Below are 56,674 nucleotides of genomic sequence, written 5' to 3'. Positions count from 1 at the left end.
TAGCCGCCGTGCGCCTGCACCCAGGAAAACCCGTCTTCGTCGGTCGTGTCGTCGCCAACGAACACCGGCGTCCGCGTCGCGAACAAAGGCCGCCGCATCAGGGTTTCCACCGCGTGTCCCTTGTGCAGATCGCGCGGCCGGACCTCGACCACCATCTTGCCGACCAGCACGCCGAGTTCGAACTGCACGGCGATTTCGCGCATGAATGCCTGGCACTCGGCCGCCCGCTCCGGCGCCGCCCGGTAATGCACGGCCACCGACGCGCCCTTGTTTTCGACGATCAGTTGCCGGTCCTCGCCGAATCGGCGACGGATCTGCTCGGCGGCTGCAGCAACACCCGGCCAGACGCGACGCTGCGGTGTCGCGTTGCCGTGTACCCGCAACTCCGCGCCATGCTGTCCGCCGCCGGGCAGCTGCAGCGGCAGCAGATACGCATCGATTTCGCGCAGCGGCCGACCGCTGATCACCGCGAGCGCCCCTCCGAGCCGGCGCTGCGCGCGTTCGATCAGCGCGATCAGCGTTGGCTCGATGAAGACCAGTTCGGGTCGCGCAACGATCTCGGTAAGCGTGCCGTCGAAATCGAGGAACAGTGCTTCACGCCCCGCAAGCAGCGGCGGTGCGCGTTTTTCTACAGCGTCGTGAAATGGCATCCGGGCCAGTGTGGCCCATCAGCACCGCAAGAACAACGCTTTTGATTTCAAAGAGTTCAGCGCGCATTCAGATGCGCGGCCGATGTTGCGAAAGCGATCAGCTCGAACGCCGCGCCATGAACGCCACGCGCTCGAACAGATGCACGTCGGACTCGTTCTTCAGCAGCGCCCCGTACAGCGGTGGCAACGATTTCTTGGTGCTGGCCTCGCGCAGCACGGCCGGATCGATGTCTTCCGCCAGCAGCAGCTTCAGCCAGTCGAGCAGTTCCGATGTCGACGGCTTCTTCTTCAGACCCGGCAGGTCGCGCAGGCCGAAGAACACTTCCATCGCTTCCTTGGTCAGGTTCTTCTTCAGATCCGGGAAGTGCACGTCGACGATCTTCTGCATCGTCTCCTTCTCCGGAAAGCGGATGTAGTGGAAGAAACAACGGCGCAGGAATGCATCCGGCAATTCCTTTTCGTTGTTCGACGTGATGATGATGATCGGCCGGTTCCTGGCCTTCACGGTGGTACGCGTCTCGTAGACGTAGAACTCCATCTGGTCGAGCTCGCGCAGCAGATCGTTCGGAAATTCGATGTCCGCCTTGTCGATTTCATCGATCAGCAACACCGGCTGCGTGTCGGCCTCGAATGCCTCCCAGAGCTTGCCCTTGATGATGTAGTTGGAAATGTCGCGAACCTTTTCTTCGCCGAGCTGCGAATCGCGCAGACGCGAAACCGCGTCGTATTCGTACAACCCGTGCTGCGCCTTGGTCGTCGACTTGATCGCCCAGTCGAGCATCGGACGATTCAAGGCTCGCGCGATCTCGCGCGCGAGCTGCGTCTTGCCGGTGCCGGGTTCGCCCTTGACCAGCAGCGGCCGCTGCAAGGTCACGGCGGCGTTGACTGCCATCATCAGATCGTCGGTGGCGACGTAGGTATCGGTGCCTTCAAAGCGCATCTTGGGAGTCCGTGCGGGTCATCAGTGGAAAGCGTGAGTTTGCTATGCGGAAGGGCCGGAGCGCCAATCGGGCGGATTCATTCCAGCGGCGCCAGCAGTTCGGCGAGCTCGGCGCCATCGAGCGCCAGACTTTCCGCGCTGTCGGCGAACAAGGCTTCGGCAAGCGCCCGCTTGCGAGCTTGCAATTCTGCGATCTTCTCCTCGACCGTACCTTCGCTGAGCAGCTTGTAGACGAACACCGGTTTGTCCTGGCCGATGCGGTGGGCGCGATCGGTGGCCTGATTCTCGACCGCCGGATTCCACCAGGGGTCGTAATGGATCACGGTATCGGCGGCCGTCAGATTGAGACCGACACCGCCGGCCTTGAGACTGATCAGGAACAGCGGCACTTCCTCGCGCTGGAAGCGATCGACGAGCGACTCGCGATCCCTGGTGGCGCCGGTCAGCAGCAGATAGTCGATGCCGCGCTCGCGCAGCGCCGCTTCGATCAGTGCCAGCATCGACGTGAATTGCGAGAAGAGCAGGATGCGCCGGCCTTCTCTGAGCATTTCCGGCAGCAGGGTCATCAGCAGTTCGAGCTTGGCGGATTCGCGCACGCGCGATGCCTCCTCGGTGTTCAGCAACCGCGGATCGCAGCAGATCTGTCGCAGGCGCAGCAGCGCCGCGAGCAAGGCAATACGCGACTGCGAAAGCCCGCGACGTTCGATCTCCGCCTGCACCTCTTCCTGCATCGCTGCGCGCACCGTCTCGTAGAGATCGCGCTGCCCGCCCTCCAAGGCAACACTGCGGATGATTTCGGTACGCGGCGGCAGCTCGCTCGCCACTTCGCCCTTGGTTCTTCGCAGCAGGAAGGGCGCCACGCGTCGCGCCAGCTGCACGCGCGCCTCGGCGTCGTCGTGCTTTTCGATCGGCTGGCGGAAGCGGAGGCGGAACTGCTGATCGTCGCCCAGATAGCCCGGCATCAGGAAGTGGAACAGCGACCACAGCTCGCCGAGGTGATTCTCGAGCGGCGTGCCGGACAGGCACAGGCGATGGCGCGCGTCGAGCCGCGCGGCGCTCTGTGCCGCCTTCGAGCGCGGATTCTTGATGTTCTGTGCCTCGTCCAGCACCAGCAGGTGCCAGGGCTGTTTGCGCAGCGCTTCGAGGTCGCGGCCGAGCAGAGCATAGGTGGTCAGCACCAGATCGGCGTGACGCATCGCGGCGAACAGCCGGCGACGATCGCCGCCGTGCAGCACCAGAACCCGCAGCCCGGGCGCAAAACGCGCCGCCTCGCGCCGCCAGTTGAAGATCAGGCTGGTCGGCGCGACCACCAGCGCCGGCCGATCGAGCCGGCCTTCGTTCTTTTCGATCAGCAGATGCGCAAGCGTCTGCACGGTCTTGCCGAGCCCCATGTCATCGGCAAGCACGCCACCGAAGCCGCGCGTGCGCAGCAGCTGCAACCACGCCAGACCTTCGCGCTGGTACGCACGCAGTTCCGCCTGCAGGCCGTCCGGCGGAACCAGCGTGTCGCGGGCGGCGCGCAGCTGCGCGTTCCAGTCATGCAGTGCCTCGCTGCCGCGACGCTGCAGATCGGCGGCCGCCCCCAGATCATCAAGCAGCACGCCCGACCAGCGCGGCAGTCGCAGGCTGCCATCGGCCTGCAGGGCGTGTTCGTCATACAGCTCGATCAGCGTCGCGAGAATCGGCTTCACGCGCGCCGCCGGCAGGCAGATCGCGCGCCCGGCATCGTCGCGCACGATCAGCGGTGCATCGTCCGGCAGCGCGCGCAGACGCGCCGGTGTCAGCCGGTCGCCGGACTGCCGCAGCAGGGCAACCAGCAGCGGCAACAGCGGGGTCTCGCGACCGTCGATCGAGATCTGCATGCCGACATCAAACCAGCCACCGCGATCGTCGATCTGCAATGCCCAGTCCGCGTCCGGTTCATGCAGGCGCCACGGAAAATCCGGATCGATTTCCAGGCGCCAGCCGTCGGCGCGCAGCTTCGGTGCCTCGCCGGCGAGGAAATCGACCCAGCCGATGCGACCGATGCTCGGTGGCGGCGCCAGCAGTGCGGTCGGCCGGTGGTAGTAGTCGTAGACGGTTTCCAGACGGGCACGATGCAGGCGTGCCAGCATCTCGCGCTCGATCGGCAGCTGGCGCTCGATCTGCGTGACCTGGCCGTTCTGCACGCGGGTCAGCGGTCCGGGCGGCGTATCCGGCGCACAGCGCAGGCCGGCGTAGTCGAAACTCAGGCTTGCCGCATCGATTGCTTCTTCGCGCGCCCAGGATTGCGGCAGCCAGGTCTGGCGCAGTGCCAGCACCGGCACCGGCTCGACATCGCGGCGGCGGCGAAAGCGCACGGCCGGCGGCGGCGGCACCTGCGCAACATAGTCGCCGAGCGCCGCCGGCCAGCGTGCGGCGAGCTCGCCGACTTCCGCCGGCCCGGCCGGCGAAGCGCAGAGCAGCTGATGCGCAAGTGCCGCCGGCACGCCGCTGTCGACCGCCCCGAGCCGGGCATGACTCACATCGACGTACCACGGTGGCTGCAGCGGCAGCACCCGCGTGGCGTCTTCGGTGACCATTTGCAGATAGCTGCGCCCGTCGTCGCCGAGCTGCCACTGGAAACGCCCGGGCATCGTCGCATCGATGCTCAGCGCCGGCGCCTGTTCGCTCTGCCAGTGGCAGCGGCCACTACCGGCCAGCGCGATCAGAACCTCGACACCCCAGGCAGCTTCGAGCCGCCACGGCGCGGTATCCGCGGTTTGCCGTTTTTCGACGAATTGCAGCAGGCGCCGGTCGAACTCCGTGACCTGCCGCGCATGGCTGTGCGCCGCTTTCGGCTGCGGCTGCACGCTGCCATAGCTGCCGTCGTTGCGTCGTCGCGCGCTGACCACGGTCAAGGTCGGCCGCTGCGGCAGTTCGGCTTCGTGATCGAGCAGATACAGCAGGCAGACCGCACCGTCGTCGAACGCCAGGGCGTCCGGCGTCAGGCCGGCCATCCAGGCCTGCAGTTCGCCAGCGGGCGCGCGCGCGACCATCAGCCGCCGCGTCCCGAAGGCGCGGGCCGTCGCTCGAGGGCCAAGAGGTCTTGCGCGGCGATGACGCGCATCAGGCGTTCCTGCAGTCAAAAGACTGTCAGTGTAGAGCCTGTCGCGAGGGGCTACAAAAGTACCGGTTCGTCCGGCAATTCGTTGCCGACATCCGGGCGTGCCGGCGGATAACGGGCCAGCACCGAAGCCACCGCCGTGACCGCCGCGATCGCACCGTCCGCGTAGCGGCCATGTGCAAACTGGCGTTCGGCCTGCCGGCAGCACGCCGGCCACTCATCGGACGGCACGCGCGCATCGCCGACACCGCGGTCGGCGACGATCTCGACACTGCGATCGGCCAACAGCACGTAGATCAGCACGCCGTTGTTGTGCTCGGTGTCCCAGACATGCAATTCGGAAAACACCTCGATCGCACGAGCCCGCGGCGTTTGCGCTCGCCACAAGCGGCTCAAGGGCCACGCGCCTTCGACCGCGAAACGGATCTCGCCGGGGTGCTGCGATTCGCAGGCGCGCACCGCGTCCTGAATTGCCGCCAGCGTCGCTGGCGGGAACGCACGACGCAGGGCCCACGGCGTCATCGTCAGATGGCGCAGACAGCGCGCAAGGCTCATCGCCGACTCCGGAACCGCTTGATCATGATCGGCATCACCATCGCCCCGATGCGCCGCCGCCGCCGAAACCGCCGCCGCCGCCGCTGAAGCCGCCACCGCCGAAGCCCCCTCCACCACCGCCGAAACCACCCCCGCCAAAACCGCCGCCGAAGCCGCCGAGCGGGACGATGCCGAGCAAGGTCAGCAGCAAGGCGACGATGCCGAAAAAGATGGCGATCAGCAGCGTGCCCGACAGCAGCCAGGCGATCGCGAACACGGCGCCACCGGCGACCACGGAACCGAGGCCGCTGCCCAGCACGCGGCGCAGAAACTGTGCGCCGACCAGCACGAAGAACAGCAGCGGCATTACCGCACCGACGCGATGGTCGCCTTGCGCCCGCGATGTCCGCGGCGGTGGCGGCAGCGCCTCGCCATTGATCACACCGATCAGCTGCGTGATGCCGGCATCGAGTCCACCGTAGTAGTCACCCGCCTTGAAGCGCGGCACGATGGTTTCATCGATGATGCGATTGGCGATCGCGTCCGGCACCACGCCTTCGAGGCCGTAGCCGACTTCGATGCGGATCGTGTGGTCGTTGCGCGCGACCAGGATCAGCACGCCGTCATCAACCCCCTTGCGGCCCAGCTTCCAGGCATCGGTGACGCGGATCGAATACTGCTCGATGGTTTCCGGCTCGGTGGTCGGCACGATCAACACCGCGATCTGACTGCCCTTGGCCTGTTCGAAAGCCGCGAGTTTGGCTTCCAGCGCACCGCGTTGCGTGGCGTCCAGCGTGCTGCCCAGATCGGTAACGCGCGCCGCAAGCGCCGGCACCGCCACGTCGGCCTGCGCCGGCAGGCTGCAGACGAAGAGCAGCGCGCACGCAGCAACGCTGCGGCGCAGCCAGACCATGGCGGTCGCGCGCAAGGCGCGCTCCTACTTGCCGAAATCGACGGTCGGCGCGGTCGAGATCGCCTTTTCGTTCTCGACGGTGAAGCTCGGCTTGAGCTGCGCCCCGGTGAATCGGGCTGTCAGGTTGGTCGGGAACGAGCGCACCGTGGTGTTGTACCGCTGCACTGCCTGGATATAGCGGTTGCGCGCCACGGTGATGCGGTTCTCGGTGCCTTCCAGTTGCGCCTGCAGATCGCGGAACAGGCCGTCGGCCTTGAGCTGCGGATAGTTCTCGGAGACGACCAGCAGCCGCGACAGCGCCGAGCTCAGCTGGCCCTGCGCGGCGGCGAACTGCTTGAGCTTGTCGCCGTCGTTGTAGCTGTCATTGCCGACATTGACCTGGCCGACCCGGGCGCGGGCGTCGGTGACTTCGGTCAGGACTTTCTCTTCGTGCTGCGCGTAGCCCTTCACGGTATTGACCAGATTCGGCACGAGGTCGGCACGGCGCTGGTACTGGTTCAGGACCTCGGCCCACGACGCCTTGATCTGTTCGTCCTGGCTTTGCAGCGTGTTGTAGCCGCAGCCACTCAGCAGCGTGACCGACAGCAGCGACAGCAGAATCAGACAATATTTCATGACAGGCTCCGAATCGATTGCAGAACGAAAGCTTGCGGAAAACCGCGCGCAGGATACCGCGCCTCGCGTGGGTTCAGCGCAGCCACTTGAAGGCATGCGCGGTTTCACCGGCGGTCAGGGCCTGGATGTTCCACAACATGAACAGGGGCTCGATCGCGCGCGCCGCCTCGGCGGCGCCCATGTCGACCGGGTCCCAGCCAAGGGTCGCGAGCAGACTGCCGACCTCGCGTTTGGCGTCGGCATCGTTGCCGCAGATGAACATGCTCGGTGGTCCGCCCGGCACCGCCGGATCGATCAGCTGCGCATGCCCCACCGAATTGAAGGCCTTGACGAAGCGTGCGGTGGGAAATTCCTTCTGCAGGCGCTCCATCAGCGAGTCGTCGTGCGAGGTGAAGTAGCGCACGACGCCGTTGGACGGCGCCGTCTCGGCAAGCGGATTGCAGGCGTCGATCACGACCTTGCCCGACAGGTTCGGGGTACCGGCCAGGCGCAGCGCGCGACTCGCCACCGAGCCCTTAACTGCGAGCAGGAGCAGATCGCCGAAGGCCGCGGCCTCGGCAAAGCTGGCCACGCCGATATCCAGTTGTTCGCGATTCCAGTCGCCGAGCCGCGACGGATCACGGGTGCCGAGCACGACCTCGTGGTCGTGCCGGCGCATGCCGCTCGCCAGCGTCCGCGCGACGATGCCGGAACCCAGCACCCCGATCTTCAATCTCGGTCCCCCAAAGGAAAACGGGCGGACCCGATGCCCCGGGTCCGCCCGCACCTTAACCGATCATCCTCGCAACGCAAGCAGCGTCAGTCCTTCGCGCGCGTCTCGAGCATCGCCACGGCCGGCAGGGTCTTGCCTTCGAGAAATTCGAGAAAGGCGCCGCCGCCGGTGGAGATATAGCCGATCTGGTCGGCGACATGGAACTTGTCGATGGCTGCCAGCGTGTCACCGCCGCCGGCCAGCGAAAACGCGTCGCTGTTGGCAATCGCCTCGGCCAGCGCCTGCGTGCCGCCGGCGAAGGCGTCGTATTCGAAGACACCGACCGGACCGTTCCAGACCACGGTGCCCGCGCTCTTGAGTTGCGCGGCGAGCTTGGCACGCGATTTCGGGCCGATGTCGAGAATCATCTCGTCGTCTTCGACTTCGTCCACCTTGCGCACGACGGCATGCGCCTCGGCGGAAAACTCGGTCGCGCAGACCACGTCTTCCGGCAGCGGAATATCACCACCACGCGACTGTATCTTGGCGCGGATCTGCTTCGCGGTATCGAGCATGTCCATCTCGCACAGCGACTTGCCGACCTTGTAGCCGGCGGCCGCGAGAAAGGTGTTGGCGATGCCGCCGCCGATGATCAACTGATCGGCCTTGTCGGCGAGATTGTTGAGCAGATCGAGCTTGGTCGAGACCTTGCTGCCGCCGACGATCACGGCAAGCGGTCGCTTCGGCGCGGCCAGCGCCTTGCCGAGCGCTTCGAGTTCGGCCGCGAGCAGCGGGCCGGCGCAGGCGACCGGCGCGAACTTCGCGACGCCATGTGTCGAGGCTTCGGCGCGGTGCGCAGTACCGAATGCGTCCATCACGTAGACATCGCACAGCGCCGCCATCTTGCGGGCGAGTGATTCGTCGTCGCTCTTCTCGCCTTTCAGAAAGCGCGTGTTCTCGCCGAGCGCGATCTGACCGGGCTCCAGCTCGACGCCGTCGATCCAGTTCGAGACCAGCGGCACGGTACGGCCGAGCGCCGCCGACAGCCAGCCGGCCACCAGCGTCAGCGACGCGTCCGGATCGAGCTTGCCGGCTTTCGGCCGCCCGAGATGCGAGATGACGAGCACCGATGCGCCCATTTCCAGCGCGCGCTTCAAGGTCGGCAGCGACGCGCGCAGGCGCGCGTCGGACGTGATCCTGCCGCCGAGGATCGGCACGTTCAGATCCTGGCGGATCAGGACGCGCTTGCCGGCGAGATCGAGGTCGGTCATGCGAAGGACAGTCATGGTGAGCTTCCGTTTCGAGTTCCAGAAAACGAAAAGCCCCGCGAACGGGGCTTCCCTTGATGAGGTCGCGATTACTTGGCGACCACGCGGACCATTTCGAGGCACTTGTTCGAGTAGCCCCACTCGTTGTCGTACCAGCTGACGAGCTTGACGAAGGTCTTGTCGAGCGCGATGCCGGCGTCGGCGTCGAAAATCGAGGTACGCGCGTCGCCACGGAAATCGGTCGCCACGACCTTGTCCTCGGTGTAACCGAGAATGCCCTTGAGCGCGCCTTCCGACTGCGCCTTCATCTCGGCCTTGATCTCTTCGTAGCTGGCTTCCTTCTCGAGCTCGGCAGTCAGGTCGACGACCGAGACATCCGAGGTCGGCACGCGGAACGACATGCCGGTCAGCTTCTTGTTCAGTTCCGGGATGACGACGCCGACGGCCTTCGCCGCACCGGTGCTCGACGGAATGATGTTCTCGAGAATGCCGCGGCCGCCGCGCCAGTCCTTCGCGCTCGGACCGTCGACGGTCTTCTGCGTTGCAGTGGTCGCATGCACCGTGGTCATCAGGCCGCGCTTGATGCCCCATTTGTCGTGAATGACCTTGGCCAGCGGCGCGAGGCAGTTGGTCGTGCACGAGGCGTTGGAAATGATCGCCTGACCGGCGTAGGTCTTGTGATTGACGCCGTAGACGAACATCGGCGTGTCGTCCTTCGACGGCGCCGACAGCACGACCTTCCGGGCGCCCGCGTCGAGATGCTTCTGTGCCGTGGCCTTGTCGAGGAACAGGCCGGTCGACTCGATGACGACATCGGCGCCGATCTCGTTCCACTTCAGGTTGGCCGGATCGCGTTCCTGGGTCAGGCGGATCTTCTTGCCGTTGACCAGCAGCGCGCCGCCGTCGATGGCGATGTCACCCTTGAAGTGGCCGTGCACGGAATCGTACTTCAGCATGTAGGCGAGATAGTCCGGCTCCAGCAGATCGTTGATGCCGACGATTTCAATGTCGCTGCCGAAGTTCTGCACTGCGGCGCGCAGCACGTTGCGACCGATGCGACCGAAGCCGTTGATGCCAACCTTCACTGCCATGGGGACTTCCTCTGTTGTCGAAGTGAGCGGAGCCTGCGGCCGGACTCGCAAACCCGCGCTGAACGCGAAAAATGCAGGTCCGACAACAAAAACGCCCCGAAAACGGGGCGCTTATTTTACAGATTTACCGGGAAAGCAGCTTTTCGGTTCGCTCGACGAGATTTTCAACCGTGAACCCGAAATGCTTGAACACCGCGCTGGCGGGCGCCGATTCGCCGAAACTGTCGATGCCGAGCACGTCGCCGTCGAGACCGACGAACGCGCGCCAGTAGCTGCTGACGCCGGCCTCGATGGCGAGACGCTTGCGCAGTTCCGGCGGCAGCACGGTGTCGCGGTAGGCGGCATCCTGCTGCGCGAACACCTCGGCACAAGGCATGGACACCACGCGCACCGCGCGCCCCTTGTCGGCGAGCTGGGCGGCGGCCTTCACCGCCAGCTGCACTTCCGAGCCGGTGGCGATGATCACCGCCTCCGGTGCCGACTTCGGCTCCCAGAGCACGTAGGCGCCCCGCGCGGCATCGGCCTGCTGCCGTTCGTTGCGCGGCTGCGGATCGACGTTCTGGCGCGTCAGCGCAAGCGCCGTCGGCCCGCTCGCGCGCTCGATCGCCGCCTTCCAGGCCAGCGCGGTCTCGAAGGCATCGGCAGGACGCCAGACGTGCACGTTCGGGATCAGGCGCAGCGACGCGACGTGCTCGACCGGCTGGTGCGTCGGGCCATCCTCGCCGAGGCCGATCGAATCGTGTGTCAGCACGTAGATGCTGCGCTGTTTCATCAGCGCCGCCATGCGGATGCCGTTGCGCGCGTAGTCGGAGAACACCAGGAAGGTGCCGCCGAACGGAATCAGGCCGCCGTGCAGCGCCAGGCCGTTCATCGCCGCGACCATGCCGAACTCGCGCACGCCATAGTTGATGTAGTTGCCGGCGAACTGGCCGGCACGCAGGGCAACATGGCCCTTGAAATCCGTGCAGTTCGACTCGCCCAGATCGGCCGAGCCGCCGATCAGCTCCGGCAGCACCCCGGCAACGGTGTCGAGCACCGCCTTGCTGGCCTTGCGCGTGGCGTTCGGCTTGTCGGCTTTCGCGGCGTCGGCGAGCGCCTTGGCGATCGCAGCGGTCCAGGCGGTCGGCAGCTCGCCGCGCATGCGCTGCTCGAACTCGGCCGCTTCGACCGGATACTTGACGGCGTAGTCCTTGAAACGGACGTTCCAGTCCTGTTCGGCGGCCGCGCCCCTGGCCTTGGCGTCCCAGCCGGCGCGGATCGCTTCGGGAATCTCGAACGGCGCGTACGGCCAGTTCAGCTTCTCGCGAACCAGCGCTACTTCCGCCTCGCCAAGCGCCGAGCCGTGCGATGCGGCGGTGCCCTGCTTGTTCGGAGAGCCGAAGCCGATGATGGTCTTGCAGCAGATCAGTGTCGGCTTGCCGGTGCTGGCACGGGCGATGTCGATCGCCTGCTTGACGGCTTCCGGCTTGTGCCCGTCGACATTGCGCACGACGTTCCAGCCATAGGCCTCGAAACGCGCCGGCGTGTCATCGCCGAACCAGCCGCCGACTTCGCCGTCGATGGAGATGTTGTTGTCGTCGTACAGCACGATGAGCTTGTCGAGACCGAGCACACCGGCCAGCGAGCAGGCCTCGTGGGAAATGCCTTCCATCAGGCATCCGTCGCCGGTGAAGACATAGGTGTGGTGATCGACGATGTCGAGGCCGTCGCGGTTGTAGCGCGCCGCGAGCACGCGCTCGGCGATCGCCATGCCGACCGCATTGGCCAGACCCTGGCCGAGCGGGCCGGTGGTGGTCTCGACGCCCGGGGTCACGAAGTTTTCCGGGTGGCCCGGCGTCTTGCTCTTGAGTTGGCGGAAGTTCTGCAGCTCCGACATCGGCAGCGCATAGCCGCTCAGGTTCAGCAAGGCGTACAGCAGCATCGAACCATGACCGTTGGACACCACGAAGCGGTCGCGGTTGACCCACTTCGGGTTGGCCGGGTTGTGGACGAGAAAGTCGTTCCAGAGCACCTCGGCGATGTCGGCCATGCCCATCGGCATGCCCGGGTGGCCAATGTTGGCTTTCTGGACGGCATCCATCGCCAGCGCGCGGATCGCGTTGGCTAATTCGAAACGGGTCGGCATGATTTACCCGGCAGGCTGGGCGAAAGGGCGCGTATTGTCCGGGTTTGACCGGACGCGGGCAACAACTCGCGACGCGCATCGGCATCGTCTTGCGCACACTCGCCGACGCCCGCGGCCGGGCATGCCGCGCCCCGCGTCTTCGCTGCCGGCCGCAGAACGCCCGCAGCGGTTTTCGCCGGGATTGTCATCGGCTCGACATGGTGATCGTCGAGCCTGCCGGCGGCCGCCTCTATGCTGACCGGGTCGGCTGCTCTACAATATCCGTTTATCCGTATAGACAGATTTTCTTTCCGAGGGTCCATTAGATGTCCGAATACCTGTTCACGTCCGAGTCCGTTTCCGAAGGTCATCCCGACAAGGTCGCCGACCAGATTTCGGATGCCGTGCTCGATGCGATCCTCATCCAGGACAAGAAGGCGCGCGTCGCCTGCGAAACGATGGTCAAGACCGGCGTCGCGATCGTCGCCGGCGAGATCACGACCAGCGCCTGGGTCGATCTGGAAGCGCTGACCCGCAAGGTCATCACCGACATCGGCTACACCAACTCCGAAGTCGGCTTCGACGGCGCGACCTGCGGCGTGCTCAACCTGATCGGCAAGCAGTCGCCGGACATCGCGATGGGTGTCGACCGCGCCAAGCCTGAAGAACAGGGTGCCGGCGACCAGGGACTGATGTTCGGCTACGCCTGCGACGAGACCAAAGAACTGATGCCGGCGCCGATCTACTACTCGCACCGCATCGTCGAACAGCAGTCGAAGGTGCGCAAGGCGAAAAAGTCGGCATTGCCGTGGTTGCGCCCGGACGCCAAGAGCCAGGTGACCCTGCGCTACAAGGACGGCGTGGCCGTCGGCATCGACGCCGTCGTGCTGTCGACCCAGCATGATCCGAGCGTGAAGCTGAAGACCCTGCGCGAAGGCGTGATGGAAGAGATCCTGAAGCCGGTGCTGCCGGCCAAGTGGATCGACAAGAAGACCAAGTTCCATATCAATCCGACCGGCAATTTCGTGATCGGCGGTCCCGTGGGCGACTGCGGACTGACCGGCCGCAAGATCATCGTCGACACCTACGGCGGCTGGGCGCGCCACGGTGGCGGCGCGTTCTCCGGCAAGGACCCGTCCAAGGTCGACCGCTCGGCCGCCTACGCCGCGCGTTACGTTGCCAAGAACATCGTCGCGGCTGGCCTGGCCAAGCGATGCGAAGTGCAGGTCTCCTACGCGATCGGCGTCGCCGAGCCGACCTCGATCATGGTAACGACCTTCGGCACCGGCACGATCAGCGATGCAGCGATGGAAAAGCTGGTGCGCAAGCACTTCGATCTGCGCCCGTACGGCATCACCAGGATGCTCGACCTCGTGCATCCGATGTACCAGCTGACGGCCGCCTACGGCCACTTCGGTCGCAAACCGTTTGAAATGACGGTCAAGGGCGAAACTTTCACCGCGTTCTCGTGGGAGAAGACCGACAAGGCCGAAGCGCTGAAGGCGGACGCCAGGAAGCTGAAGTAAGTCTGCACCGCCATCGAAAAAGCCGCCGCGAGGCGGCTTTTTTCTTGGTTGCCCCTCATTGCAACATTTCCATATCCCTTCATCCGCATAAGCGGATATAATGCCGGCTCGCGTTTCCGCCAAGGGGCGCTGCGATCCGCCGATGCGCGGACCAGGCTTGGCGGACAGCAGACGCAACCGCGCCCGATCCCGATTTCAACTGATCCGACTGTCAGGAACGCCACATGAACGCCCAACTGAAACCCGCCGCGCAGGATTACAAGATCCGCGATCTCTCCCTCGCCGAACTCGGCCGCAAACGCATCCGCATGGCCGAAGAAGAAATGCCCGGCCTGATGTCGATCCGCGCCAAGTACGCACCGCTCAAGCCGCTCAAGGGCGTGCGCCTGACCGGCTCGCTGCACATGACCAAGGAAACCGCCGTGCTGCTGGAAACGCTCGGCCATCTCGGCGCGTCCGTGCGCTGGGCTTCCTGCAACATCTTCTCGACTTCTGACGACGCAGCCGCTGCAGTCGCTGCCGCCGGTACGCCGGTGTTCGCCTGGAAAGGCGAGACGCTGGAAGAGTATTGGGACCTCGCGCTGGACGCGATCACCTTCACCCTGCCCGACGGCACGCTGACCGGCCCCGAGCTGGTCGTCGACGACGGCGGCGACGTGACGCTGCTGATCCACAAGGGCTACGAGCTGGAGCACGGCGACAAGTGGGTCGACACGCCGTCCGACAATCACGAAGTGAAGGTCATCAAGGACCTGCTCAAGCGCGTCGCCAAGGAGCGCCCGGGCTTCTGGACGCGCGTCGTCAAGGACTGGCGCGGTGTCTCGGAAGAGACCACCACCGGCGTGCACCGTCTCTACCAGATGATGGAAGCCGGCAAGCTGCTGGTGCCGGCGATCAACGTCAACGACTCGGTCACCAAGAGCAAGTTCGACAATCTCTACGGCTGCCGCGAATCGCTGGCCGACGGCATCAAGCGCGCGACCGACCTGATGATCGCCGGCAAGGTCGCAGTGGTCTGCGGTTACGGCGACGTCGGCAAGGGCAGCGCGCATTCGCTGCGCGGCCTCGGCGCGCGCGTCGTCGTCACCGAAATCGATCCCATCAACGCCCTGCAGGCGGCGATGGAGGGTTTCGAGGTCAAGACCGTCGAGGACACGCTCGGCGTCGGCGACATCTACGTCACCACCACCGGCAACAAGGACATCATCACGCTCGAGCACATGAAGGCGATGAAGCACAACGCGCTCGTGTGCAACATCGGCCACTTCGACAACGAAATCCAGATGGACAGGCTCAACGCCGAAGCCGGCGTGACGAAGATGAACATCAAGCCGCAGGTCGACCACTACACGTTCAGCAACGGCAAGAGCATCTACATCCTCGCCGAAGGCCGGTTGGTGAACCTCGGCTGTGCCAACGGCCACCCGGCGTTCGTGATGAGCAACTCGTTCTCCAACCAGACGCTCGCGCAGATCGACCTGTGGAAGAACAAGGACAAGTACGAGAAGACCGTCTACCGCCTGCCGAAGAAGCTCGACGAGGAAGTCGCGCGCCTGCATCTGGAACAGATCGGCGTGAAGCTGACCAAGCTGACCCCGGCGCAGGCCGACTATCTCGGCGTGCCGGTCGAAGGCCCGTACAAGCCCGAGCATTACCGCTACTGAGACGCGGCGGCCGCAGCATCGAGGCGACGGGTGCCGCACACGCCCCGTCGCCTTTTTCAAAGGGACCGACATCATGCGCATCCATCATCTGAACTGCGGCTCCATGTGTCCGCACGGCCGTCGCCTGATCCAGGGCGAAGGACGCTGGCTGGAAGCCGCGCGGATCGTCTGCCACTGCTGGCTGATCGAGGGCCGCAACGGCCTGACGCTGGTCGATACCGGGCTCGGTACCGCACAGGTCAATGGCATGGTGCACGGGCATCTGAAGGCCTTGATGCGCCCGAAACTGAGCCTTGCGGAAACGGCGCTCGCGCAGATCGAGGCGCTCGGCTTCGCCGCCGACGATGTCCGCGACATCGTCCTCACGCATCTCGACTTCGATCACGCGGGCGCGCTCGCCGACTTCCCCGATGCGCGTGTCCATCTGCATGCCCCGGAGCTGCAGGCCGCGCGCACACCGCTGTCATTGATCGAGAAGCAGCGCTATGAAGCGCGCCTATGGGCGCACGGGCCGAAATGGCAAACGCACCAGCCGGCCGGCGAGCGCTGGAACGGCTTCGAGGCCGTACGCGCGCTCGGCGACAGCGACGACGAAATCCTGCTGGTGCCGCTGGCCGGCCACACGCGGGGCCACGCCGGTGTCGCGGCCCGGGACGGCGATCGCTGGCGCCTGCATTGCGGCGATGCCTATTTCTTTCACACCGAGGTCGAAGGCGACGGACACTGCCCGACCGGCCTGAAGGTCTTCCAGAACCTGCTGGCCGTCGACAACGCCGCCCGCAAGACCAACCGGCGCCGGCTGCGCGAGCTCAATGCCGAAGGTGGTGTCGCGCTCAACAGCGCGCACTGCCCGCACGAACTGGCACGCGGCGCCGCTGCATGAAGATCACCATGAACAACCAAGACCTCCATTTTTCGTTCGAACTGTTCCCGCCGCGGACGCCGCAAGGCTGGGAGAAACTGCCGCAGCTGATCAGCGAACTGGCCAACGTGCAGCCGGCGTTCTTCAGCGTCACCTATGGCGCGGGTGGCAGCGAACAGAACGGCACCTACGACACCATCATCAAGGTCATCGAACAGACCGGCATCGAGGCGGCCCCGCATCTGACCTGCGTCGGATCGACGCGCGCCAACATTGCCGCGCTGCTCGAGCAGTACAAGGCGGCTGGCGTAAAGCGCATCGTCGGACTGCGCGGCGACCTGCCGGCAACGGCCATGAGCAATGCCGCGCCCGGCGAGTTCCGCTACGCCAACGAGCTGATCGAATTCATTCGCGCGACCCACGGCGAACATTTCCGGCTGGAGGTTGCCGGCTATCCGGAAATGCACCCGCAGGCGGCGAACCCGCAGGCGGATTTCGATGCCTACGTGCGCAAGGTCAAGGCCGGCGCGCATGGCGTGGTCACGCAGTATTTCTACAACGCCGACGCGTACTTCGATTTCGTCGAGCGCAGCGAACGCGCCGGTCTGGATGTGCCGGTCGTGCCGGGCATCATGCCGATCCTCAACACCGCGCAGCTGCTGCGCTTCTCGGCCGCGTGCGGCGCCGAGATTCCGCGCTGGATCCGGCTCAGGCTCGAACAACTGCAGGACGACAAGCCGGCGCTGCAGGCCTTCGGTCTCGATGTGGTCACGCGTCTCGGCGAAACCCTGTTGAAAAACGGCGCCCCGGGCCTGCATTTCTACACGCTCAACCAGTCGGAGCCGACGCTGCGGTTGTGGAAGAACCTCGGACTGCCGGTCCCGCACGGCCCGGGCACCGACTCATGACGCTGACATCCCCACTGCGTGGGGCCCCTGCACGCTATTCGCGCTGCCGCCTGCAGTTCTACACCGCTCAACCAGTCGGAGCCGACGCTGCGGCTGTGGAAGAATCTCGGACTGCCAGTCCCGCACGGCCCGGGCACCGACTCATGCCGCTGACATCCCCACTGCGTGGGGCCCCTGCACGTGATGCGCGCCGCCGCCGGCATTTCCGCACGCTCAACCAGTCTGAACCGACGCTGCGGCTGTGGAAGAATCCGGGCTTGCCGGTGGCGACGTAAGCTCGGGGCATGCAACTCGTCCGTGTCCTCGACTTCATCGGCGTTGGCGTATTCGCCGTATCAGGCGCGCTCGCCGCTGGACGCAAGCGCCTCGACGTCGTCGGCGTCGTCGTCATCGCCACAGTCACGGCGATCGGCGGCGGCACGCTGCGCGATCTGCTGATGAACCGCACGATCTTCTGGTTCATCGATCCGGCCTACCTGATCGCGATCTTCGCCGCCGCCGCGCTGACCATGCTGTACGTGCGTTATCGCCACCCGCCGGAACGCCAGCTCGACGTCGCCGACGCGATCGGACTGGCGATGTTTTCGATCTCCGGCGCCCGCATCGCCGAGCAGGAACGACTTCCCGATCTGATCGTCGTCGTCATCGCCGTCATCACCGGCACCTTCGGCGGCGTCCTGCGCGACGTGCTGTGCAACGATATTCCGATGATCCTGCAACGTGGGCGCATTTACGCCAGCGCCGTCGTGGCCGGCACCAGTCTGTATGTGCTTGTGCAGCACGCCGGCCTGAACCGCGACCTCGCGAGCTATGGCGGGATGGCGACGATCGCCGGCCTGCGGCTGGCGGCGATCTGGTGGAACCTGCGCCTGCCGATCTTCGATCTCGAACATCATCGAGGGCGCAAATGAAGGGCAAACGCCGACGCGGTCTCCGTCTGCTGCCGAGCTTGCTGCTCGGCGCGCTCGCCCTCACCGTGCTGCCCGTGATACTGCTGCGCTGGATACCGCCACCGACGACCTCGTACATGCTGCAAAGCCCGGTCAAGCCGGTGCGCTACCACTGGATGCCACGCGAGAAGATCAGCGATCTGGCGGGGCGCGCGGTCGTCGCGTCCGAAGACCAGAAGTTCTACACCCACAACGGCTTCGATCTCGATGCGATCGAAAAGGCACGCGAGCACAACCGGCATTCGAAGCACACCCGCGGCGCGTCGACCATCAGCCAGCAAACTGCCAAGAACCTGTTCCTCTGGTCCGGCGGCGGCTACTTCCGCAAGGGCATCGAAGCGGGCTACACGATCCTGATCGAAGCGCTCTGGCCCAAGCAGCGCATACTCGAGATGTATCTCAACATCGCCGAGTTCGGGCCGGGCATTTACGGCGTCGAGGCCGCATCGCAGGCCTACTTCCATCATTCGGCAGCAACGCTGACGGCAACCGAAGCCGCACATCTGGCGTCGGTATTGCCGAGCCCGCGGCACTGGAGCGTCACGCATCCCGGCAGCTACGTGCAGCGCCGCGTGAACTGGATCGTCGGCCAGATGGGCTATGGCACGCAACGACCGGACAGCGAACCCGAGCCGGACATGCCGGATGAACTGCGTCAGCAGATCGAGGACGACGACGGCGAATCGTCCGCCGAACCGGCGCCGGCATCGCCCGCCGCAGCGGCGCCGTCGCATCCGCAACTGGACCCGGACGACGAGCCGGAACCGGTGCCGGTATTGCCGCCACCTCCTGCGCCGCCGCCCACCGGCGCGGCCGGCGAGCCGGATGGCGACGCCTCGGCATCCTAGGGCCTGTCAACGCTAATGGCGTCACTGTGGCCGAGGTTGTTTTGCCGCAGCGCAAGGAACGAGGAGTGAGGTGTACTTGACGTACATGAGCGACGAGAGACGCCGCGATGCGGCAAAACGGCCCGGCCCCTTCGGGGTGGTGCCTGGCAAGCCGCCATGCGGCGTTGCGAGCCGCTTCTTGGGGATTACCCAAGTGCGCGTCTCGCGCCTTGCCTGGCGGCTTGCCAAGCACCACCACAGCGACACCATTAGCGTTAACAGGTCCTAGAACTTCAGCGCGGCGATTCCGGGTCGAGATGCAGCAGCGGCGCCGGCAAGCGTTCACCGCTGATCCACAAACCGCCGTCTGCCGCCCAGCACAGGGCCTCGAACAAGGTGTCACCGCGCGCCGCCGGCTCGGGCAGGCGCGCAATCTGCGGGGCCCGCGCCAGCGCGCTGGCCCAGCTTTCGCTGACCGTACGCGTGAAAACCATCCAATGCGTCGACGTCAGCATCGCCAGATGCAGGCCGTCGTCCGACAGGTCCATGGCCGCGACCGCGCCGCGATAGTGCTGCGCACCCAAGGTCTCGACCGGAGTCGGCGGCTCGGGCCACCAGTCGGGCAGGACCGCGATCGGCTCGGCCTGCTGGCGTTCCGGACCGTCGAGAGCAAGGCGATAGAGCCGCGCCGGCGGCCGGCGCTTTTCGAGCAGCAGGATATCGTCGGACACCGGATCGACGGCCAGCGATTCAACGTCATGGGCACCGTCCGGGTAGCGGAAGCGGATCGTGCGCAATGGCGTCGCGCGCCGGGCACCGGCAGCCGGCTCCTGCAACAGCAGCACCGCCACATCGTCGCGCCATGCGAAGTTGTCGCCGGTATCGGCCAGTGCCAGGTACGGCATCCCGTGCCAGCGAAAACTCGCGATATCCTCCCAGTCTCGCGCTTCGGCACCGGCGACCGCGACCGTCTGCCGCACCTGCCCCCGCAGATCGATGGCGTACAGCTGCGCCGGATTGCCGCTATCGTTGTGAACCCAGAGTCGTTGCGGATCGAGTCTCGATCGCGAGCAGCCTGAAAGCTCCGGCAGGCGGGTATCGGTAACCGCCGCCGGGACCGCAGCTCGCACGCTCGGCAGGCCCGCGAGCAGCAGCAGCGCGCAGCCCCGCCGGAAGCGCCAGGCCGTCATCGTTGTCATATTCGCGATTTCACTTGAGCTTTATCTGGCAATTAACTGGCATTAAAAGGAAAAGTATATTTTGCCCACAATCTCTGTGGATATCTTTGTGCACAATACGCGGGCCAACTTCATAAGTGGCCGTAATTGCGCTGCTTTTTGCTGCGGGGCCAGTTTGTGTTCATGCCAATTTTCAAATCAAAAACATGAGCTTGCCTATTTTCTGCGGGATTTTGACGGAAAAATGTCGCTGGCAGGCGGGCTGACGCCAGACGGGCACCAACTCTGTGCATAAGATGCCGCAGCGCAGCGTAAATCCACTCGCTCTGTCAAGCACCGAATTCGCCGATGATGCATGCCATAACGCCAAGCGTATTGTGTCTCTCCGGCCATGATCCGGCCGGCGGCGCCGGCGTGCACGCCGACATCGAGGCCGTCGCCGCGCAAGGTGCGCACGCGCTGACCGTGATCACGGCACTGACCGTGCAGGACAGCCACAATGTCCATCGCGTGCAGCCCGTGGCGGCAGCGCTGCTTGCCGCGCAACTCGAGTGCCTGATGGCCGACAGCCGCATCGACGCCGTCAAGCTGGGCTTGATCGGCGACGCCGGGCAACTGCCGGTGATCGCTGATGCGATCCGGCAGCTCGGCGTACCGGTGATCTGCGATCCGGTGCTGCGTGCCGGCGGCGGCTCGAATCTGGCGGCGGCAGCGACGGTGGCGGCGCTTCGCGAACAGCTGTTCCCGTTGATCGATCTGCTGACGCCGAACGCCGCCGAAGCGCGGCGGCTGGCACCGGGCATGGCTGATCTGGTCGAGGCCGCCGCTGCGCTGGCCGCTGCCGGTTGCCGACAGGTCCTCGTCACCGGCGGTGACGAGCCGGATGGCGACGAGGTCCGCAATCTCTGGCGACGGCTGGACGGCGATGTGCAGACCTTTCACTGGCCGCGCCTGCACGCAGGCTTTCACGGGGCCGGCTGCACGCTGGCCTCCGCGATCGCCGGACGGATCGCAGTCGGCGACGACTGGCCGCGGGCGATCGAGCAGGGGCAACGCTATACGCATACGGCGCTGGCGCGCGCGTATCGCAGCGGCAGCGGGCGTCTGATTCCGAGGCGCACGACATGAAGGAGCCGACATTGTCCGGCCTGTACGCGATCACGCCGGATGCCCTGCTGCGCGAGCCGGCGCGCCTGCTCGATGCCGTCACCGCCGCGGCGCGCGGCGGCGCGCGCCTGATCCAGTATCGCGACAAACATCACTTCGGCGCCGAACGCCTGGCGCTGGCACGCGCGCTGCTGCAGACCTGTCGTGCAGCCGGCGCGCGCCTGATCGTCAACGACGACGCGGAACTCGCGCAGTCGATCGGGGCCGATGGCGTCCATCTCGGTGCCGGTGACGGATCGCTCGCCGATGCGCGCGCTCGTCTGGGGCCACGGGCGCTGATCGGAGCCAGCTGCGGCAACTCGCTCGAACGCGCGCGCCAGGCACGCGCCGCCGGCGCGGACTATGTCGCGTTCGGTCGCTTCTTCGCGTCGACGACGAAGCCCGATGCACCACCTGCCGATCTGCGGACGCTGACCGCCGCCAGGCGCGAACTGGACCTCGCGATCTGCGCGATCGGCGGCATCACGGCCGACAACGCCACGCAGGTGCTCGCCGCTGGAGCAGACCTGGTCGCCGCGGTGGAGGGCGTGTTCGGCGCGGCCGATGTCGAAGCGGCGGCGCGTGCGTATGTGTCGCTGTGGCCGGGATCGGACACGCGCATCCCGTAGAATCCCCGTTCCGCTTTCACCTGCTCATCGACGACATGCCTGACTCCGTACTGTCCGCACCGCGCGGGCCCCGCCGACCTGTCGCAAGAACGGACACCTGCAGCGTTGTCGCACCGATCGGCGGAGTCTGCCGATGAGCCGATCGGAAGACCTGTTCGAACGCGCCGGCCGAACGATACCGGGCGGGGTCAACTCGCCGGTCCGTGCATTTCGCGCCGTCGGTGGCACGCCGCGCTTCGTCGCATCGGCAGACGGCGCCTATCTGGTCGACGCCGACGGCCAGCGTTACATCGATTACGTTGGCTCCTGGGGGCCGATGATCACCGGTCACCGGGATCCGGAGGTCGTCGCCGCCATCGAGCGCCAGCTCAAGATCGGCGTCTCGTACGGCGCGCCGACCGAACTCGAGATCGAGATGGCCGAGTTGCTGTGCGCACGCGTGCCCGGCCTCGACATGGTGCGCATGTGCAACAGCGGCACCGAGGCGACGATGTCGGCGCTGCGTCTCGCGCGCGGGGCGACCGGTCGCGATTACATCCTCAAGTTCGAGGGCTGCTATCACGGCCACGGCGATGCCCTGCTGGTGAAAGCAGGCTCCGGTCTGCTGACCTTCGGCGTGCCGACCTCGCCGGGCGTGCCGGCCGATCTCGCCAGGTACACGCTGACTGCGCAGTACAACGATCTGGCCTCGGTCGAGGCCTTGTTCGCCGATCACCCCGGCGAGATTGCCGCCGTCATTCTCGAACCGGTCGCCGGCAACATGAATTGCGTGCCGCCGGTCGAGGGCTTTCTGGCCGGCCTGCGCCAGCTGTGCACGCGTGAAGGCGCGCTGATGATCGTCGACGAAGTGATGACCGGCTTTCGCGTCGGTCCGCGCGGCGCCTGCGGCCTGTACGGCATCGAAGCCGATCTGATCACGCTCGGCAAGATCATCGGCGGTGGCCTGCCGGTCGGCGCCTTCGGCGGACGACGCGCGATCATGGAAAAGCTCGCGCCGCTCGGACCGGTCTATCAGGCTGGCACGCTGTCCGGAAATCCACTGGCGATGGCGGCCGGACTGGCGATTCTGCGCAAGCTCGACGATGCGGATCTGTACGCGCGACTCGAACGGGCCACCACGGGCCTGCTCGCCGGTTTGCGCGAGCGAGCGCAGGCAGCCGGCATCGCCTTCACCACCACGCAGGTCGGCAGCATGTTCGGCCTGTACTTCAACGATGCGACGCAGATCACCAGCTTTGCCGACGTCATGCGCAGCGATGCCGAGCGTTTCAAGCGCTTCTTCCACGCGATGCTCGCGCGCGGCGTCTATCTCGCACCTTCGGCATTTGAAGCCGGCTTCGTGTCGTCGCGACACGGCGAAGCCGAGATCCAGCGCACGCTGGACGCAGCCGTCGAGGCTTTCGCCGCAGCGAAATGACCGACGCGCTGCACAGCCTGCTGGCCTGGATCAACGCGCACCCGAACGGCGCGCTGTGGCTGTTGTTCCTCATCACGATGAGCGACTCGCTGTTCATCGTCGGCGCCTTCATCCCCGCCGCGCTGCCGCTGTTCGCGATCGGCGCGCTGGTGGCATTGGGCGCGCTGGAACTGTGGCCGACGCTGCTGATCGCCTCGGCCGGCGCGCTGATCGGCGACGGCATCAGCTTCTGGCTCGGCTGTCGTTACGGCGAGCGTCTGTTCAATGCACGCTTCTTCCAGAAGCATCCGGATCTGGTCGGCAACGGTCGGCGCTTTTTCCAGAAGCACGGCCCGTACAGCATCCTGCTCGCGCGCTTTCTCGGTCCCTTGCGCGCGGTCACCCCGTCGCTGGCGGCGGCATCGGGCATGCGCTTCTGGTTGTTTGTCTGTACCGATGCGATCGGCGCCTTTGTCTGGGCCTGCGCCTTCATCATGCCGGGCGTCGCCTTCGGCGCTTCACTGGGCCTGGCGGCGGAAGTCGCCGGGCGTCTGGCGACGTTGCTGCTGGTATTGATCGTCGGCATGTGGCTGGCGTTGTGGCTGGCAATCGCGTTCGCGCGCCTGGTCAGCCGCAAGACCACGCAATGGCTGCCATACCTGCTTGAATGGAGCCGGGCAAATCGCAGTCTCGGCCGCTACGGCCTGGCACTGATCGACGATGAGTTGCCGGAAACGCCGGCACTGTTCGTGCTCGCGGTGCTGCTGCTGGCATTCGCCGGCCTGCTGCTGTACCTGACCGCCGGCATGCAACTGCATCACTATCCTCTGCGTCTCGACGCGACGGTCTTCCAGTGGTTGCGCGATGTCCACACACCCGTCGGCTTCACCCTCGCACGACGCCTGCTGCAGATCGGCGAATGGCATGTCTACGGACCCGTCGCGCTGGTCAGCTTTGCAACTCTCGTAGCACTCGGCAAACCACGTGCTGCCGCGCATTGGGCCGCGGCGATGGCATTCGGCGGCGCGATCGCCCTGGGCCTGTATGCGGTGCCGCTGCTGCCGCCACCGTTCCATTACTTCGGCACGTCGGTTCCGGACGCCGCGCGCGGCCGCGATCTGGTGCTGGCGTCGGTCACCTACAGCTTCCTGCCGGTGCTGCTCGGCACCGCCAGTCGTCCGGCTTCGCGCACGCTGCTGTACGCGATCAGCGCGCTGCTGCTGTTGCTGGTCGTGTTCGCCCAGCTTTATCTCGGCGTGCAGTGGTTCAGCGTCGCGGTGCTGTTGCTGCTGTTCGGTCTGGCCTGGACCGCACTGCTGGGCCTGGGCTATCGCTGGCATCGACCGGAGAAACTTCCGGTTGCGCAGGTTCTGCCGCTGGTCGTGCTGAGTTTCGTGATCGCGCTGGCCTTGCAATGGCATCCGTTGAAAGCACCGGAGCCGAGATCGCAATCGCTGGCGCCGGTCTACAGCCTGAGCCTCGCGCAATGGGAAAGCCCGCGCGGCGCAAGTCGTTTTCCGACGCAGCGCCAGGATGCCGCCGGCCGGCCGCGCCAGCCTTTCACCGTGCAGTGGGCGGGCGAGCTGCCGACGATCCGCGCGCGCCTGCTGGACGCCGGCTGGCAAACGCCGGCGCCGCTGTCGGCCGGGCAGATGCTGCACTGGTTGACCAGCTCGGCGACGATCGCCGATCTGCCCGTGATGCCGCAGGTCAACGGCGGTGAACATCCATCCCTGATCCTGCGCTTGCCGATCAATGACCAGGAACAGTATTTCCTGCGGCTGTGGCCATCTCGAATCCAGCTCGACGACGGCCGGCCGATCTGGGTCGGCAGCGTCATGCTGCAGGAGGCGCGCAGCTTTCATCGCATCCTGCGCTATCCGGTCGCGGTCGATTTCGATCCGCCGCTGGTGCCGCTGCTGGCCGATCTCCCCGACACACAGCATCGGACCAACGGCCCGATCTTGCTGCTCTGGTAAACCCTGCCATGTCCGATTCCGATACCGCTGCACAAGCCGGTCTGCTGCGCAAACTGCGCTCGCGCCTGAACAAGGGCGATTCATGGCTGACACGCGATCTGGGCACACTGTTCAGCGCCGACAAGCTGACCCCCGATGCGCTCGAGGAAATCGAGACCCGGCTGCTGCTCGCCGACGCCGGCATCGATGCCACCGAATGGCTGATGACGCGATTGCAGAACGAGGTCAATGCCGGCCGTGTCAGGAATCCGCAGCAACTGCGCGCCGCTCTGAAGAAATCGCTGATCGAACTGCTGGCCCCGATCGCCAAGCCGCTGGTGATGCCGGCCTTCATCAAGCCGTTCATCCTGTTCGTCGCCGGCGTCAACGGCGTCGGCAAGACCACCACGATCGGCAAGCTCGCGGCGCGCTACAAGAGTGAAGGCAAACGCGTACTGCTGGCCGCCGGCGACACTTTCCGCGCCGCCGCCGTGCAGCAGCTGCAGACCTGGGCCGATCGCAGCGGCGTACCGCTGCTCTCGCAAGGAGAAGGCGCGGACTCGGCGAGCGTGATCTTCGATGCGGTGCAGTCGGCGAAGTCGCGCGACTTCGATCTGGTCATCGCCGACACCGCCGGCCGCCTGCACACGCAGGCGCATCTGATGGACGAGCTGCGCAAGATCAAGCGCGTCGTGCAGAAGCATGATCCATATGCACCGCACGAAGTCCTGCTGGTGGTCGACGCCACGACCGGCGGCAACGCCCTGACGCAGGCCATCCAGTTCCACGAGGCGATCGGTCTGACCGGTCTGGTCATCACCAAGTTGGACGGCACTGCGAAGGGCGGTATTCTGCTGGCGATCGCGCGCCGGCTTGCGCTGCCGGTCCGCTTCATCGGACTCGGCGAAGCACTGGACGATCTGCAGGTGTTCGACGCCGAAGCCTACGCCGACGCGCTCATCGGGGAGTAAGGGGATGCGCCATGACAAGCTGCAGCCGGTGTCGGACCTGACGCAGGCATGAGCTCGTCCGCGCCCGACATCATCCGCTTCGACGATGTCTCCTACCGCTATCCCGGCGGCAAGGACGTGCTCAGCAATGTCGGCTTTTCGATCCGTCAGGGCGAGATGGTCTACGTCACCGGCCCCAGCGGCGCCGGCAAGACCACGCTGTTGCGCCTGATCGCGGCGCTGTGCCGCGCCAGCCGTGGCCAGATCGTGGTGATGGGCCAGAACCTCTCGGCGCTCAAGCCACGCCGCATTCCCCTGTATCGCCAGCACATCGGGCTGGTGTTCCAGAACTTCAATCTGCTGTACGACCGTTCGGTGTTCGACAACGTCGCGCTGCCGCTGGTCGTGCGCGGCTACGCCTACGCCGACATCGGCCGGCGCACCCGGGCAGCGCTCGATGCCGTGGGCCTGCTCGGCCGCGAGAAGTCGCTGCCGCTGACGCTGTCCGGCGGCGAGCAGCAGCGCGTCGGCATCGCCCGCGCGATCGTCACCAAGCCGGCGCTGATCCTCGCCGATGAGCCGACCGGCAATCTCGATCCGGAGATGGCCCTCGAAGTGATGCGCGGCTTCCAGCGGTTCAACGAAGCCGGTGTGACGGTGATGATCGCAACCCACGCCATCGACCTGATCGAAGCGCTGCCGCATCGCATCATCCATCTCGAACACGGCGAGGTCACCGACAAGATGCCAGTGGCAGCTTCGCGGCTGGGGGCAAGCCATGGCGCTCGTTGAAGCCGGCCTTGAGCGGCCCGGTCTGTTCGCACGCTTCACGCAGGAACATCTGCGCGTGTTCTTCTTCTCGCTCGGCAAGCTTGGCAAGGGTCCGATCGCCGCGGCGCTTACCGCGCTGGTGATCGGCATCGCGCTAGCGCTGCCGGCCGGTCTTTACGTGCTGACCCGCAATCTTGCGACGGTCGGCTACAGCTGGCAGGACTCCCTGCAGATTTCGTTGTTCCTGAAGGACAGCGTCAGCAGCGAACGTGGCGCGGCGATGGCGCGCGAACTGCGGGCCGAGAGCGACATCAGCCGCACCGAATACATTTCGCGCGAGCAATCGCTCAGCGACTTCAAGGCACAGTCCGGTTTCGGCGACGCACTCGCGATCCTGCAGGACAATCCGCTGCCGGCAGTGATTGCGGTCACCCCGCAATCGCGGCTCGGCAAGGCCGGTGTCGAAGAGCTGGCGGCGCGGCTCGGTCGCCTGCCGGAGGTCGATCTCGCCAAGCTCGACCAGAAGTGGCTGGAACGCCTGTACGCGCTGCTCGACATCGCGCGGCGCTCGGTCGGCATCATCGCCACGCTGCTTGGCGTCGCGGTGATGGTGATCATCGGCAACACGATCCGCCTCGACATCGAGGCACGTCGCGAGGAAATCGAAGTCATGAAGCTGGTAGGCGCGCCGGACAGCTTCATCCGGCGACCGTTTCTCTACGCCGGCTTCTGGCACGGCCTGCTGGGAGGCATATTGGCCTGGATACTGGTGGCCGCCGGCGTGCAGTCGCTGAGCGGGCCCGCGCTGGCACTGGCACAGGCCTACGGCAGCCAGTTCCAGCTGTCCGGCCTGCCCGCGGCGGACGGCTTCAGCCTGATCGCGGCGGGCATCGTGCTCGGCTGGGCCGGGGCGTTCGTGACCGTAAGCCGACGGCTGTCGCTGATCGAGCCACGCTAGCCGGCGCCAGCCGCCGATACCGTCATCGCCGCAAGCACCCGTCGCGCCGACGGATTTCGTGGCCTCTGCCGCGCCGCCACCTTCAGGGCCTTGAATCCGCAGCACCTGCCCGCAGTGGGACGGGATTGATTCCGGTCAAGGATCGGGTGCCCGATCCGGGGAACTATCACGGGGCTTAGCACTCCAATTGCGAGAGTGCTATGATGTTACCGGGAGGTAACAAACGATGAGTGAAGCCATGACTCTTGCCTTGCGTCAACCGACGGCCATGATGCCGCTGTCCACGGGCAGCCTCGATGCGTACATCGCGCATGTCAATCGCGCACCGTTGCTCGACGCCGCGGCCGAGCACGAACTCGCGGTCGAGCTGCGCGACCAGCAGAATCTCGGCGCCGCCCAGCAACTGGTCATGTCGAATCTGCGCCATGTCGTGCATATCGCGCGCGGCTACCTCGGCTACGGCCTGCCGCTCGGCGACCTGATCCAGGAAGGCAATATCGGCCTGATGAAGGCGGTCAAGCGCTTCGATCCGGACGTCGGCGTGCGCCTGATCAGCTTTGCCGTGCACTGGATCAAGGCCGAAATCCACGAGTTCATCCTCAAGAACTGGCGCATCGTCAAGATCGCGACGACCAAGGCGCAGCGCAAGCTGTTCTTCAATCTGCGCTCGCAGAAGAAGTCGCTGGGCTGGCTCAATCTGGCCGAAGCCGAGGCGATCGCGGCCGATCTCAAGGTCAAGCCGGAGGAAGTCTTCCAGATGGAGGCCCGCCTCAGCGGCCACGACGTGTCGTTCAACGCAACGCCGTCGGACGACGAGGAATCCAGCTATCGTCCGGAAGACTGGCTGGCGTCGGATGCCGACGCTGCCGGTGATCTGGAGGAAGCGGAATGGCAGGACGCCCGCGAGACGCGCATGGAACGTGCGCTGACCACGCTGGACCCGCGCTCGCGCGACATTCTGCAGCGCCGCTGGCTCAACGAGGACAGCAAGACCGGCCTGCAGGAATTGGCCGACGAGTACGGCGTTTCGGCCGAACGGATCCGCCAGATCGAAGCGGCGGCGATGAAGAAGCTGCGCAAGGTGATCGAAGAACCGGTCGAGGCGTGAAGCCCACCGCCTGAAGCACGAAGAGCCCGGCCAGCGCCGGGCTCTTTTTGCGCGCTCCTTGTTCACCGCAGGCTCGTGGACTGAGCCTGCAGCGCCGCTATCATCATCGGTGATGATTGCCGGCCCGCCCCCCACTGCCGCACAGCCGCATGCCAGGAATCCGCTGACCCTGTTCGTCGGTTCGTCGCTGGCCGCCAAATCGCAGGCGCGGGCGTTCATCACTGCCCAGGCGACACCACAGCTGCGCTTCCTGCCATGGTGGGAAGCGTTCACCGCCGGTCGCACGCTGCTCGAGGATCTGGATGCGATACGCGCGCGCGTCAACGGCGCCATCCTGCTGCTGTCACCGGAATCGGCAACCACGATCCGCAAGCACCGCGTGCAGATTCCGAATCTCAACGTGCTGTTCGAGTTCGGCTACTTCTACGGGCATTTCGGTGAACGCCGCGTGGCAATGCTTCGCTACGGCGAGTTCTATCTGCCGTCCGATTTCGGCGGCTATCTGCACCTCAACAGCAGCCGCAGTTTCCGGCGCGGCGCGGCACTCAAGATCGGCAAACGCACCAGTCGCGAATTCGAGCGCTGGATCGCGCAGTTTCCGGACGCTCAGACGCCGATCAGCGCCGAGACGTAGTGATCGACGAGCAACAAGGTGAAAATGCCCATCAGGTAGACGATCGAATAGCCGAAGGTCTTCATGGGCAACCCCGGCTTCGGCCACCACTTCATGCGCACCGCGTAGGCCAGGAACACCGCGTCGAGCAGCAAGGTGCCGACGAGATAGATCCATCCGGACATCGCCGTTGCGAACGGCAGCACCGTCACCGCCGTCAGCAGGATCGTGTACAGCAGCACCTGCGTGCGCGTGAATTCGATGCCGTGCGTGACCGGCAGCATCGGGATGTCGACCTTGGCGTACTCGTCGCGCCGCTCGATCGCCAGCGCCCAGAAATGCGGCGGCGTCCAGATGAAGATGATCGCGAACAGGATCAGCGCGTGCGCATGGACCTCGCCGGTCATTGCCACCCAGCCGAGCAGCGGCGGCGCCGCGCCGGCCGCGCCGCCAATGACGATATTCTGCGGCGTCGCGCGCTTCAGATAGAGCGTGTAGACGCCGGCGTAACCGATCAGCGTGAACTGTGTCAGCACCGCGGTCAGCGGATTGACCAGGCACCACAGCATCGCGAAGCCGGACACGCCGAGCAGCGTGGCGAACGCGATCGACTCGGTCATCGTCAGGCTGCCGGTCACGAGCGGCCGACCGCAGGTGCGCGCCATCCGCGCATCGATGTTGCGATCGATGATCTGATTGATTGCGGCAGCGCTTGAAGCCTGCAGCGCGATGCCGAGCGTGCCCCAGACGAACGCACCCCAGGGCGGCAACCCCGGTACGGCGAGGAACATGCCGACCACTGCCGTGAATACGATCAGCATCACCACGCGCGGCTTGCACAGCTCGTAGTACTCGTGCAGACGCGAGGGCGGCGCAGACACCTGTGCCGGGTCAGCGGCGCGCATCAGTCGTCCTGCCGGCGCGTGCCGCGCCAGGCGAAATAGTTGAGCACCACGAGCGTGCCGAGCAGGGTTTCGGCGCCGAGGTTGTGGGCGGCCGCCAGCAGCAGCGGCAGCTGGAAATGAACGATGCTGATGCCGAGCGATACCTGCAGCGCGAGTGCTGCCAGCACCGCCAGACCAAGCCGTCGCCACAGGATCGCCGGGCGCCGCAGCAGGTAAATGACCAGGCTGAGCAGTACCAGCGTCGTGATCAGCGCACCGACCCGATGGAAGTAATGGATCGTGACACGCGCCCGTGCGTCGAGGATGCCGTATTCGTAGTTGATGCCGAGGCCACGCCACAGCGTGAACGCTTCCTTGACGTCCAGCGGCGGCAGGAAGCTGCCCTGGCAGGTCGGCAGATCGGGGCAGGCCAGCGCCGCATAGTTGGTACTGGTCCAGCCGCCGAGGAAGATCTGGCAGATCAGCACCAGCAGACCGGCCAGCGCGAACGCCCGCAAGCCCTTCGAGGTCAGCGCCGCCATTGCAGCCGGCCGAGCGTCACTCGACAAGTCACGCTGCAGGGCAAACGCCGCCGCGCGCTCATTGCGCATTTCGCGCGCCGGCAGCTCGGCTGTGGACGCGACATCGGCGCGCGCGCGCGTGCCTAGCCACATCCACAGCAGCAGTGCGAAGGTCGACATGCCGCCGAACAGATGTCCGGTCACGACCAGCGGCTTGAGCTGCCAGGTCACCGTCCACATGCCGAGCATGCCCTGGAAGATCACCAGCGCCACCAGCAGCCAAGGCAGGACGCGCGGCCGGCGCTGATCCTTGATGAAGCGGCTCGACAGTGCGAGCACGACGATGAACAGGCCCAGGGTCTCCGCGAGATAGCGGTGGATCATCTCCTTCCAGGCCTTCGGCGCTTCCACCGGCCGGTCCGGATACAGCTGCTGGGCGGCGGACACGTCGTGCGGCGCTTCCGGAACCGTCAGATGGCCATAGCAGCCCGGCCAGTCCGGACAGCCGAGCCCGGCATCTGACAACCGCACATAGGCGCCGACGGCAACCAGACAGAAACACCAGACCACGGCGAGCGCGTTGAGACGACGGAACCAGAGCATGAGTTTTGCGATGGGGGACGCGGCGCCAGCAGGCCGCAGTGCGCTGCGGATTTTACGCTAGTCGGCCGGGCCGGTGCCGGCGCGGTCGGCGGCCCGTCGGCAAGGTGCCGCACGGTGCGCTTGCACGACGCTCGCCGGCCCGGGGACGACGACGATCGCGATCTCGGCCGCAGCGGGTGTCGCCGGTGCGGCAGACCGGCTGCAGCGGCGCAGCCGCTCAACCATCGATCTGCGAATTTGCCAGCAGCATCTTGATGTCACCGAAGACGCCGCTCGACTCGGCGTCGGCCGGATAATCCATCAGCCAGTTGCCGTGCGGATCGAACAGGTAGATCACCTGCGGCGCACCGGCCGCCGTGCCGGCGGCATGCAGGAAATCCGCGAGTCGCGGGCTGCCATCGGCTGCTGCATAGAACTTGAGGTCGGGATGCTGTGCCCCCAGTTGCTGCTGCAGCGCCACGAGTGCGGACGCATCCGGCGCGAGATAGACGCGCTGCACGCGCGACTGCTTGTCATTGAGTCGCGTGCGAATCTGCCGGAACTGATACAGCTTGTCCGCGCAGGCCCGGTCGCATTGATCGGCACCGAGGTAGAGGTAGGTCCAGCGCGTGCGCAGGGCATCGACGCCGACCTGCGTTCCGTCGACACCGACCAGCTTGAGGTCCGCCGGCGCCGGTCGCGCCGGATCAATCAGTTCGCCGTAGTTGGTGCGCGCCTGCGGCAGCCACTGCGGGAAAACGAAGTACAGCAGCCCGGCCGCCAGCAGCGGGCCGAAGAACAGCAACATCAACAGATAGACCTGGGTACGACGAGGAGGAGCCTGATTCATTTTTGCGGGGTTGGAACGCGAAAGCTCATTTTGATGAAGATGACGAGCAGCGTCAGCGTGAACGCAAACCACTGCCCGGCGTAACCGTAATGCTTGGTCGGGTTCAGTTCCGGCGCGGTCTGCCAGTCCCTGACGTAGCCGTCCGATTCGGCAGGGTCCATCAGCAGGATACCGGGGGCGACGAACTGACCGTAGACGCATTGCAGATCGGCGAGCGTCGGATACTCGACCGTGCGCGGCCACGGCAGGGCCGCACAGTTGTCGGTCTTGAGCCGCATGCCCGGCACCGGCGGCGTCCGCCAGAAGCCGTGGATCTCGACACGAGCATCCGGCGCGGCCAACACGTCCGGCAGCTGCGCCGTGTCATGCGAAATCCAGCCGCGATCGACGATCACCGTGCTGCCATCATCCTGCACCAGCGGCGTCCAGACATGATAACCCGGCACGCCATCATGACTCTGGTTGTCGAGCAGCAACTGTCGCGCAGTGTCGAAGCGCCCGCGCACATACGCGCGCTCGATTTCATTCTCGCGCGCGACATGTCCGGCGGTGATCGGCACGGCGTCCTGCACACTGGCTTGCTGATAGCGGTCGAGCAAGGCCTGCTTGGCAAAACCCCGTTGCAGCTGCCAGACGCCAAGCCCGATCATCAGCGCGCTGAGCAGCGCAACCACGATCACGGCCCACCAGGCGGGCCTGAATTTCTTGCGTGCCATCTGCACCCCCGTTTTGTCTGTTCGTGTTGAACGAACCCGCCGCGGCATCGAGGCCGCGGTCACACGCTATGATGCCGGCAATTCGCGCCCGTGTCCGCAAACTCCGAGGCTACATGCTCGTCAAAACCATCATCGTCGTGCTGCTGATCGCGATCGTCCTGACCCTGCTGGTCAGCGTCGTGTTCCTGATCCGCGATCCGAGCTCGCGGCAGCGCGCGCTGCTGGGGCTGAAGATCCGCGTCGCCCTGTCGATCACGCTGCTGCTGTTCATCCTGTTTTCGTACTTCATGGGCTGGATCCATCCGCATGGGCTGGTGCCGTAAGGCGACTGTCCGGTGGACAGTCGCAGGCACCAGCGGGCGGCCAGGGATGGCCGCCCTGGAGGTAGATCATCGCGCCGCATCCGCGCCAGGGACGGCGCCCCAGACCTCGTAACGATGCAAACAAAAAGGCGACCCGAAGGTCGCCTTTTTGTTGCGGCTTCGATGCGTGTCAGAGCCAGTAGACGACAACGAACAAGCCGAGCCAGACCACGTCGACGAAGTGCCAGTACCAGGCCACGCCCTCGAAGCCGAAGTGAGAATCCGGCTTGAAGTGGCCCTTCATCAGACGCAGCGTGATCGTGATCAGCATGATGGTGCCGAGCGTCACGTGCATGCCGTGGAAGCCGGTCAGCATGAAGAAGGTCGAGCCGTAGACGCCGGAATGCAGGGTCAGGTTGAGCTCCGTGTAGGCCTCGATGTACTCGTGGGCCTGGAACCAGAGGAAGGCGACGCCGAAACCGATCGTCGCCCACATCCACAGCACTGTCGGCAGACGCTTGCCGGCCTTCAGTGCGTGATGCGCCATCGTGATCGTCGCACCGGACGACAGCAGCAGGATGGTGTTCAGCAGCGGCACGCTGAACGCGGGAATCGTCTCGAACGCGCCGCCGACGTGCGCCGGTCCGTTCGATGGCCAGCCCGCTTCGAACCCGCTCCACAGGAACAGATTGGTCGCCATCTTCGTGCCTTCGCCAGCGAGCCAGGGCACCGACAGGTTGCGCGCGTAGAACAGCGCGCCGAAGAAGGCGCCGAAGAACATCACTTCCGAGAAGATGAACCAGGACATCGCCCAGCGATAGGTGCGATCGACCTGCGCGCCGTACTGGCCGCCTTCGCTCTCATGCACGACATCACGGAACCACAGGAAGATCACGGCGATCGCCAGCGCGCCACCGAAATAGATCGGCAGCGGCCCGACGTGGTCGTTCTCGAGGAAGCTCGACACGCCGGCGAGCAGGCAGATCAGTGCTGCGGTCAGCACGAACGGCCAGGCGCTGGGCGCGGGAACAAAATAACGTTCGGTGTTAGGGGCGGCGTGGGTCGCCATGTCTAGCTCCTGTCAGTCCTGCTTCGTGCTGCATCGGTTACATCAAAGAAAGTGTAGGCCAGCGTCAGGCGATCGATGTCCGCCGGCAGGGCGGGATCCACCGTGAAAGCAACCGGCATGTACCGCTGCTCGCCGGCGGCAAACGCCTGCCGGTTGAAGCAGAAGCACTCGGTCTTGCGCAGGTACTGCGCGGCATCGGCCGGCGCAATGTTCGGCACCGCCTGCGCGACGATATCGTGATCGTCGGTGTTCGTGAAATCGAACTGCACCGTCGTCATTTGCCCCGGATGGATTGCCACCTGCGCCTGCGCAGGCCGGAAAATCCACGCGCGGCCGCCGTTGACTGTGGTCAGGAACTCGACCGTGACGATCCGTCCGGAATCGACTGCAGCCGGTGCAAGCCGTGTTGCTTCGTTGGCGACCCGGCCGTTCAGGCCGATCGCATAACAGAGCTTGTTGTACAGCGGCACGGTCGCGAACCCGAAGCCGAACATGGCGATCGTCACCAGCAGCAGACGCAGGCCGTGATTGCGTTTCACCGCGTTCATTTGTGCACGATCGAAAACACGAAAAGCCCGAGAATCAGCGACGCCAACGCCAGGTGCACCCAGAACAGGATGACGTTGCCGCGCTTCTTCTTGCTGTCGATTTCGTCGCTCATCGGATCGCCCGAGCTGCCAGCCGGCCCGCTGCAAGGGCTGCTGGCAGACATCGAATCAGTGCCCGCTGATCGCCGTCAGCTCGCTTTCGGGCAGTTCCGGCGGATCCTCGAACGTGTGGTACGGCGCCGGCGACGACACGGTCCACTCGAGGCCTCGCGCACCTTCCCAGACACGGGCCGGCGCATTCTGCTTGCGCCCGAACCAGCCGTAGCAGCAAGCGAGGATGTTGAAGATGAAGATGAACTGCGCGAAGAAGAAGCCGAACGCGCCGATCGAGCTGGCGACGTTGAAGTCGGTGAACTGCACGGCGTAGTCCGGCACGCGGCGCTGCATGCCGGCGAGACCGGCGAAGTGCTGCGGGAAGAACGTCAGGTTGATGAAGATTGCCGACAGCCAGAAGTGCCACTGACCGGCCCTCTCGTTGTACATGCGCCCGGTCCACTTCGGAATCCAGTAGTAGATCGCGGCGATGATCGAGAACACCGCGCCCGGCACCAGCACGTAGTGGAAGTGCGCGACGACGAAATAGGTGTCGTGGTATTCGAAGTCGACCGGCGTCATCGCCAGCATCAGGCCGGAGAAGCCGCCGATCGTGAACAGGATGACGAACGCCAGCGCGAACAGCATCGGCGTTTCGAAGGTCAGCGAGCCGCGCCACATGGTCGCCACCCAGTTGAACACCTTCACGCCGGTCGGCACCGCGATCAGCATGGTCGCGAACATGAAGAACAGTTCGCCGGCCAGCGGCATGCCGACCGTGAACATGTGATGTGCCCAGACGATGAACGACAGGAAGCCGATCGACGCCAGCGCGTAGACCATCGAGTCGTAGCCGAACAGCGATTTGCGCGCGAAGGTCGGGATGATCGTCGAGACCACGCCGAACGCCGGCAGGATCAGGATGTAGACCTCCGGATGTCCGAAGAACCAGAACACGTGCTGGAACAGGACGGGGTCACCGCCACCGGCTGCCGAGAAGAAGCTGGTGCCGAAATATTTGTCGGTCAGCAGCATCGTCACTGCGCCGGCGAGCACCGGCATCACCGCGATCAGCAGATACGCCGTGATCAGCCAGGCCCAGACGAACAGTGGCATCTTCAGCAGCGTCATGCCCGGCGTACGCATGTTGAGGATCGTGACGACGACGTTGATCGCGCCGGTGATCGACGAAATGCCGAGCAGATGGATCGAGAAGATCAGGAACGGAAACGCGTTGCCGGTCTGCAGCATCAGCGGCGGATACATCGTCCAGCCGCCGGCCGGACCGCCGCCTTCCATGAACAGCGTCGACAGCATCATCGCGAACGCGAACGGCAGGATCCAGAAACCCCAGTTGTTGACGCGCGGCAGGGCCAGATCGGAGCAGCCGATCATCATCGGCACCATCCAGTTGGCGAGGCCGACGAAGCCCGGCATGACGCCGCCGAAGATCATCAGCAGCGCGTGCATCGTCGTCATCGAGTTGAAGAACTCGGGCTGGACAAACTGCAGGCCGGGATGGAACAGCTCGGCGCGGATGATCAGCGACATGATGCCGCCGAGGAAGAACATCGTGAACGAGAAGAACAGGTACAGGGTACCGAGGTCCTTGTGGTTCGTCGTCTTGATCCACCGCATGATGCCCTTGTCGGGGCCGTGGTGCGCGTGATCGTCGCGGCCGTGTGCGTGGTCGTCGTGGGTGTGAGCCATGGGGTAACTCCTGATTTCTACTGACGGCGCTTACTTGCGCAGCGCGGCAACTTGCGAAGGCTGAACGACACTGCCCTGATTACCCCAGGACGTGCGCTCGAAGGTGGCAACGGCGGCGATGTCCTCGTCGGACAGCTGCGCGAACGGCGGCATCAGATTCTTGCCCTTCAGAATCTGCGTGATGTGCGCCTCGGCCGGACCGTTGGCGACCTTGCTGCCGTGCAGGGACGGGAAGTTCGGCGGCAGGCCGGCACCGCTGGCCTGATGGCAGGCGGCACAGTTGGCGGTGTAGACGGCCTGGCCCTTCTTGACCAGATCGTCCTTGCCGAGCGCAGCGGCGGCAGCCGGTGCGGCGGCGGCGGTTTCGGCCGGCGCCGCGGCGGCGCTGCTGCCGGCGGGTGCGGCGGCGGTTTCGGCCGGGGCGGCTTCGGCGGCAGCCGTGCCACCCGCCTGCTTGCTGGCGATGAACGCCTTGAAATCGTCTTCCGACACGACATTGACGACGATCGGCATGAAGCCGTGGTCACGGCCGCAGAGTTCGGCGCAGACGCCGCGATAGGTGCCGATCTGGTCGACCTTGGTCCAGACTTCGTTGATGTAGCCGGGGATCGCGTCCTTCTTCACCGCAAAGTCCGGCACCCACCAGGCGTGGATCACGTCATTGCCGGTGATCAGGAAGCGTACCTTCTTGCCGACCGGCAGCACCAGCGGGTTGTCGACGTTGACGAGGTAGTGGCCGCCGTCGACCTTCTTGAGCTGATCGAGATCGGCTTCACTGAAGCTGCCGCTGAAGCCAAGACCGTGGGCGCCGACCTGGCGCGCGGCATTGGACTCGGCGCTCAGCGTCGAGAAATAGGACACGTTCTGGCCGATGTATTCGTACTGCCATTTCCACTGATAGCCGGTGATCTTCACCGTCAGATCCGAATTGCGCGTGTCTTCCATCTTGATCAGGGTGCCGGCGGCCGGGATCGCCAGGCCGATCAGGACCACGAACGGTGCGATCGTCCAGGCGATTTCGACCTTGACGCTTTCATGGAAGTCCGCCGGCTTCGGGTGCTTGGAGCGGCGATGATTGACGATCGAATAGAGCATCACGCCGAACACCAGCACGCCGATCACGACGCAGGTGTAGAAGACGGCCATGTGCAGGCTGTGCACCGAATGCGCGATCTCGGTGACACCCGTGGGCATGTTGTAACCATTGCTGGTGTTGGTATACGCCGACGCCTTGAGCGCCGCCCCAGCCATTCCGGTACCTGCCGCGAGACGCGCCAGCCATCCCTTCATCAACATCATCGTTCTCCAAATGGCAACTCTTGCTCCGGCCCGACGGCCGGTGCGACCGGCGCCGTGCGCCAGGCGGGTGACAACAATTCCTGCAGTCTTCGCTGCAACTGCTCGCGTTCCTCGTCGGTCAGACAGTTCGCGATCTCCACATACTGCGCGCCGCTGCGCAGCATCAGCCGCGTCGGCGCATAGCCATTCAGTCCCGGTTCGAGCACCGCCCGCGTCCAGTACCGCGACAGCGTGACGGCCGATGACGCGCCGCGGCCGACCAGGCCGAACTCGACGCGCACCGCATCTTCCGAAAACCGGATGACTTCGCGATACGCATTGCGCCGCATCGACACCAGCAATGCCGCCGCCAGCGCCCCCAACTCCAGACCGGTAAACGGCAGCACCAGCCACAGACCCAGCCACGCCATGAAAGCGGCGATGCCACACCCCAGCAACGCCGTCATGCCGAAAAACAGCCACGCCTGATCAACCGTCAGTGACGCGTTCGGACCAATCGCGAGCTGCGTATCCCGTGACATGAGAATGGCCGCCGAGTGAAGCCGCGGAATTGTAGTGCATCGCGTAAAAGCCGCGCAAAACATATTTCGACGCCCCTGCCGCGCGTCGCGCCCACGCACATTCGCGTCAGCGCGTCAATTCGAACAGTCTGCGGGTTTCCGTCGTGTCCAGCGCGTCACGATTGGCGGCATCGTCGCCGTGTTCCGGCAGCACGCCCAGACAGGGCGCCGACAGGCGCGCCCGCAATGTCGCGACATTGTCCTGCCAGCGATCCTGTGCCGGCGGCAGACGATTGGCGATCCAGCCGGCCAGCGGCACGCGGCGGGCGATCGATTCCGCAGTCAGCAGCGCGTGGTTCAGGCAGCCGAGCCGCAGACCGACGACGAGCACGACCGGCCAGCCGCGCGCACCGACCCAGTCGGCAAAATCGACGTCGGCGTCGAGCGGCACGCGCCAGCCGCCGGCACCTTCGACGATCACGCACGCATGCCGGCGGCACAGGTCGGCGTGCGCGGCGTCGAGCGTTGCACGCGCAATCGTCGCGCCGACCTCCTGCGCCGCGAGATGCGGTGCGATCGCCGCCGGCAGTGCACAGGGGTTGATCGCCTCGTAGGCTTCGACATGATCGCTGGCAGCCAGCAGTTCGAGCGCGTCGTCGTTGCGCCAGCCGTCGGCCGTCGCCGTGCAGCCGGCGGCGACCGGCTTGAAGCCGACCGCATCGAGCCCGCGAGCGCGCGCCAGCCGGATCAGCGCCGCACTCGCGCGCGTCTTGCCGACGCCGGTGTCGGTGCCGGTGATGAACAGCGTCTTCGCAGATGTCATGGGTTCGCGCGCATACCGGCCGCAAGCGCGTCCAGCAAGGCATCGATCTGTCCCGGCTGGTGCGTGGCCGACAAGGTGATTCGCAGACGCGAGGTCCCGCGCGGCACGGTCGGCGGCCGGATCGCCGCAACCCAGAAGCCCTGCTCGAACAGCTGCTGCGACAGCGACAGTGCACGCGCCGCGTCGCCCAGCAGCAGCGGCTGGATCGGCGTCTGCGAATCGACCAACGCGATTCCGAGCGCCGCCGCGCCGTCGCGAAAGCGACGGATATTGTCGAACAGCCGCGCGCGCCGCTCCGGCTCCTCGCGTATCAGCTCCAGGCCGCGCCGTGCGGCCGCCGCGACCGCCGGCGGCTGCGCGGTCGAGAACACGAAGCTGCGCGCGCGCTGCACGAGATACTCGATCAGATCCGTGTCGCCCGCGACGAAAGCCCCGGCCGCGCCGGCGGCCTTGCCGAGCGTGCCGACCTGGATGTCCGGGCGCATGCCGAGCGCCTCCGGCGTGCCGCGACCACCCGCGCCGAGCACGCCGAACCCGTGCGCATCGTCGATCATCAGCGCCGCGCCGTGGCGCGCCGCGACCGCCGCCAGTTCGGGCAGCGGCGCGAGATCGCCGTCCATGCTGAAGATGGCGTCGCTGACCAGCAGTCGCAGGCGCGCCGCAGCCGTCTCCTGCAGAGCGGCATCAAAGGCGGTGACGTCGGCATGCGGCACGCGCAGGTAGCGCGCACCGGACAGGCGACCACCGTCGATCAGCGACGCGTGATTGAGTTCGTCGGCGACCAGGGCGTCATCGCGGCCGAGCAGACCGCGCAATACGCCGAGATTGGCCGCCCAGCCGGTGGAGAACAACAGCACGCGCGGCGTCCCGATAAAGTCGGCCAGCGCCTCTTCCAGCCGCTGGTGCTCCCGGTTGTAGCCGGAGATCAGCGCCGAGGCGCCGCTGCCGGTGCCCTGCGCAAGCGCCGCGCGCGCCGCTTCGGCGAGCCGCGGATCGGCAGCAAGACCCAGATAATCGTTGCTGCAGAAATTGAGACAGCTGCGTCCGTTGACCTGGATCTGCGCACCGTGACCGCCGTCGATGACGCGCCGCGTGCGATACAGGTCGGCCTCGCGTATGCGCCGCAACTCGGCGGCCAGATGGGCCGCCAAGGGCACCGACGCGACGCGCGCATCATCGGCCATGTCGCGCAATCAGTCGTGGCAACAGGCGTCGCGTGCGTCTTGCGCCGCCGGCGTGCAGACCTGACCGGCGTGCCGCGGCTTGCTCTCGCCGAGGCTGCCCTCGGTGCGCATGCCGAGTCGCTCAAGCAGCGCGCGATCCTTCGCGTTCTGCGGATTTTCGGTGGTTAGCAGCTTTTCGCCGTAGAAGATCGAATTGGCACCGGCGAGAAAGCACAGGGCCTGCATTTCGTCGCTCATCTGCTGGCGCCCCGCCGACAGGCGAACCTGCGACTTCGGCATCAGGACGCGCGCCGCCGCGATCATGCGCACGAATTCGACGGGATTCAGTTCCTCGCTGCCGGCCAGCGGCGTGCCCTCGACCTGCACGAGATTGTTGATCGGCACGCTTTCCGGATGCACCGGCAGGTTGGCAAGCTGGCGCAGCAGTTCGGCGCGATCCTGCTGCTGCTCGCCCATTCCGACGATGCCGCCGCAACAGACCTTGATGCCGGCCTCGCGCACGTTGTCGAGCGTATCGAGGCGATCCTCATAGGTGCGGGTCGTGATGATCTTGCCGTAGAACTCCGGCGACGTATCGAGATTGTGGTTGTAGTAGTCGAGTCCGGCACCGGCCAGACGCTGCGCCTGCGCCGGCTTGAGCATGCCGAGCGTCACGCAGGTTTCCAGGCCCATGTCCTTGACCGCGCGCACCATCGCCTCGACGCGCTCGATGTCGCGATCCTTGGGCGATCGCCAGGCGGCGCCCATGCAGAAACGCGTTGCACCGTTTTCCTTGGCCTCACGCGCCGCCTCGACGACCGCTTCGAGCGGCATCAGCGGCTCTTTCTTCAACCCGGTCTCGAAACGCACCGACTGCGGGCAATACGCACAGTCTTCCGGACAGGCACCGGTCTTGATCGACAGCAGCGTGGACAGCTGCACGGTATTCGGATCAAAGTTCTGGCGGTGCACGGTCTGCGCACGAAACAGCAGATCGTTGAACGGCAGCTCCAGCAAGGCCTGCACTTCGGCATGTGTCCAGTCGTGGCGCAGGCCGTCGGCCGGCGGCGTCGGAATCGCAGCGGAAACAGGTGATGAAAGTACGGCGGACATGCGGCAAACCCCGGTGGGCGGATCTGGACCCGAAAGGCAACGGAACGCGGGCCCGCCCGCTCGGCAGGGCCCGGACTCCAGCGTGCGAAGGCGCTAGTTTTCCGGTCGCGGCATGGACTTGTCAACCACGCGAACCCCATCATGGTTGACATCTTCACGCGCACCACCGGGCTCGTCCTGCCGCTGCGCTGCACTTACTGCAGTGCGGCCTGCGAGGAGCAGGCGCTGTGCGACGCCTGCCGTCGGCAGTTGCCGTGGAACCGGCAGGCCTGCCCGCAGTGCGCACTGCCGCAGACACATGATGGCGCCTGTGCACACTGTCTCGCGCATCCGCCGCCATACTTGAGCGCCTGGGCGCCGCTACGGCTGGAGGCGCCGGTGCAGCAGCAGATTCATGCGCTGAAGTACCACGCCGCGTTCATGCATGCGCGCCTGCTCGGGCGCCTGTTCGCCGACAGTCTGGGTGCACGCACGACGCCGCTGCCGGATCTGGTGCTGCCGGTGCCGCTGCATGCCTGGCGACAATGGCGGCGTGGCTATAACCAGAGTGTCGAACTGGCCCGCGCGGTTTGCGGAGCCACCGGTCTGCGGCTCGAAGCCGGCTGGGCGCGACGCCTGCGGCGCACGGCCGATCAGATCGGCATGGATGCGGTCGCGCGCCGACGCAATGTCGCCGGCGCCTTTCGCGTTGATCCGGGCGTGCGCAACCTGCGCGTCGCACTGCTGGACGATGTCATGACAACCGGCGCGACCCTCGCCGAACTGGCGCGCAGTTGCCGCCGCGCCGGAGCCGCGGAGGTCGAGGCCTGGGCGATCGCGCGCGTGGCCTGAGTGACACCGCGGGCCTACGACAGCGCGCCGTCGAGCACCAGACCGATCAGCACCGCGAGCCCGACGTAGTGACTGTGCAGGAAGGCGCGAAAGCTCGCTGCGGGATCGCGCCCGCGAATCAGCCACTGCTCGTAAATCGCACAGCCGGCGGCCACGGCGATACCGGCGTCATAGGGCAGGCCTCGCCGCGCGTGCAGGCCGATGCCGAACAGCAGCAGCAGGGACAGGACTTGCAGCAGCGCCGTGATCAGCCGGTCGCGTCGACTGAACAGGATCGCCGACGACTTCACTCCGATACGCAGATCGTCGTCGCGGTCGGCCATTGCATAGTAGGTATCGTAGGCAATGACCCAGCACAGGTTCGCGGCGATCAAGGCCGTCGCCAGAGGCCAGTCGACCGCGCCGCGTACGGCGGCGAACGCCATCGGAATCCCGGCCGAGAACGCGAGTCCGAGGATGGCCTGCGGAATGGCCAGCACGCGCTTGGCAAACGGATAGGTGGCGGCCAGCACGACCGCCGGCAGCGACAGCCACAGTGCGGCGATGCTGCGCAGCGACAACAGCAGGGCCAGCGCGATGAGCGACAGGATCACGAAGATCGCCAGCGCCTCGCGCCCGCTGACGAGACCGGCAGCGACCGGTCGATCGCGCGTGCGCGCGACATGCGGGTCGAAGTCGCGATCCGCGTAATCATTGATGGCACAGCCGCCGGCCCGCATCAGCACCGTGCCGAGCACGAACACCAGCAGCACATGCAGCGGCGGCACGCCATCGGCCGCAAACCACAGAGCCCACAATGTCGGCCACAGCAGCAGGTAGATGCCGATCGGCCGATCCATGCGCGTCAGGCGCCAGTAGTCCCGCAGCTTCGCCTTGATGATCGGGATCGTCATGCGGCGCCCAGCTTATACATGTGCATACAGTTTCGGATCGCCGACCCAGCGCGCGATCAGCAGCATCGCCACGTCCGGCCGGGTCTGCAGATAATCGTCGGCCAGCCGTTGCAGCGGCGGGATCAGGGCGGCGTCGCGCAGCGGGTCGGCGAGCTTCATGCCGATCTCGCCGGTCTGTCGTCGACCGAGCAGTTCGCCAGGACCGCGCAACTCGAGATCGCGTTGCGCGATCGCGAAGCCGTCGTTGGTCGCGCGCATGGTCTCCAGTCGTGCGCGCGCCGTCTCGCCGAGCGGTGACTGGTACAGCAGGACGCACTGGCTTGCCGCGCTGCCGCGGCCGACCCGGCCGCGCAGCTGATGCAATTGCGACAGACCGAGCCGCTCCGCGTTCTCGATCACCATGATGCTGGCGTTCGGCACGTCGACGCCAACCTCGATGACCGTCGTCGCGACCAGCAGCTGCGTGATCCCGTCCTGGAAGGCCCGCATCTGCTCGTCCCTGGCATCGGACTTCATGCGTCCGTGCACGAGACCGACGCGCACTCCGGGCAGTTCGGCACGCAATTTGGTGGCCGTCGCCTCGGCCGCCTCGGCATCGAGTTCGTCGGATTCCTCGATCAGGGTGCAGACCCAGTACACCTGCCGCTGCTCGCGGCAGGCCGCGGCAATCCGCGCCAGCACCTCGTCGCGTCGTTCGTTGGACAGCACCACGGTCTGTATCGGCGTGCGTCCGGGCGGCAATTCGTCGATCACCGAAATGTCGAGGTCGGCATAGACGGTCTGCGCGAGCGTGCGCGGAATCGGCGTGGCCGACATGATCAGCTGGTGCGGCGCCCGTGCCCCGCCCTTGTCGCGCAATGCCAGTCGCTGCTGCACCCCGAAGCGGTGCTGCTCGTCGACCACCACCACCGCCAGCGCCGCGAAACGCACTTCGTCCTGCAGCACGGCGTGCGTACCGACGATCAGCGCCTGCCGGCCGTCGGCGATCTCGCCGAGCAGTACGGACTTGTGCGCCTTCTTCAAGCGGCTGCTGAGCAGCACCGGCGCAGCGCCCAGGGGCTTGAACCAGCGCGCGAGATTGCGCTGATGCTGTTCAGCCAGCAGTTCGGTCGGCGCCAGCAATACCGCCTGCATGCCGGCACGCACGGCAGCGAGCATTGCCATCGCCGCGATCACCGTCTTGCCGCTGCCGACATCGCCCTGCACCAGCCGCAGCATCGGTTGCGTACCGGACAGATCGCGCGCCACTTCGTTCAGCACGCGCCGCTGCGCGCCGGTCGGCGGAAACCCGAGCGCACCGCGCAATTCGTCGATTGCCACAACGGCCTTCGCCAGCGGCGGCGAGGGCCGGCTGCGCTGCCGCTGACGCAGCACGCGCAGGCTGAGCTGATGGGCGAGCAGCTCCTCGCACTTCAGCCGCCGTTGCGCCGCGTGAGTGCCGGCCAGCAACGCACGCGCATCGGCATCGTGCTTCGGCAAGTGAATCGTCTGCAGCGCCGCCAGCGTCGGCGGGCCGTCCAGACCCGGCAAATCACGCGCCAGCAACGCGTCCCGAGCCGCAAGTTCGAGCGCCTGCGCGATCAACTGACGCAGGCGCTGCTGCGTAATGCCGGTGGTCAAAGGATAGATCGGCGTCAGACTCTGTTCCGGCTGCAACTGATCGGCACTGTCGGCGACGCGATATTGCGGATGCACCATCTCCGCGCCGCCGGCACCGACACGCAGGCCGCCGAACGCCTGCAGCCAGCGGCCTTCGCCGAGATGGTTCTTCTGCGCCTCGTTGAAATGGAAAAAGCGCAGCAGCAAGGGACCAGTGCCGTCGTCGATCATGACACGCAAGGTCCGCCGTCCGGCGAAGCGCACGTCCTGCCCGACGATGCGACCGCGGACCAGCACGTCGTCGCCGACGCGGGCGCCGGCGATCGACACATGCGCGCGGCGATCCTCATAGCGCAACGGCAGATGGAACAACAGGTCGCGCACGCGCTCGATGCCCAACGCATGCAGGCGAGAGGCGGCCGCCGGTCCGCCGCCCTTGAGGAACATCACCTCGGTGTCGAGCGTCGGCGGCGGACGTACGCCCTTGCGCGGCGATGACGCAGACACGAAATCTTCAGTCGTTGACGATGATGGCGTCAGCCTCGACGCGCGCACCCTTGGGCAACTGCGCGACACCGACCGCGGCCCGCGCCGGAAACGGCGCCTGGAAGTATTGCGCCATGATTTCGTTGACCGTCGCGAAGTGCGCAAGGTCGGTCAGAAAGATGTTGAGCTTGGCGACATCGGCAAGCGTCGCGTCGGCAGCCTTGGCCACTGCCGCGAGGTTCTTGAACACCTGGTGTACCTCGTCCTCGAAGCTCGCATTGTTCATCTGCATCGTCTTCGGATCGAGCGGAATCTGCCCCGACAGATACACCGTGTTGCCACAGCGCACCGCCTGCGAATAGGTGCCGATCGCCGCCGGCGCATCGTCGGTCTGAATGATCTGTCGTGCCATGCAATCTCTCGTTCGGATGAAGTCGCGCGATTGTCGACGAAGCAGCTGCCGCCGCCAAGTGAAAAACACGACGTCTGACGTCGAGCGCAGCGAGTCGGCGTCGCGAACAGCACCGAGGTCGCGCCTGCCGCGCGCAGCTGTGTTCAAGCACGGGGAGCACGGCCGGCGTGGGATCGGCGCGCGCAGCGGGCGAATCGAAAACCTACGCGCGAATCACGCGCTCGACACCGTCTATCCGCCGCAACCGCCGCAGCACGCGCGCCAGGTGGACACGGCTACGCACGGTGATGACAAAGCGCATTTCGATCGCCTCGCTGCCGGCGCGATCCGGCATCTGCACGTTCTCGATCGACGATTCGGCGGCGGCAATCTCGGCCGTGATCTTGGCCAGCATGCCGCGCTTGCGCACGGTCTTCATGCGGATCTCGGTCAGGAAATCGCCCTGCACGCTGTCCGACCAGGCGAGTGGCACCCAGTCCTGCGGGCGCGCCTTGGCGTGCTTGCAGTCAAGCCGGTGAACGACGATGCCGCGGCCGGTACTGATGTGCCCACGGATCTCGTCGCCCGGCAAGGGGTGACAGCAGCGCGCGTAGTCGAGTACCAGGCCTTCCGTGCCTTCGATCGCCAGCGGCGCCACACCGCCGGCAATTCCGGCCGCCTCACCTTCCGGCAGGAAGTGCCGCGCGACCAGCGCCGCCAGGCGTTCGCCGACGCCGATCGCCGCGTACAGTTCCTCGACGTCTCGGAACTGATGCGCCGCCAGCACCGGCTGCAGGCGCTCGTCGTCCTTCAAGGCCGAAGAAGGCACGCCAAGCTCGCGCATCGCGATCTCGAGCAGACGCTTGCCGAGTCGCACTGCTTCGTCTTCGCGCTGCGTGCGCAGATAGCCGCGCACGGCGGCTCGCGCCTTCGCGGTCTTGACGAAGTTCAGCCAGGCAGCGTTCGGGCGCGCGTGCTTGGACGTGATCACTTCGACCGTCTGGCCGTTGCGCAGGTGCGTGTTGAGCGGTTCGAGCTGACCGTCGAGGCGCGCCGCAACGCAATGGTCGCCCAGCTCCGAGTGCACCGCGTACGCGAAATCGACTGGCGTCGCGCCACGCTGCAGGCGCCGGATTTCGCCGCGCGGCGTGAACACATAGACCTCGTCCGGGAACAGGTCGACCTTGACGTTGTCGACGAAGTCCATCGCGCTGGTCGCGCCGAACTCGTCGAGCAGGCCGGACACCCATTCGCGCGCGCGCACCTGTGGCGCCGACTGGCTGTCGCGCTCGCCGAGCTTGTACTGCCAATGCGCCGCGATGCCGCTCTCGGCGACATGATGCATGTCGCGCGTGCGGATCTGGATTTCGATCTTGAGGCCGCCGGGACCGACGCAGGACGTATGCAGCGACTGGTAGCCGTTCGATTTCTGATTGGCGATGTAATCGTCGAATTCGCCGGGGACCGGCTTGTAGACGTGGTGCGCGACGCCGAGCGCGCGATAGGCATCGTCGACCTTGTTGACGATCACGCGAAACCCGAGCAGATCGGTGACCTTCAGCAGCTTGAGCTTCTTGCGGCGCATCTTCTGATAGATGCCGTAGACGTTCTTCTCGCGGCCGACGACGCTGGCGCCGATGCCTTCCTCGCGCAACGTGGTCGACAGCTTCTGTTCGACCTCGCGGATCAGCTTGCGCGTGTCGCCGAGCTGCGACTTCACCGACTGCACCATCACCGCGTAGCGGCGCGGGTAGAGGTTGGCGAACGCGAGATCCTCGAGTTCGGTGCGAATGAAATAGATGCCGAGCCGCTGCGCGATCGGGGCGTAGATGTCGAGCGTCTCGCGCGCGATCCGCCGCCGCTTGTCGGTCGTCGTGTGTCCGAGCGTGCGCATGTTGTGCAGGCGATCGGCGAGCTTGACGAGGATCACGCGCAGATCGTGGGTCATCGCCAGCAGCAGCTTGCGGAAGCTCTCCGCCTGCATCTCCGCGCGCGTCCGCCCTTCGATCTTGGCAATCTTGCTGACGCCGTCGACCAGTGCCGCGACGTCGGCCCCGAACTCGGTCGCGATCTGGTCGCGCGAGATGCCGGTGTCCTCGATGACGTCGTGCAGGATCGCCGCGATCAGCGTCGTGTGATCGAGCCGCATCTCGGCGAGGATGCGCGCGACGGCCAGCGGGTGATAGACATAAGGCTCGCCGGACTGGCGACGCTGGCCGTCATGCACGTTCTTCGCGAACGCCGCCGCGCGCCGTACCTGCGCGATCTGCTCCTCCGGCAGATAGCCTTCCAGCATGCGGGCAAGCGCCTCCATGCCGAACTCGCGTTCGGCGCGCTGCGTGCGCAGCGCATTGCCCAGCCGCTGAATGACGGAAAGCTCCATGACGTCAATATATATGGAGCCGCGCCAGACGGCGCGCAAGTTCGGCGATCCGCGAGCGAACGGCAACGGCACGGCGCTGCGCGCCACCCTCGCCCGCAAGCGGGAGAGGGAACGGTTGCGATTGCGGTTGCCCCCAGAGGCGCAGGCGGTTCAGCCACGCCAGGAATGTCGCGTCGGCGCGGGCCCCGAGCACAGTCGAACCGTCGTGCACCGACGCCGCGGGTGTCGGCGCACGAGTCGGGGGTGTCCTTTTCTCCTGGTTGCTTCTCTCTGGACAAGCAAAGAGAAGCGAGCTGCGCCGCAGCGCGGAACAAAAGGCCGGAAAGGAACAACCCCGGGCCACCATCAACCCTCTGCACCCGACTGCCCACAACGCAAAAAGCCCGCACATGGCGGGCCTTTCGGTGCAGCGCGAACGACTCAGGCGTCGAACGACGGATCGAGCGCTTCAAGCTCCATCTTCGGCTGCGAGATCGCCGGCAGATCGACTTCATCGAGCACGCTGCGGTCGGTGAAGCCCTCGGCGATTTCGCGCAGCGACAGCACGGTCGACTTGTGATTGCCCCACGGCAGCTTGGCTTCCGAGCCACGCGCGAGCTGGCGGGCACGCTTGGAGGCGACCAGCGTCAGTTCGAACTGGTTCGGGATCTGGTTCAGGCAATCTTCAACGGTGACACGTGCCATGGCTGCTACCTGCGGACAAACTTTGAGGGCCGCGGATGATACCGGAGCGGGCAGTCTTTAGCCAGCAGCCGGCGCCAGCAACTGGCCGATCAGGCCGGCATGCGTCGCGAGCTGGCGCTGGCTGCGCAGGCGCGGCTCCAGGAAAATGGCGGTCATCTCGATCAGCGCCTGCTCGAAGCGTTCGTTGACGATCAGATAGTCGTATTCGGCGTGGTGGGCGATCTCCTGATGCGCCTCGTCCATGCGCGCGGCAATCACCGCATCACTGTCCTGACTGCGCGAGCGCAGACGCCGTTCGAGCTCGTCGACCGAGGGCGGCAGGATGAAGATGCCGATCGCCTGCGGCCATTCGCGCTTGACCTGACGCGCGCCCTGCCAGTCGATATCGAGAATGACGTCGTGGCCGGCATCCAGCAGGGCGCGGGTTTCCGACAGGCCGGTGCCGTAGCGACGGCCGAACACCTCGGCATGTTCGAGAAAATCGCCGCGCCCGATCTTGTCGACGAATCCGGCTTCGTCGATGAAGTGATAGTGCGTGCCCTCGACTTCACCGGGCCGCGGCGCGCGGGTGGTGAACGAGATCGAGATCGTCGCCGTCACGCCGTGCGCGGCAAGCGCCGGCACCAAGGCACGCGTCAGGCTGGTCTTGCCGCCGCCGCTCGGTGCGGAAACGATGAACAGACTGCCTTGACTCATGCGCGCTTTCCGTCATTCATCCGGGGTTTCTTGCGGCTGCGAGACGAGCGTTGTCGTCATCGGATGCTTCCTCGTCACTATATCATCGCGCCCCGCGGCGACCGCCCGGCAACTCGTCGCGCCGTCACGTCGCCGGCCGATCGGCCCCGCCGCAAGGTCCTCGCGCTACGAGCCGCGTGCCAGCAGAACCGCCATCGCCGCGATCTCCTGCGTCTGCTGCACTTCGATCTCGGCGGCCAGCGTGCGCACTGTCGCCGTCTCCGCGTTGCGCGCCGCGAAATGTGCCATCGGCAGCCCGCCCTGGTGGTGGCGGATCATCAGTTGCAGGAACAGCTGATCGCGCGCCTCGCCGTCGAGTCCGCGCAGCGTATCGAGTTCCGCACTGCTCGCCAGCCCCGGCATGCCGCCCGGCGACGATCGGCAGTCACTGAGATAACGCGCCAGCGCGGCGTCCGGCGCGGTGTGACCGAACAGCATCCAGTCCATGCTGGTGGTGGCCGGCAACACGGGCTTCCCCCACAACAGCAGCCAGCCTTTCATTTCGCCGATCTCGATCAGCTGCGCCGCCTGGATCGAGCGCGCCAGTGCGTCCAGCCTGGTGCTGCCGTGTCCAAGCAGGATCCGCGTCATCACCACGGCCTGGTCGTGATGGCTGCGCATGAACTGCGCAAAGCCGATGTCGACCGGCCCCGGCGCCGACACCTGCGCCGCCGCGACGCGCTCGCCGTAGCGACAGCCGCCGGCGAACAGGACGAATCCGGCGAGCAGCAGCGCAGCGACGCCGGCGATGCGCGCGCCGCTCACTGGATCGGGTACGCCCCGTTGGTGAATTGCAGGACCATGAATCCGTTGTCCATGCAGGTCACCCACAGCTGGTCGCCGACGAAGCGCGGCGGCGAGCTGCACCAGTCGGCGCTGAGATTGCCGGAGACCGGACCGCTGCCGGCGGCCGCGAGCAGGCTCGGCAGGCTTGCGACGAAATTGCCGACATAGCGCGCATCGATACTGACGGTGCCGACGCTGGCTCCGGAATCGGAGGTGTAGAGATCGGAGATCGGCGGCAGCAGACCGCCGATCCAGGCATGCAGCGAGTGCTGCAGGCTGAGCCCCTTGCCGGTCTGCGCCGGCGGATTGTAGTAGGCGATCTCGCGCGGCTTCTGCGGATCGACGATATTGAAGACGCGGATGCCGGACTGGAAGTAGCCGCAGGCCAGCGCCCGCGGATCGGTACTGCGGTCGACCGTGCAGTAATGCGACTCGTAGCCGAACAGACCATCACCGGCGGTGTCCGCAGTGCGCAGCGCGGCATTTTCCTTGAGCTGGATCTGCAGCTGGATCTGCTTGACGATCTTCGGATCACTCGGATCCGCGATGTCGATGATGTGGATGCCCTCGGAGTCGAACTCGTCCGGCGCGATCAGATACGGCTTGCCGTTCCAGGTCACGGGCAGCGCGTGTTGTCCGCAGCTGAAGGGATTCCAGGTCAGCGATCCGATCTGACGGATCATCGGTACCGCCTTGCGGCTCTGGATGTCGCTGACATCGAGAATCGTCACGCCGCCCGGGAAGCAGGTCGCCAGGTACATGGTATTGCCGTCGGCACTGAATTCGACACCGTGATTGGCGGGGAAGCCTTCGAGCCCGGTGTAGACGATCTTCGGCGCGGATGGATCGCTGACATCGATCGCGGTGATCGAGCCGGCGATGGTGCCGGTCGCCCAATAGGTCTTGCCGTCCGGCGACCAGTTGCCCTCGTGACCGAGGACATTGTCCGGCAGTTCGAGACTGGTGCCGGCGATCGCATTGGTCTGCACCGGATGTGCGCAATCGGAGACATCGTAGACATCGAAGAAACCCGCGCCGGTCAGGCCACCGACCGCGACACCGCCGAGCAGCTTGCGCGGTTCGCTGACCTTGAGCGACTCCCAGGTGCCGATCAGCATCGACGGCCCGGTGAGATTGGCCGACGCCAGCGGCTGCGCCGGATCGGATGCATCGACGACGACCACGCCGGGCGACGATTCGACCAGCTGCAGCGGATCGAGCAAGGCGCCGCTGGTCGACATGTACGCACAGTGATCATAAGACGGGCTGACGACGCTGGCGCCCGGCCCCTGGTATTGGCCAACCAGTTTCATGTTGCAGCTGTAGCCCTGCAGATTGCGACCGCTCTGCCGATCGGCGAGCGGCACCTCACCCTGCAATCCGGTTTCGGGCTGCGAGCCCGGACCGCAGTCGGCCGTCGCCACTTCGGATGAACCGGTCACGGTCGGCGCGCTGCTGCTGCCGCAGGCAGCGAGCACCGGCAACAGCAAGCCCAGCAACAAGGCACGGCAACGGAACGTCGACATGAACTCTCCCCTCCAGTCGGACAGCGGCACCGTACGCGACGCGTCGTCGTCGCCGGCACTGTCTCGATGCACTTTATCGCATCGGCACGACGAAGCGATGTTCCGGCGCGGACGGCGGCCGATTCGGAACACCTGCTACATCGTGCCGCCTGACGGCGGAGCGCGTGCAGCTGCAGGCCGGATCAAGCGACGTCGCCTCGTCAGCCGGCCCGCGAGAACCAGCCGGCTCGGCACAGCGCCGTCCGGCGCCGGTCGCTACTCGATGTTCTGCACCTGCTCGCGCATCTGTTCGATCGCGACTTTCATCTCAACCGCGCAGCGGGTCATCTCGGCGTCCTGCGACTTCGACGACAGGGTGTTCGCCTCGCGATTGAGTTCCTGCATCAGGAAGTCGAGACGACGGCCGACCGACTCGCCGCGCTGCAGCGACTGCCGCACTTCTTCGAGGTGACTGAGCAGGCGCGACATCTCTTCTTCGACATCGAGTCGCTGCGCCGTCAGTGCGACTTCCTGGGCCAGACGCTGCGGCTCGATCTCCACGCCAAGCTCGGCGCAGCGCGCCTGCAGCCGCGCCAGCCACTGATCGCGCACCAGCGGATGGCGCGCACGCACCTGCGCGACCAGTGCGTCGATTGCGTCGCAGCGCTCGTTGATGAACTGCAGCAGGCGCTCGCCTTCCCGCGTGCGCGCGGCCGTGAAGTCCTCGAGCGCGGCCTTGAACAGACGCCGCGCTTCGGTCAGCAGCGGCGCGAAGTCGGCCTGCTCCTCCTTGACGACGCCGGGATAGCCGAGCACGCGCATCGGCTCGGGCACCGCCGTTGCCCCGAGATCTTCGGCAATCGCATCGAGCGCTGCCCGGATTTGCGCGAGGCGCGTGCGGTCCAGTGCGATCGTATCGCCGGCCACCGTCTCGCGCGCATAGCGCAGACCGCACTCGACCTTGCCGCGCGTGATCCTGCCGCCAGCCGCCTGACGCAGTTCGCCTTCGAGGCCGCGGAACTCTTCCGGCACCTTGAAGCTCACGTCGAAGTACCGGTGGTTGACCGAGCGCAGCTCCCAGCTGAGGCGCCCCCAGGCGAACGAAGCCTCGACGCGGGCATAGCCCGTCATGCTGCGAATCATGTGGTGCCGACTCCCCGACGGCGTCACCGGACGGCGACGCAAGATATGGAAGCGGGGATTGTAGCGGTGACGCCTGCCCGGCAGTCGAAGCCGCAGCAACGATGCGAATCGCGGGCAAAGAAAACGCGGCTACGATGATCGTAGCCGCGGCGTAAGAGTGAAGCGTTGCTGCTTATGATGAAACCGGGCGGTAGCCTTGCGGCATTTGCTCCTCGGCGAGGACCGCCCCCGCGGAAACAGCCCGCTTACTTTTTCTTCTTCGCCGCGGCCTTCTTCACTTTCTTGACGGCCTTCTTGACAGCCTTCTTCGCGACCTTCTTGGCCGGAGCCTTCTTCGCGGCCTTCTTTGCAACCTTCTTGGCAGGAGCCTTCTTCGCAACCTTCTTGGCCGCCTTCTTGGCCGGCGCCTTCTTCACAGCTTTCTTCGCCGCTTTCTTCGCAGTCGCCATCGATACATCCTCCATCGAGTCACAATTCGCGGAAATCTCCGCGCGGATTTGGAAACCGCCCACTTGCGTGTTTCCACGGTGTGAATTTTTACTGATAAAAAGTTTTCAAATCAATGCCTTCATCAGGACACCCTGCCATGCCGATGTCGTTGCCGCGCGCTTTCGCGATCGCCACAACACTGCTGTCGACCTTCTTCCTCGCAGAAGCGAATGCCCTGAAACTCAAGCAGGACGAGGGTTTCAAGGCATCATCAACAGTAGTGTTCACTATCACCGGAACTCTGAAACACGACGTCCAGTCGTTCACCGAAGGGCTCGTCGTATGCAACGGCACGATGATCGAGAGCGTCGGCCTGTACGGCGTTTCTGCGCTAATTCGCAGGCAAATCGGCGGTGACGAGGTACTCGCGCGCTATCCGCTGCCGGCCAGTGCATTCGGTGAAGGTGCGACCTGTTTCGGTGATCGCGTCTATCAACTGACGTGGCGCGAGCATGCCGCGCTGGTATACGACAACGCGCTCGAGCTCGTCGAGGTTCTGCATTACGCCGGCGAAGGTTGGGGCCTTACTCACGATGACCGGCAACTCATCATGAGCGACGGCAGCGCGACGATTTCCTTTCGCGATGCCGCCGACTTCAGCATCAACAAGACGATCGACGTGCATGACGGCGCAACACCGATCACGCGACTCAACGAACTCGAGTATGCGCATGGCCTGATCTTCGCGAACATCTGGCAGCAGGATCGCATCGCGATCATCGATCCGGCCGACGGCGCTGTGCTCGGCTGGCTGGAACTCGGCGAGCTCGCGCAGCGCTTCGCCAAACCGGCGAACTGGGATGCGAGCGACGATGTGCTCAATGGCATCGCCTATGACGCGACGCGCGATCGCTACTACGTCACCGGCAAACGCTGGCCGCTGATGTTCGAACTCAAGCTGTCGCGCCTGCCGCATGCGACGGGGGCGCCTGGCAAGGGCCCGTAGCCACGGCCATGGTAATTAATGTTTCCATTTGCAGACGTCTGTTTCCTACCAGCGTTGACGCTGAAATTGTCGGCACCGTATAAGGACTCCTCAGAACATATTCCGGAGCCGCGGTAATGCAACTTACACATGAGCATCAGGAGCTGTACCGCACGGTCAGGAGCTTCGTCATCGACGAGCTGAATCCGCATGTCGCCGAGTGGGAAAAGGCGGGCATGTTTCCGGCGCACGAGGTGATGAAGAAGATGGGCGATCTCGGCTTGCTCGGCATCACCAAGCCCACCCAGTACGGCGGTCTCGGGCTCGACTATTCGTACGAAGTCGTGTTCGCGCAGGCGCTCGGTCATTGCAGCTGTGGCGGATTGCCGATGGCGATCGGCGTGCAGACCGACATGGCGACGCCGGCGCTCGCTCGCTTCGGTTCGCACGAACTGCGCAAGCAATACCTGGAGCCGGCGATCAAGGGCGAGATGGTGGTGTCGATCGCGGTGTCCGAAGCCGGTGCCGGCTCGGACGTCGCCAACATCAAGACCACCGCACGCCGCGATGGCGATGACTACGTCATCAACGGCTCGAAGATGTGGATCACCAACGGCACGCAGTCGGACTGGGCCTGCATGCTGGTCAACACTTCGGACGGCAAGCCGCATCTCAACAAGAGCCTGATCGTGGTGCCGATGGATGCCAAGGGCATCGACCGCAAGACCAAGCTCGACAAGCTCGGCATGCGCGCTTCGGACACCGCGATGATTTTCCTCGACGAGGTGCGCGTGCCGGCACGCAATCTGATCGGCCAGGAAGGCATGGGCTTCACCTATCAGATGCTGCAGTTCCAGGAAGAGCGCCTGTTCGGTGCGGCCAGCGGCATCGACGGACTGCTCAATCTCATCAGCGAAACGATCGCATACACCGGCCAGCGCCAGGCCTTCAGCCAGGCGATCCTCGACAACCAGTACGTGCACTTTCGCCTTGCCGAACTGCGTACGGAAGTCGAAGCCCTGAAGGCGCTGGTCTATCAGACCACTGACGACTACCTGAGCGGCAAGCATTCGCCGGAACACATCGCGATGCTCGCCAGCATGTGCAAGCTCAAGGTCGGCCGCGTGTCACGCGAGGTCACGGACGCCTGCCTGCAATTCTGGGGCGGCCAGGGCTACATGTGGGACAACCCGGTTGCGCGCGCCTATCGCGACACGCGTCTGGTCTCGATCGGCGGCGGCGCCGACGAGGTCATGCTCGGCATCATCTGCAAGATGATGGGCACCCTGCCCGGCAAGAAGAAGTTCGAGCAGGCCAGAGCGGCACAGGCGGCGCGCAGCGCCTGAAGCGGTCAGCGTCGGCCCGCAACAAGGTGCGCGCCAGCGGCCTTGTTGCCGGAAGCAGCGTGTCGCTAGAAGTTCTGCGTCTCGGTGTGCCCGGCCCGGGCATCGACGTGCGTGACGGCGACAAAGTCGATCGCGTCGTTGAGGTCCGGTTCGTCCTCATCGGCCTGGCAGGTCAAAGCCAGCGTGTAAGTGCCCGCCGGCAGGAACGCCGCGACGTAGCCATAACTGCCGCTGCCGTCAATCACGACATCAGCCGAGCTGTAGGGTTGCGCGCCGCTGCCGCCGACGTCGTCCGGCGTGACCTTGCCCTGATAGATGTACATCGCGGCCACGCAGCCGCTGCCGATCAGTGAATTGCGGATCGTGCCGCTGATCGTGCCGGCATCGTCGTTGTTGATCAGTCGCAGGCTCGGCACCAGGCGATAGGGGTCGCCGCTGCGGTCGGGTGCGCGCAAGGAGCGGCGCAGATCGACGTCGAGCGTCAGCCCGGTCGTGCCGTGACTGTCGATCGCGTAGTCGGCATCGAGATCGAGTTCGTCGTCCGGAACGTCGAGCGGGTAGGTGCCGCCGCTCAGCGTCTGTACATAGTTGTTGCCGCTGCCGCCATCAAGCGTCAGGCGGATCGACTCGTAATCGCCGGACGGCAGTGCCTCGTCCCCGAGCAGCTGACGCACCACACCGTTGCGCAACTGCAGCAGATCGACCTGAACCTCGGGGTCGAGCGTGAAACTCTCGTGATGCCCGTCGCGTGGCTGCAGGCGGATGCTCTTGATCGTCACCACGACTCGCTGAGCATCGGTGTATGGCGCGTCGGTCAGCTGCAGATCGAGCTTGCCGTCGTTCTTGAAAAGATCGCAGCCGCACAGCGCCAGGCTCAACAGCACGACGAGGAAAACAGGGTGGCGCATGCTGGCGACTCCGGCTCCGGATCTGGGATTGCGCTCAAGACGCCCGCAGGTCGGCGGCACCG

The 56,674-nt window shown here is 65.6% G+C and carries 54 protein-coding genes and 1 riboswitch (2 of these 55 running past the window's edge); of the genes, 19 read left to right on the top strand and 35 right to left on the bottom strand.

Annotation, left to right across the window (positions count from 1 at the left end; all coding sequences use genetic code 11):
* The 10 genes from otsB to tkt all read right to left on the bottom strand — a co-directional run.
* A protein-coding gene (gene otsB / locus G7Y85_RS10035; protein ID WP_166255767.1) for a trehalose-phosphatase crosses the window boundary here: on the bottom strand, positions 1–650 show its 5' portion. Its footprint begins 124 nt before the window's first position; the window shows 650 of its 774 coding nt (coding positions 1–650); its start codon is at positions 648–650; the stop codon falls past the left edge of the window.
* A 97-nt stretch (positions 651–747) separates the two neighbouring features.
* Complete coding sequence (locus G7Y85_RS10030; RefSeq protein ID WP_166255764.1) at positions 748–1,590, bottom strand: AAA family ATPase; 843 nt, start codon at positions 1,588–1,590, stop codon at positions 748–750.
* A gap of 77 nt (positions 1,591–1,667) precedes the next feature.
* Positions 1,668–4,607, bottom strand: a complete 2,940-nt coding sequence (locus G7Y85_RS10025) for a DEAD/DEAH box helicase (protein WP_166255761.1) — start codon at positions 4,605–4,607, stop codon at positions 1,668–1,670.
* Positions 4,608–4,729: 122 nt separating this feature from the next.
* Positions 4,730–5,230, bottom strand: coding sequence for a TPM domain-containing protein (locus tag G7Y85_RS10020; protein WP_166255758.1), 501 nt, complete (start codon positions 5,228–5,230; stop codon positions 4,730–4,732).
* 34 nt (positions 5,231–5,264) lie between these two features.
* Positions 5,265–6,122 carry a TPM domain-containing protein gene (locus G7Y85_RS20435; protein WP_166256015.1) on the bottom strand — a complete coding sequence of 286 codons (858 nt, stop codon included), beginning with the start codon at positions 6,120–6,122 and terminating at the stop codon, positions 5,265–5,267.
* A gap of 24 nt (positions 6,123–6,146) precedes the next feature.
* Positions 6,147–6,737, bottom strand: coding sequence for a LemA family protein (locus G7Y85_RS10010; RefSeq protein ID WP_166255754.1), 591 nt, complete (start codon positions 6,735–6,737; stop codon positions 6,147–6,149).
* A gap of 73 nt (positions 6,738–6,810) precedes the next feature.
* Positions 6,811–7,449 (bottom strand): NADPH-dependent F420 reductase, encoded by a 639-nt coding sequence (locus tag G7Y85_RS10005; RefSeq protein ID WP_166255751.1) that lies wholly within the window; start codon positions 7,447–7,449, stop codon positions 6,811–6,813.
* Between the two features lie 86 nt (positions 7,450–7,535).
* Positions 7,536–8,714 carry a phosphoglycerate kinase gene (locus G7Y85_RS10000; RefSeq protein WP_166255748.1) on the bottom strand — a complete coding sequence of 393 codons (1,179 nt, stop codon included), beginning with the start codon at positions 8,712–8,714 and terminating at the stop codon, positions 7,536–7,538.
* A 71-nt stretch (positions 8,715–8,785) separates the two neighbouring features.
* Entirely contained in the window at positions 8,786–9,787 is a 1,002-nt protein-coding gene (gene gap, locus G7Y85_RS09995) for a type I glyceraldehyde-3-phosphate dehydrogenase (RefSeq protein ID WP_166255745.1), read from the bottom strand.
* Between the two features lie 124 nt (positions 9,788–9,911).
* Complete coding sequence (gene tkt / locus G7Y85_RS09990) at positions 9,912–11,912, bottom strand: transketolase (RefSeq protein ID WP_166255742.1); 2,001 nt, start codon at positions 11,910–11,912, stop codon at positions 9,912–9,914.
* 305 nt (positions 11,913–12,217) lie between these two features.
* Here tkt and metK point away from each other — a divergent pair, with 305 nt between their 5' ends.
* From metK to mtgA, 6 genes are all read left to right on the top strand, one after another.
* Positions 12,218–13,417 carry a methionine adenosyltransferase gene (metK, locus tag G7Y85_RS09985; RefSeq protein WP_166255739.1) on the top strand — a complete coding sequence of 400 codons (1,200 nt, stop codon included), beginning with the start codon at positions 12,218–12,220 and terminating at the stop codon, positions 13,415–13,417.
* Between the two features lie 115 nt (positions 13,418–13,532).
* Positions 13,533–13,609: riboswitch (S-adenosyl-L-homocysteine riboswitch) on the top strand.
* Between the two features lie 32 nt (positions 13,610–13,641).
* Positions 13,642–15,081 (top strand): adenosylhomocysteinase, encoded by a 1,440-nt coding sequence (gene ahcY / locus G7Y85_RS09980; protein WP_166255736.1) that lies wholly within the window; start codon positions 13,642–13,644, stop codon positions 15,079–15,081.
* Positions 15,082–15,154: 73 nt separating this feature from the next.
* Positions 15,155–15,964, top strand: a complete 810-nt coding sequence (locus G7Y85_RS09975) for an MBL fold metallo-hydrolase (protein ID WP_166255733.1) — start codon at positions 15,155–15,157, stop codon at positions 15,962–15,964.
* A gap of 8 nt (positions 15,965–15,972) precedes the next feature.
* Positions 15,973–16,851, top strand: a complete 879-nt coding sequence (gene metF / locus G7Y85_RS09970; RefSeq protein ID WP_166255729.1) for a methylenetetrahydrofolate reductase [NAD(P)H] — start codon at positions 15,973–15,975, stop codon at positions 16,849–16,851.
* 284 nt (positions 16,852–17,135) lie between these two features.
* Positions 17,136–17,762 carry a trimeric intracellular cation channel family protein gene (locus G7Y85_RS09965; RefSeq protein ID WP_166255726.1) on the top strand — a complete coding sequence of 209 codons (627 nt, stop codon included), beginning with the start codon at positions 17,136–17,138 and terminating at the stop codon, positions 17,760–17,762.
* Positions 17,759–18,649: a monofunctional biosynthetic peptidoglycan transglycosylase gene (gene mtgA, locus G7Y85_RS09960; protein ID WP_166255723.1), complete on the top strand. Its 891-nt coding sequence runs from the start codon at positions 17,759–17,761 to the stop codon at positions 18,647–18,649. Before G7Y85_RS09965 ends, mtgA begins: the two co-directional genes overlap by 4 nt.
* A gap of 272 nt (positions 18,650–18,921) precedes the next feature.
* Here mtgA and G7Y85_RS09955 read toward each other — a convergent pair whose 3' ends face one another.
* Positions 18,922–19,827: an SdiA-regulated/phytase-like domain-containing protein gene (locus G7Y85_RS09955; protein WP_166255720.1), complete on the bottom strand. Its 906-nt coding sequence runs from the start codon at positions 19,825–19,827 to the stop codon at positions 18,922–18,924.
* 327 nt (positions 19,828–20,154) lie between these two features.
* On the opposite strand from G7Y85_RS09955, the gene thiD reads away from it, so the two are divergent.
* From thiD to G7Y85_RS09910, 9 genes are all read left to right on the top strand, one after another.
* The gene (gene thiD / locus G7Y85_RS09950; RefSeq protein WP_166255717.1) at positions 20,155–20,934 is read left to right on the top strand and encodes a bifunctional hydroxymethylpyrimidine kinase/phosphomethylpyrimidine kinase; all 780 of its coding nucleotides are present in this window, start codon (positions 20,155–20,157) and stop codon (positions 20,932–20,934) included.
* On the top strand, positions 20,931–21,581 hold the full coding sequence (gene thiE / locus G7Y85_RS09945; RefSeq protein ID WP_166255714.1) for a thiamine phosphate synthase: 651 nt from the start codon (positions 20,931–20,933) through the stop codon (positions 21,579–21,581). Before thiD ends, thiE begins: the two co-directional genes overlap by 4 nt.
* Positions 21,582–21,714: 133 nt before the next feature.
* A complete protein-coding gene (gene hemL / locus G7Y85_RS09940) occupies positions 21,715–22,998 on the top strand; it encodes a glutamate-1-semialdehyde 2,1-aminomutase (RefSeq protein ID WP_166255712.1) in 1,284 nt (427 codons plus the stop codon).
* Positions 22,995–24,956: a VTT domain-containing protein gene (locus tag G7Y85_RS09935; protein WP_166255709.1), complete on the top strand. Its 1,962-nt coding sequence runs from the start codon at positions 22,995–22,997 to the stop codon at positions 24,954–24,956. The genes hemL and G7Y85_RS09935 overlap by 4 nt, the downstream gene beginning before the upstream one ends.
* Before the next feature lie 8 nt (positions 24,957–24,964).
* Positions 24,965–25,906 (top strand): signal recognition particle-docking protein FtsY, encoded by a 942-nt coding sequence (gene ftsY / locus G7Y85_RS09930; RefSeq protein ID WP_166255706.1) that lies wholly within the window; start codon positions 24,965–24,967, stop codon positions 25,904–25,906.
* 48 nt (positions 25,907–25,954) lie between these two features.
* A complete protein-coding gene (gene ftsE / locus G7Y85_RS09925) occupies positions 25,955–26,677 on the top strand; it encodes a cell division ATP-binding protein FtsE (protein ID WP_174839756.1) in 723 nt (240 codons plus the stop codon).
* On the top strand, positions 26,664–27,614 hold the full coding sequence (gene ftsX, locus G7Y85_RS09920; protein ID WP_166255702.1) for a permease-like cell division protein FtsX: 951 nt from the start codon (positions 26,664–26,666) through the stop codon (positions 27,612–27,614). The genes ftsE and ftsX overlap by 14 nt, the downstream gene beginning before the upstream one ends.
* A 226-nt stretch (positions 27,615–27,840) precedes the next feature.
* Entirely contained in the window at positions 27,841–28,722 is an 882-nt protein-coding gene (gene rpoH, locus G7Y85_RS09915; protein ID WP_277817145.1) for an RNA polymerase sigma factor RpoH, read from the top strand.
* Positions 28,723–28,834: 112 nt separating this feature from the next.
* Positions 28,835–29,356, top strand: coding sequence for a TIR domain-containing protein (locus tag G7Y85_RS09910; protein WP_166255699.1), 522 nt, complete (start codon positions 28,835–28,837; stop codon positions 29,354–29,356).
* On the opposite strand, the gene cyoE is transcribed toward G7Y85_RS09910, so the two are convergent.
* From cyoE to G7Y85_RS09890, 4 genes are all read right to left on the bottom strand, one after another.
* Positions 29,329–30,240, bottom strand: coding sequence for a heme o synthase (gene cyoE, locus G7Y85_RS09905; RefSeq protein WP_166255696.1), 912 nt, complete (start codon positions 30,238–30,240; stop codon positions 29,329–29,331). The two genes, G7Y85_RS09910 and cyoE, sit on opposite strands and share 28 nt — an antisense overlap.
* The gene (locus G7Y85_RS09900; protein ID WP_166255693.1) at positions 30,240–31,343 is read right to left on the bottom strand and encodes a COX15/CtaA family protein; all 1,104 of its coding nucleotides are present in this window, start codon (positions 31,341–31,343) and stop codon (positions 30,240–30,242) included. Before G7Y85_RS09900 ends, cyoE begins: the two co-directional genes overlap by 1 nt.
* A 217-nt stretch (positions 31,344–31,560) precedes the next feature.
* The gene (locus G7Y85_RS09895) at positions 31,561–32,172 is read right to left on the bottom strand and encodes a redox-active disulfide-containing membrane protein (protein WP_166255690.1); all 612 of its coding nucleotides are present in this window, start codon (positions 32,170–32,172) and stop codon (positions 31,561–31,563) included.
* Positions 32,169–32,888: an SURF1 family protein gene (locus G7Y85_RS09890; RefSeq protein WP_166255687.1), complete on the bottom strand. Its 720-nt coding sequence runs from the start codon at positions 32,886–32,888 to the stop codon at positions 32,169–32,171. Before G7Y85_RS09890 ends, G7Y85_RS09895 begins: the two co-directional genes overlap by 4 nt.
* 113 nt (positions 32,889–33,001) lie before the next feature.
* On the opposite strand from G7Y85_RS09890, the gene G7Y85_RS09885 reads away from it, so the two are divergent.
* Positions 33,002–33,211, top strand: a complete 210-nt coding sequence (locus G7Y85_RS09885) for a DUF2909 domain-containing protein (RefSeq protein ID WP_166255684.1) — start codon at positions 33,002–33,004, stop codon at positions 33,209–33,211.
* A 169-nt stretch (positions 33,212–33,380) separates the two neighbouring features.
* Here G7Y85_RS09885 and G7Y85_RS09880 read toward each other — a convergent pair whose 3' ends face one another.
* Genes G7Y85_RS09880 through bioB form a run of 8 tightly spaced genes read right to left on the bottom strand, consistent with a single transcriptional unit; the run spans position 33,381 to position 41,508 of the window.
* Positions 33,381–34,259, bottom strand: a complete 879-nt coding sequence (locus tag G7Y85_RS09880; protein WP_166255681.1) for a cytochrome c oxidase subunit 3 — start codon at positions 34,257–34,259, stop codon at positions 33,381–33,383.
* Positions 34,260–34,261: 2 nt separating this feature from the next.
* The gene (locus G7Y85_RS09875) at positions 34,262–34,954 is read right to left on the bottom strand and encodes a cytochrome c oxidase assembly protein (protein WP_241696100.1); all 693 of its coding nucleotides are present in this window, start codon (positions 34,952–34,954) and stop codon (positions 34,262–34,264) included.
* A gap of 21 nt (positions 34,955–34,975) precedes the next feature.
* Positions 34,976–36,610 (bottom strand): cytochrome c oxidase subunit I, encoded by a 1,635-nt coding sequence (ctaD, locus tag G7Y85_RS09870; RefSeq protein WP_166255678.1) that lies wholly within the window; start codon positions 36,608–36,610, stop codon positions 34,976–34,978.
* Between the two features lie 30 nt (positions 36,611–36,640).
* Complete coding sequence (gene coxB / locus G7Y85_RS09865) at positions 36,641–37,906, bottom strand: cytochrome c oxidase subunit II (protein ID WP_166255675.1); 1,266 nt, start codon at positions 37,904–37,906, stop codon at positions 36,641–36,643.
* Positions 37,906–38,493, bottom strand: coding sequence for a DUF2244 domain-containing protein (locus G7Y85_RS09860; protein WP_166255672.1), 588 nt, complete (start codon positions 38,491–38,493; stop codon positions 37,906–37,908). The genes coxB and G7Y85_RS09860 overlap by 1 nt, the downstream gene beginning before the upstream one ends.
* 43 nt (positions 38,494–38,536) lie before the next feature.
* Positions 38,537–39,232, bottom strand: coding sequence for a dethiobiotin synthase (gene bioD / locus G7Y85_RS09855; protein WP_166255669.1), 696 nt, complete (start codon positions 39,230–39,232; stop codon positions 38,537–38,539).
* Entirely contained in the window at positions 39,229–40,416 is a 1,188-nt protein-coding gene (bioF, locus tag G7Y85_RS09850; protein WP_166255666.1) for an 8-amino-7-oxononanoate synthase, read from the bottom strand. The genes bioD and bioF overlap by 4 nt, the downstream gene beginning before the upstream one ends.
* Before the next feature lie 9 nt (positions 40,417–40,425).
* A complete protein-coding gene (bioB, locus tag G7Y85_RS09845; RefSeq protein WP_166255663.1) occupies positions 40,426–41,508 on the bottom strand; it encodes a biotin synthase BioB in 1,083 nt (360 codons plus the stop codon).
* Between the two features lie 141 nt (positions 41,509–41,649).
* Here bioB and G7Y85_RS09840 point away from each other — a divergent pair, with 141 nt between their 5' ends.
* Positions 41,650–42,339 carry a ComF family protein gene (locus tag G7Y85_RS09840; protein WP_166255661.1) on the top strand — a complete coding sequence of 230 codons (690 nt, stop codon included), beginning with the start codon at positions 41,650–41,652 and terminating at the stop codon, positions 42,337–42,339.
* Between the two features lie 14 nt (positions 42,340–42,353).
* Here G7Y85_RS09840 and ubiA read toward each other — a convergent pair whose 3' ends face one another.
* The 10 genes from ubiA to G7Y85_RS09790 all read right to left on the bottom strand — a co-directional run bounded on the left by ubiA (position 42,354) and on the right by G7Y85_RS09790 (position 53,393).
* Entirely contained in the window at positions 42,354–43,232 is an 879-nt protein-coding gene (ubiA, locus tag G7Y85_RS09835; protein ID WP_166255658.1) for a 4-hydroxybenzoate octaprenyltransferase, read from the bottom strand.
* 12 nt (positions 43,233–43,244) lie between these two features.
* The gene (gene recG / locus G7Y85_RS09830; protein ID WP_166255655.1) at positions 43,245–45,338 is read right to left on the bottom strand and encodes an ATP-dependent DNA helicase RecG; all 2,094 of its coding nucleotides are present in this window, start codon (positions 45,336–45,338) and stop codon (positions 43,245–43,247) included.
* A gap of 7 nt (positions 45,339–45,345) precedes the next feature.
* A complete protein-coding gene (locus G7Y85_RS09825) occupies positions 45,346–45,729 on the bottom strand; it encodes a RidA family protein (RefSeq protein ID WP_166255652.1) in 384 nt (127 codons plus the stop codon).
* Positions 45,730–45,931: 202 nt separating this feature from the next.
* Positions 45,932–48,091, bottom strand: a complete 2,160-nt coding sequence (locus G7Y85_RS09820; protein ID WP_241696099.1) for a RelA/SpoT family protein — start codon at positions 48,089–48,091, stop codon at positions 45,932–45,934.
* Positions 48,092–48,511: 420 nt separating this feature from the next.
* Positions 48,512–48,775: a DNA-directed RNA polymerase subunit omega gene (gene rpoZ, locus G7Y85_RS09815; protein WP_166255649.1), complete on the bottom strand. Its 264-nt coding sequence runs from the start codon at positions 48,773–48,775 to the stop codon at positions 48,512–48,514.
* Positions 48,776–48,832: 57 nt separating this feature from the next.
* The gene (gene gmk, locus G7Y85_RS09810; RefSeq protein WP_166255646.1) at positions 48,833–49,471 is read right to left on the bottom strand and encodes a guanylate kinase; all 639 of its coding nucleotides are present in this window, start codon (positions 49,469–49,471) and stop codon (positions 48,833–48,835) included.
* A 165-nt stretch (positions 49,472–49,636) separates the two neighbouring features.
* Positions 49,637–50,275, bottom strand: a complete 639-nt coding sequence (locus G7Y85_RS09805; protein ID WP_166255643.1) for a DUF305 domain-containing protein — start codon at positions 50,273–50,275, stop codon at positions 49,637–49,639.
* Positions 50,272–51,822: an LVIVD repeat-containing protein gene (locus tag G7Y85_RS09800; RefSeq protein ID WP_166255640.1), complete on the bottom strand. Its 1,551-nt coding sequence runs from the start codon at positions 51,820–51,822 to the stop codon at positions 50,272–50,274. Before G7Y85_RS09800 ends, G7Y85_RS09805 begins: the two co-directional genes overlap by 4 nt.
* Before the next feature lie 255 nt (positions 51,823–52,077).
* On the bottom strand, positions 52,078–52,932 hold the full coding sequence (locus G7Y85_RS09795; protein ID WP_241696098.1) for a YicC/YloC family endoribonuclease: 855 nt from the start codon (positions 52,930–52,932) through the stop codon (positions 52,078–52,080).
* Positions 52,933–53,189: 257 nt separating this feature from the next.
* Entirely contained in the window at positions 53,190–53,393 is a 204-nt protein-coding gene (locus tag G7Y85_RS09790; RefSeq protein ID WP_166255634.1) for a hypothetical protein, read from the bottom strand.
* Between the two features lie 137 nt (positions 53,394–53,530).
* Between G7Y85_RS09790 and G7Y85_RS09785 the strand changes: the two genes are divergently transcribed.
* Both G7Y85_RS09785 and G7Y85_RS09780 read left to right on the top strand, forming a co-directional pair.
* Positions 53,531–54,379 carry a glutaminyl-peptide cyclotransferase gene (locus tag G7Y85_RS09785; RefSeq protein WP_166255631.1) on the top strand — a complete coding sequence of 283 codons (849 nt, stop codon included), beginning with the start codon at positions 53,531–53,533 and terminating at the stop codon, positions 54,377–54,379.
* Positions 54,380–54,495: 116 nt separating this feature from the next.
* The gene (locus G7Y85_RS09780; protein WP_166255628.1) at positions 54,496–55,704 is read left to right on the top strand and encodes an acyl-CoA dehydrogenase family protein; all 1,209 of its coding nucleotides are present in this window, start codon (positions 54,496–54,498) and stop codon (positions 55,702–55,704) included.
* A gap of 65 nt (positions 55,705–55,769) precedes the next feature.
* Here the strand turns inward: G7Y85_RS09780 and G7Y85_RS09775 are convergent, their stop codons facing one another.
* Positions 55,770–56,612 carry a DUF4382 domain-containing protein gene (locus G7Y85_RS09775; RefSeq protein ID WP_166255625.1) on the bottom strand — a complete coding sequence of 281 codons (843 nt, stop codon included), beginning with the start codon at positions 56,610–56,612 and terminating at the stop codon, positions 55,770–55,772.
* 34 nt (positions 56,613–56,646) lie between these two features.
* Positions 56,647–56,674, bottom strand: the 3' end of a protein-coding gene (locus G7Y85_RS09770; RefSeq protein WP_166255620.1) for an ABC transporter ATP-binding protein. The gene runs 1,016 nt beyond the window's last position; the window shows 28 of its 1,044 coding nt (coding positions 1,017–1,044); its start codon lies off the right edge, out of view — the gene reads right to left on this strand; it ends in the stop codon at positions 56,647–56,649.

Origin of the sequence: Solimonas terrae (genome assembly GCF_011067135.1) — a bacterium.
Classification (GTDB): Bacteria; Pseudomonadota; Gammaproteobacteria; order Nevskiales; family Nevskiaceae; genus Solimonas; species Solimonas terrae.
This window is presented reverse-complemented; position numbering and strand designations above follow the sequence as displayed.

Bases quoted from the DNA above. Each gene is read 5' to 3' on its own strand.
- G7Y85_RS10030 (WP_166255764.1), bottom strand. From the start codon at position 1,590: ATGCGCTTTGAAGGCACCGATACCTACGTCGCCACCGACGATCTGATG.
- G7Y85_RS10025 (WP_166255761.1), bottom strand. From the start codon at position 4,607: ATGGTCGCGCGCGCGCCCGCTGGCGAACTGCAGGCCTGGATGGCCGGC.
- G7Y85_RS10020 (WP_166255758.1), bottom strand. From the start codon at position 5,230: ATGAGCCTTGCGCGCTGTCTGCGCCATCTGACGATGACGCCGTGGGCC.
- G7Y85_RS20435 (WP_166256015.1), bottom strand. From the start codon at position 6,122: ATGGTCTGGCTGCGCCGCAGCGTTGCTGCGTGCGCGCTGCTCTTCGTC.
- G7Y85_RS10010 (WP_166255754.1), bottom strand. From the start codon at position 6,737: ATGAAATATTGTCTGATTCTGCTGTCGCTGCTGTCGGTCACGCTGCTG.
- G7Y85_RS10000 (WP_166255748.1), bottom strand. From the start codon at position 8,714: ATGACTGTCCTTCGCATGACCGACCTCGATCTCGCCGGCAAGCGCGTC.
- gap (WP_166255745.1), bottom strand. From the start codon at position 9,787: ATGGCAGTGAAGGTTGGCATCAACGGCTTCGGTCGCATCGGTCGCAAC.
- tkt (WP_166255742.1), bottom strand. From the start codon at position 11,912: ATGCCGACCCGTTTCGAATTAGCCAACGCGATCCGCGCGCTGGCGATG.
- metK (WP_166255739.1), top strand. From the start codon at position 12,218: ATGTCCGAATACCTGTTCACGTCCGAGTCCGTTTCCGAAGGTCATCCC.
- ahcY (WP_166255736.1), top strand. From the start codon at position 13,642: ATGAACGCCCAACTGAAACCCGCCGCGCAGGATTACAAGATCCGCGAT.
- G7Y85_RS09975 (WP_166255733.1), top strand. From the start codon at position 15,155: ATGCGCATCCATCATCTGAACTGCGGCTCCATGTGTCCGCACGGCCGT.
- metF (WP_166255729.1), top strand. From the start codon at position 15,973: ATGAACAACCAAGACCTCCATTTTTCGTTCGAACTGTTCCCGCCGCGG.
- G7Y85_RS09965 (WP_166255726.1), top strand. From the start codon at position 17,136: ATGCAACTCGTCCGTGTCCTCGACTTCATCGGCGTTGGCGTATTCGCC.
- mtgA (WP_166255723.1), top strand. From the start codon at position 17,759: ATGAAGGGCAAACGCCGACGCGGTCTCCGTCTGCTGCCGAGCTTGCTG.
- G7Y85_RS09955 (WP_166255720.1), bottom strand. From the start codon at position 19,827: ATGACAACGATGACGGCCTGGCGCTTCCGGCGGGGCTGCGCGCTGCTG.
- thiD (WP_166255717.1), top strand. From the start codon at position 20,155: ATGATGCATGCCATAACGCCAAGCGTATTGTGTCTCTCCGGCCATGAT.
- thiE (WP_166255714.1), top strand. From the start codon at position 20,931: ATGAAGGAGCCGACATTGTCCGGCCTGTACGCGATCACGCCGGATGCC.
- hemL (WP_166255712.1), top strand. From the start codon at position 21,715: ATGAGCCGATCGGAAGACCTGTTCGAACGCGCCGGCCGAACGATACCG.
- G7Y85_RS09935 (WP_166255709.1), top strand. From the start codon at position 22,995: ATGACCGACGCGCTGCACAGCCTGCTGGCCTGGATCAACGCGCACCCG.
- ftsY (WP_166255706.1), top strand. From the start codon at position 24,965: ATGTCCGATTCCGATACCGCTGCACAAGCCGGTCTGCTGCGCAAACTG.
- ftsE (WP_174839756.1), top strand. From the start codon at position 25,955: ATGAGCTCGTCCGCGCCCGACATCATCCGCTTCGACGATGTCTCCTAC.
- ftsX (WP_166255702.1), top strand. From the start codon at position 26,664: ATGGCGCTCGTTGAAGCCGGCCTTGAGCGGCCCGGTCTGTTCGCACGC.
- rpoH (WP_277817145.1), top strand. From the start codon at position 27,841: ATGAGTGAAGCCATGACTCTTGCCTTGCGTCAACCGACGGCCATGATG.
- G7Y85_RS09910 (WP_166255699.1), top strand. From the start codon at position 28,835: ATGATTGCCGGCCCGCCCCCCACTGCCGCACAGCCGCATGCCAGGAAT.
- cyoE (WP_166255696.1), bottom strand. From the start codon at position 30,240: ATGCGCGCCGCTGACCCGGCACAGGTGTCTGCGCCGCCCTCGCGTCTG.
- G7Y85_RS09900 (WP_166255693.1), bottom strand. From the start codon at position 31,343: ATGCTCTGGTTCCGTCGTCTCAACGCGCTCGCCGTGGTCTGGTGTTTC.
- G7Y85_RS09895 (WP_166255690.1), bottom strand. From the start codon at position 32,172: ATGAATCAGGCTCCTCCTCGTCGTACCCAGGTCTATCTGTTGATGTTG.
- G7Y85_RS09890 (WP_166255687.1), bottom strand. From the start codon at position 32,888: ATGGCACGCAAGAAATTCAGGCCCGCCTGGTGGGCCGTGATCGTGGTT.
- G7Y85_RS09885 (WP_166255684.1), top strand. From the start codon at position 33,002: ATGCTCGTCAAAACCATCATCGTCGTGCTGCTGATCGCGATCGTCCTG.
- G7Y85_RS09880 (WP_166255681.1), bottom strand. From the start codon at position 34,259: ATGGCGACCCACGCCGCCCCTAACACCGAACGTTATTTTGTTCCCGCG.
- ctaD (WP_166255678.1), bottom strand. From the start codon at position 36,610: ATGGCTCACACCCACGACGACCACGCACACGGCCGCGACGATCACGCG.
- coxB (WP_166255675.1), bottom strand. From the start codon at position 37,906: ATGTTGATGAAGGGATGGCTGGCGCGTCTCGCGGCAGGTACCGGAATG.
- G7Y85_RS09860 (WP_166255672.1), bottom strand. From the start codon at position 38,493: ATGTTTTGCGCGGCTTTTACGCGATGCACTACAATTCCGCGGCTTCAC.
- bioD (WP_166255669.1), bottom strand. From the start codon at position 39,232: ATGACATCTGCGAAGACGCTGTTCATCACCGGCACCGACACCGGCGTC.
- bioF (WP_166255666.1), bottom strand. From the start codon at position 40,416: ATGGCCGATGATGCGCGCGTCGCGTCGGTGCCCTTGGCGGCCCATCTG.
- bioB (WP_166255663.1), bottom strand. From the start codon at position 41,508: ATGTCCGCCGTACTTTCATCACCTGTTTCCGCTGCGATTCCGACGCCG.
- G7Y85_RS09840 (WP_166255661.1), top strand. From the start codon at position 41,650: ATGGTTGACATCTTCACGCGCACCACCGGGCTCGTCCTGCCGCTGCGC.
- ubiA (WP_166255658.1), bottom strand. From the start codon at position 43,232: ATGACGATCCCGATCATCAAGGCGAAGCTGCGGGACTACTGGCGCCTG.
- G7Y85_RS09825 (WP_166255652.1), bottom strand. From the start codon at position 45,729: ATGGCACGACAGATCATTCAGACCGACGATGCGCCGGCGGCGATCGGC.
- G7Y85_RS09820 (WP_241696099.1), bottom strand. From the start codon at position 48,091: ATGGAGCTTTCCGTCATTCAGCGGCTGGGCAATGCGCTGCGCACGCAG.
- rpoZ (WP_166255649.1), bottom strand. From the start codon at position 48,775: ATGGCACGTGTCACCGTTGAAGATTGCCTGAACCAGATCCCGAACCAG.
- gmk (WP_166255646.1), bottom strand. From the start codon at position 49,471: ATGAGTCAAGGCAGTCTGTTCATCGTTTCCGCACCGAGCGGCGGCGGC.
- G7Y85_RS09800 (WP_166255640.1), bottom strand. From the start codon at position 51,822: ATGTCGACGTTCCGTTGCCGTGCCTTGTTGCTGGGCTTGCTGTTGCCG.
- G7Y85_RS09795 (WP_241696098.1), bottom strand. From the start codon at position 52,932: ATGACGGGCTATGCCCGCGTCGAGGCTTCGTTCGCCTGGGGGCGCCTC.
- G7Y85_RS09790 (WP_166255634.1), bottom strand. From the start codon at position 53,393: ATGGCGACTGCGAAGAAAGCGGCGAAGAAAGCTGTGAAGAAGGCGCCG.
- G7Y85_RS09785 (WP_166255631.1), top strand. From the start codon at position 53,531: ATGCCGATGTCGTTGCCGCGCGCTTTCGCGATCGCCACAACACTGCTG.
- G7Y85_RS09780 (WP_166255628.1), top strand. From the start codon at position 54,496: ATGCAACTTACACATGAGCATCAGGAGCTGTACCGCACGGTCAGGAGC.
- G7Y85_RS09775 (WP_166255625.1), bottom strand. From the start codon at position 56,612: ATGCGCCACCCTGTTTTCCTCGTCGTGCTGTTGAGCCTGGCGCTGTGC.